44 protein-coding genes, 5 tRNA genes and 1 pseudogene (1 of these 50 running past the window's edge) are annotated in these 57,671 nt (G+C 57.4%); 28 read left to right on the forward strand and 22 right to left on the reverse strand.

What is annotated here, in order from left to right; translation table 11 throughout:
* Positions 1–19: 19 nt before the first annotated feature.
* The 4 genes from IPM39_02015 to IPM39_02030 all read right to left on the reverse strand — a co-directional run bounded on the left by IPM39_02015 (position 20) and on the right by IPM39_02030 (position 3,222).
* Complete coding sequence (locus tag IPM39_02015; protein ID MBK8984852.1) at positions 20–673, reverse strand: 4-vinyl reductase; 654 nt, start codon at positions 671–673, stop codon at positions 20–22.
* On the reverse strand, positions 666–1,505 hold the full coding sequence (locus tag IPM39_02020) for an alpha/beta hydrolase (GenBank protein ID MBK8984853.1): 840 nt from the start codon (positions 1,503–1,505) through the stop codon (positions 666–668). The genes IPM39_02015 and IPM39_02020 overlap by 8 nt, the downstream gene beginning before the upstream one ends.
* A 214-nt stretch (positions 1,506–1,719) precedes the next feature.
* Complete coding sequence (locus IPM39_02025; protein ID MBK8984854.1) at positions 1,720–2,262, reverse strand: ATP/GTP-binding protein; 543 nt, start codon at positions 2,260–2,262, stop codon at positions 1,720–1,722.
* Between the two features lie 102 nt (positions 2,263–2,364).
* Positions 2,365–3,222: a DUF4388 domain-containing protein gene (locus IPM39_02030; protein MBK8984855.1), complete on the reverse strand. Its 858-nt coding sequence runs from the start codon at positions 3,220–3,222 to the stop codon at positions 2,365–2,367.
* A gap of 287 nt (positions 3,223–3,509) precedes the next feature.
* On the opposite strand from IPM39_02030, the gene IPM39_02035 reads away from it, so the two are divergent.
* From IPM39_02035 to IPM39_02065, 7 genes are all read left to right on the forward strand, one after another.
* A tRNA-Leu gene (locus tag IPM39_02035) sits at positions 3,510–3,592 on the forward strand.
* A 59-nt stretch (positions 3,593–3,651) separates the two neighbouring features.
* Positions 3,652–5,073 carry a tRNA lysidine(34) synthetase TilS gene (gene tilS, locus IPM39_02040; protein ID MBK8984856.1) on the forward strand — a complete coding sequence of 474 codons (1,422 nt, stop codon included), beginning with the start codon at positions 3,652–3,654 and terminating at the stop codon, positions 5,071–5,073.
* Positions 5,074–5,115: 42 nt separating this feature from the next.
* Positions 5,116–5,189: transfer RNA gene (locus IPM39_02045), tRNA-Pro, on the forward strand.
* Between the two features lie 45 nt (positions 5,190–5,234).
* Positions 5,235–5,305, forward strand: a tRNA-Gly gene (locus IPM39_02050).
* Positions 5,306–5,369: 64 nt separating this feature from the next.
* Positions 5,370–5,441, forward strand: a tRNA-Ile gene (locus IPM39_02055).
* 162 nt (positions 5,442–5,603) lie between these two features.
* Positions 5,604–8,738 (forward strand): choice-of-anchor B family protein, encoded by a 3,135-nt coding sequence (locus tag IPM39_02060; GenBank protein MBK8984857.1) that lies wholly within the window; start codon positions 5,604–5,606, stop codon positions 8,736–8,738.
* Positions 8,739–8,762: 24 nt separating this feature from the next.
* Entirely contained in the window at positions 8,763–10,268 is a 1,506-nt protein-coding gene (locus tag IPM39_02065) for an SBBP repeat-containing protein (GenBank protein ID MBK8984858.1), read from the forward strand.
* A gap of 89 nt (positions 10,269–10,357) precedes the next feature.
* Here IPM39_02065 and IPM39_02070 read toward each other — a convergent pair whose 3' ends face one another.
* Positions 10,358–10,726: a YccF domain-containing protein gene (locus IPM39_02070; GenBank protein ID MBK8984859.1), complete on the reverse strand. Its 369-nt coding sequence runs from the start codon at positions 10,724–10,726 to the stop codon at positions 10,358–10,360.
* A gap of 306 nt (positions 10,727–11,032) precedes the next feature.
* Between IPM39_02070 and IPM39_02075 the strand changes: the two genes are divergently transcribed.
* The 6 genes from IPM39_02075 (at position 11,033) to IPM39_02100 (ending at position 17,921) form a co-directional block, all read left to right on the forward strand.
* Positions 11,033–11,857: a tryptophan synthase subunit alpha gene (locus IPM39_02075; protein ID MBK8984860.1), complete on the forward strand. Its 825-nt coding sequence runs from the start codon at positions 11,033–11,035 to the stop codon at positions 11,855–11,857.
* 300 nt (positions 11,858–12,157) lie between these two features.
* Positions 12,158–13,018, forward strand: a complete 861-nt coding sequence (locus tag IPM39_02080) for a hypothetical protein (GenBank protein ID MBK8984861.1) — start codon at positions 12,158–12,160, stop codon at positions 13,016–13,018.
* Between the two features lie 191 nt (positions 13,019–13,209).
* Positions 13,210–13,824 carry a hypothetical protein gene (locus IPM39_02085; protein MBK8984862.1) on the forward strand — a complete coding sequence of 205 codons (615 nt, stop codon included), beginning with the start codon at positions 13,210–13,212 and terminating at the stop codon, positions 13,822–13,824.
* A gap of 1,191 nt (positions 13,825–15,015) precedes the next feature.
* Entirely contained in the window at positions 15,016–16,068 is a 1,053-nt protein-coding gene (locus tag IPM39_02090) for an SH3 domain-containing protein (GenBank protein ID MBK8984863.1), read from the forward strand.
* 112 nt (positions 16,069–16,180) lie between these two features.
* Complete coding sequence (locus tag IPM39_02095; GenBank protein ID MBK8984864.1) at positions 16,181–16,687, forward strand: GTP-binding protein; 507 nt, start codon at positions 16,181–16,183, stop codon at positions 16,685–16,687.
* Between the two features lie 40 nt (positions 16,688–16,727).
* On the forward strand, positions 16,728–17,921 hold the full coding sequence (locus tag IPM39_02100; GenBank protein ID MBK8984865.1) for a HAMP domain-containing histidine kinase: 1,194 nt from the start codon (positions 16,728–16,730) through the stop codon (positions 17,919–17,921).
* Positions 17,922–17,947: 26 nt separating this feature from the next.
* Here IPM39_02100 and IPM39_02105 read toward each other — a convergent pair whose 3' ends face one another.
* A complete protein-coding gene (locus tag IPM39_02105) occupies positions 17,948–19,897 on the reverse strand; it encodes a hypothetical protein (GenBank protein MBK8984866.1) in 1,950 nt (649 codons plus the stop codon).
* 139 nt (positions 19,898–20,036) lie between these two features.
* On the opposite strand from IPM39_02105, the gene IPM39_02110 reads away from it, so the two are divergent.
* The 5 genes from IPM39_02110 to IPM39_02130 all read left to right on the forward strand — a co-directional run bounded on the left by IPM39_02110 (position 20,037) and on the right by IPM39_02130 (position 24,917).
* Positions 20,037–22,070: a thioredoxin domain-containing protein gene (locus tag IPM39_02110; protein ID MBK8984867.1), complete on the forward strand. Its 2,034-nt coding sequence runs from the start codon at positions 20,037–20,039 to the stop codon at positions 22,068–22,070.
* A 162-nt stretch (positions 22,071–22,232) separates the two neighbouring features.
* On the forward strand, positions 22,233–22,580 hold the full coding sequence (locus IPM39_02115) for a hypothetical protein (protein ID MBK8984868.1): 348 nt from the start codon (positions 22,233–22,235) through the stop codon (positions 22,578–22,580).
* Positions 22,581–22,646: 66 nt separating this feature from the next.
* Positions 22,647–23,111: an acyl-CoA thioesterase gene (locus tag IPM39_02120; GenBank protein ID MBK8984869.1), complete on the forward strand. Its 465-nt coding sequence runs from the start codon at positions 22,647–22,649 to the stop codon at positions 23,109–23,111.
* A 127-nt stretch (positions 23,112–23,238) separates the two neighbouring features.
* Entirely contained in the window at positions 23,239–24,291 is a 1,053-nt protein-coding gene (locus IPM39_02125; GenBank protein MBK8984870.1) for an AAA family ATPase, read from the forward strand.
* Positions 24,288–24,917, forward strand: coding sequence for a hypothetical protein (locus tag IPM39_02130; protein MBK8984871.1), 630 nt, complete (start codon positions 24,288–24,290; stop codon positions 24,915–24,917). The genes IPM39_02125 and IPM39_02130 overlap by 4 nt, the downstream gene beginning before the upstream one ends.
* Before the next feature lie 107 nt (positions 24,918–25,024).
* Here the strand turns inward: IPM39_02130 and IPM39_02135 are convergent, their stop codons facing one another.
* Entirely contained in the window at positions 25,025–25,264 is a 240-nt protein-coding gene (locus IPM39_02135; GenBank protein ID MBK8984872.1) for an acyl carrier protein, read from the reverse strand.
* Positions 25,265–25,497: 233 nt separating this feature from the next.
* Between IPM39_02135 and IPM39_02140 the strand changes: the two genes are divergently transcribed.
* Entirely contained in the window at positions 25,498–25,791 is a 294-nt protein-coding gene (locus IPM39_02140) for a hypothetical protein (GenBank protein MBK8984873.1), read from the forward strand.
* A gap of 67 nt (positions 25,792–25,858) precedes the next feature.
* A complete protein-coding gene (locus IPM39_02145) occupies positions 25,859–29,740 on the forward strand; it encodes an AAA family ATPase (GenBank protein ID MBK8984874.1) in 3,882 nt (1,293 codons plus the stop codon).
* 40 nt (positions 29,741–29,780) lie between these two features.
* On the opposite strand, the gene IPM39_02150 is transcribed toward IPM39_02145, so the two are convergent.
* The 3 genes from IPM39_02150 to IPM39_02160 all read right to left on the reverse strand — a co-directional run bounded on the left by IPM39_02150 (position 29,781) and on the right by IPM39_02160 (position 36,902).
* Entirely contained in the window at positions 29,781–30,524 is a 744-nt protein-coding gene (locus IPM39_02150; protein MBK8984875.1) for a hypothetical protein, read from the reverse strand.
* 217 nt (positions 30,525–30,741) lie between these two features.
* Positions 30,742–35,181 (reverse strand): carboxypeptidase regulatory-like domain-containing protein, encoded by a 4,440-nt coding sequence (locus tag IPM39_02155; protein MBK8984876.1) that lies wholly within the window; start codon positions 35,179–35,181, stop codon positions 30,742–30,744.
* Positions 35,178–36,902, reverse strand: a complete 1,725-nt coding sequence (locus IPM39_02160) for a YncE family protein (protein MBK8984877.1) — start codon at positions 36,900–36,902, stop codon at positions 35,178–35,180. Before IPM39_02160 ends, IPM39_02155 begins: the two co-directional genes overlap by 4 nt.
* A gap of 621 nt (positions 36,903–37,523) precedes the next feature.
* On the opposite strand from IPM39_02160, the gene IPM39_02165 reads away from it, so the two are divergent.
* The 4 genes from IPM39_02165 to IPM39_02180 all read left to right on the forward strand — a co-directional run bounded on the left by IPM39_02165 (position 37,524) and on the right by IPM39_02180 (position 42,782).
* Positions 37,524–38,630 (forward strand): PHP domain-containing protein, encoded by a 1,107-nt coding sequence (locus tag IPM39_02165; protein ID MBK8984878.1) that lies wholly within the window; start codon positions 37,524–37,526, stop codon positions 38,628–38,630.
* Between the two features lie 319 nt (positions 38,631–38,949).
* Positions 38,950–39,735 carry an SDR family NAD(P)-dependent oxidoreductase gene (locus IPM39_02170; protein ID MBK8984879.1) on the forward strand — a complete coding sequence of 262 codons (786 nt, stop codon included), beginning with the start codon at positions 38,950–38,952 and terminating at the stop codon, positions 39,733–39,735.
* A gap of 47 nt (positions 39,736–39,782) precedes the next feature.
* Positions 39,783–41,255 (forward strand): FAD-binding oxidoreductase, encoded by a 1,473-nt coding sequence (locus IPM39_02175; GenBank protein MBK8984880.1) that lies wholly within the window; start codon positions 39,783–39,785, stop codon positions 41,253–41,255.
* A 60-nt stretch (positions 41,256–41,315) separates the two neighbouring features.
* Complete coding sequence (locus IPM39_02180; GenBank protein ID MBK8984881.1) at positions 41,316–42,782, forward strand: hypothetical protein; 1,467 nt, start codon at positions 41,316–41,318, stop codon at positions 42,780–42,782.
* Between the two features lie 26 nt (positions 42,783–42,808).
* Here IPM39_02180 and IPM39_02185 read toward each other — a convergent pair whose 3' ends face one another.
* The 4 genes and pseudogenes from IPM39_02185 to IPM39_02200 all read right to left on the reverse strand — a co-directional run bounded on the left by IPM39_02185 (position 42,809) and on the right by IPM39_02200 (position 45,907).
* Positions 42,809–43,159 (reverse strand): hypothetical protein, encoded by a 351-nt coding sequence (locus IPM39_02185; protein MBK8984882.1) that lies wholly within the window; start codon positions 43,157–43,159, stop codon positions 42,809–42,811.
* Between the two features lie 93 nt (positions 43,160–43,252).
* Positions 43,253–44,353: a sn-glycerol-3-phosphate ABC transporter ATP-binding protein UgpC gene (gene ugpC / locus IPM39_02190; GenBank protein ID MBK8984883.1), complete on the reverse strand. Its 1,101-nt coding sequence runs from the start codon at positions 44,351–44,353 to the stop codon at positions 43,253–43,255.
* A 198-nt stretch (positions 44,354–44,551) separates the two neighbouring features.
* A complete protein-coding gene (locus IPM39_02195; protein ID MBK8984884.1) occupies positions 44,552–44,935 on the reverse strand; it encodes an IS1 family transposase in 384 nt (127 codons plus the stop codon).
* Positions 44,936–44,939: 4 nt separating this feature from the next.
* Positions 44,940–45,907 (reverse strand): annotated as a pseudogene (locus IPM39_02200) (serine/threonine protein kinase).
* Between the two features lie 116 nt (positions 45,908–46,023).
* Here IPM39_02200 and IPM39_02205 point away from each other — a divergent pair.
* The gene (locus tag IPM39_02205; GenBank protein MBK8984885.1) at positions 46,024–46,668 is read left to right on the forward strand and encodes an FHA domain-containing protein; all 645 of its coding nucleotides are present in this window, start codon (positions 46,024–46,026) and stop codon (positions 46,666–46,668) included.
* A 54-nt stretch (positions 46,669–46,722) separates the two neighbouring features.
* Here IPM39_02205 and IPM39_02210 read toward each other — a convergent pair whose 3' ends face one another.
* The 4 genes from IPM39_02210 to IPM39_02225 all read right to left on the reverse strand — a co-directional run bounded on the left by IPM39_02210 (position 46,723) and on the right by IPM39_02225 (position 51,107).
* On the reverse strand, positions 46,723–48,060 hold the full coding sequence (locus tag IPM39_02210; protein ID MBK8984886.1) for a CpXC domain-containing protein: 1,338 nt from the start codon (positions 48,058–48,060) through the stop codon (positions 46,723–46,725).
* A 64-nt stretch (positions 48,061–48,124) separates the two neighbouring features.
* On the reverse strand, positions 48,125–49,678 hold the full coding sequence (locus tag IPM39_02215; GenBank protein ID MBK8984887.1) for a GAF domain-containing protein: 1,554 nt from the start codon (positions 49,676–49,678) through the stop codon (positions 48,125–48,127).
* A gap of 114 nt (positions 49,679–49,792) precedes the next feature.
* The gene (locus tag IPM39_02220; GenBank protein ID MBK8984888.1) at positions 49,793–50,824 is read right to left on the reverse strand and encodes a hypothetical protein; all 1,032 of its coding nucleotides are present in this window, start codon (positions 50,822–50,824) and stop codon (positions 49,793–49,795) included.
* Positions 50,825–51,023: 199 nt separating this feature from the next.
* Positions 51,024–51,107: transfer RNA gene (locus tag IPM39_02225), tRNA-Leu, on the reverse strand.
* 212 nt (positions 51,108–51,319) lie between these two features.
* On the opposite strand from IPM39_02225, the gene IPM39_02230 reads away from it, so the two are divergent.
* Both IPM39_02230 and IPM39_02235 read left to right on the forward strand, forming a co-directional pair.
* Positions 51,320–51,760, forward strand: coding sequence for a cyclic nucleotide-binding domain-containing protein (locus tag IPM39_02230; protein ID MBK8984889.1), 441 nt, complete (start codon positions 51,320–51,322; stop codon positions 51,758–51,760).
* Between the two features lie 12 nt (positions 51,761–51,772).
* Positions 51,773–51,994, forward strand: coding sequence for a hypothetical protein (locus IPM39_02235; GenBank protein MBK8984890.1), 222 nt, complete (start codon positions 51,773–51,775; stop codon positions 51,992–51,994).
* 28 nt (positions 51,995–52,022) lie between these two features.
* Here the strand turns inward: IPM39_02235 and rnhA are convergent, their stop codons facing one another.
* From rnhA to IPM39_02255, 4 genes are all read right to left on the reverse strand, one after another.
* Complete coding sequence (rnhA, locus tag IPM39_02240) at positions 52,023–52,901, reverse strand: ribonuclease HI (protein ID MBK8984891.1); 879 nt, start codon at positions 52,899–52,901, stop codon at positions 52,023–52,025.
* A gap of 66 nt (positions 52,902–52,967) precedes the next feature.
* On the reverse strand, positions 52,968–54,371 hold the full coding sequence (locus tag IPM39_02245; GenBank protein ID MBK8984892.1) for an FAD-dependent oxidoreductase: 1,404 nt from the start codon (positions 54,369–54,371) through the stop codon (positions 52,968–52,970).
* A 119-nt stretch (positions 54,372–54,490) separates the two neighbouring features.
* The gene (locus tag IPM39_02250; GenBank protein ID MBK8984893.1) at positions 54,491–54,925 is read right to left on the reverse strand and encodes a CBS domain-containing protein; all 435 of its coding nucleotides are present in this window, start codon (positions 54,923–54,925) and stop codon (positions 54,491–54,493) included.
* Positions 54,926–55,074: 149 nt separating this feature from the next.
* Entirely contained in the window at positions 55,075–56,490 is a 1,416-nt protein-coding gene (locus IPM39_02255) for a LysM peptidoglycan-binding domain-containing protein (GenBank protein ID MBK8984894.1), read from the reverse strand.
* A 399-nt stretch (positions 56,491–56,889) separates the two neighbouring features.
* On the opposite strand from IPM39_02255, the gene IPM39_02260 reads away from it, so the two are divergent.
* On the forward strand, positions 56,890–57,671 hold the 5' portion of the coding sequence (locus tag IPM39_02260; GenBank protein ID MBK8984895.1) for a MoxR family ATPase. 169 nt of this gene lie beyond the right edge of the window; 782 of the gene's 951 nt are visible here — the first part of the coding sequence; its start codon is at positions 56,890–56,892; its stop codon lies beyond the right edge, outside the window.

Raw genomic sequence — 57,671 nt, forward strand, 5'->3', positions numbered from 1 at the left:
CCAATGCCATAACCCACCCTCAAACAATCGGTTTCTTGGAAATGAGAATCGTACACGTCTCATCCCCGCTGGCTATGCAAGAAATCTCTTCCACCCGAAACCGTCGCCCTTTGCTCACCCAATCCAGCGATTGCTCCAAAAGGCCCACCGCCAGATGGCAGCACGGCTGCGGTGATGAACGCTGCCAGCAAATAGGGCAGCGCTCAATAATCCACAAATACCCACGATGGTCTTCACCCAGCCGGACCCGCTGATCGCTAAATTTGTTAAACGTTTGCGCAAAAATGTCCAGCCCGATCTTAATTTTAATGCCTAACGGCAAAGTGCGAATCGCCAGGTCGCTGATTCCCAATACAGGCACAAATTCCTTAAGCGCCAACCGCCACGTTTCACGGCCGGCGCGCATCGCCAGACCGCGGCCGCCACGCTCGCCATACATATCGTCCAACGTCTGCTGAATGGCGCTAAACTCGGCAAAGGTGAACCCTAATTCCAGATTGTTGGGCGGATAGTTGTTAACCAGATGATGGAGATGGGCCAGGTTCAAGACAGCATTAACGCCATGCCGTCCCATAATCTCTTCCATCGCCGTCAACACAATTCGCCCCATTTTGTTAGAGTAATAAAATGTATCTATTTCCTGGAGCGGTTCGCGGATTATTAATTCATTCACTGGATGTGTCTAATGCCTGTGGAGATTTTTCAATGTGTCCGTTTTTTAGGAAATCGTGGATTGTGTGGAAAAACAAATCCGGTTCATCAATCATCGGGAAATGCCGAGAATACTGCATCATCATTACTTGCGCATGCGGTGTATTCTGAAAGAGCAAGTCGGCGTTGGACGGCGAGACAATATTGTCTTTGACTCCATAGATCCCCAACGCAGGCAGGCTTAATGTCGGCAAAGCACTGCGCAGGTCTGTATCTCTTAAATCGCCAATGCTGCGAAAAAAGGATTCAATCGTCGTGCGCTGCACGTCCCGCGAGATCATTTGGCGCACCTCTTTGGAATCATTTGCCAGCAAGATGCGCATAAAAGAATGCAGCACAATCGGATAACGCCAAATGAGTTTGGCGATTACCCCATAACCAGCCAGCCGCAAAAAGGGGTTCAACGAATTGCCAATCACTGGTGAACCAACGACGGCGACTTTATCCACGCGATCTGGGTGTTCCAAAGCCATTTGCAAAGCGACTGTGCCGCCCATAGAATGCCCAAATACCGGGGCTTGCTGAATCCCCAGGGTATCCATGAATTGATTAACCATGTCCACGTAGCTGGAAACGCGAAAAGTAGAGGATGCCGTGCGCTCCCCTTTGGCTGAATCGCCAAACCCCCAGAAATCTAGTGCGTATACCCGATATTTTTTGGTTTGCGCCAGGGCGATCATCGAATCGCGCCAGACATCCCAGGAATTGATCCAGCCATGCAAGAGGATAATCGGCTGCCCACGGCCGATGGATTCGTAGTGAAGAAGCCCCTGCTCTGTGACGATGGAACTCACGTTAGCCTCAATGCCGCCCGGGTTTAGACTGTATCGGCGATTAGACGGCTATTGACGACTTTGTCTTAAAGGCGTTAGCCGCCTTTTCGCGCGAATTTATATGGTAGCTGCAAGCGAATACAGGCGGATCATACTTGTAGTGATGGTAGCACCTGCCTTGAATAAAGCGTGTGAAAAGCAAGTTAAGGAGGTGTAAATGAGCCGTTAAACAAAGTCAGGCGGTTTCGGCTTTATCCAGCTCCTCTAATATGGAATAAAGCAGTTCCAGCAGCACATTTTTGACGCTTTCTTTGTCGTTGGCGACGCAAGGTAGTATTTTTACCTCAGGCCGCAGGCGCAAAATGATGCGCAAATCTTCTGGCTCCCAGGCATCTTCCATGTCTTGTTTGTTGGCGGCGACGACGTAAGGGGTGGCGGCGTAGCTCTCGAAGGTTTCTAAAACCCGTTTGGCTTCACGGAAGGTTTCCGGTTTGGTGCTGTCTACCATGACAACAAAGCCGAGCATACCTTGGGATAGAATGTCCCACATAAAGTCAAAGCGCCGTTGTCCCGGTGTGCCAAAAAGGTATAAAACCAGGTCATCGCCAACGGTGATCCGGCCAAAGTCCATGGCGACGGTGGTGGATTCTTTGATTTGCTCGGCGCTGCTGCTGATTTTGCGTTCTGTAGATACGACGTCAATTTCGCTGATAGAACCGATGAATTGTGTTTTGCCCGCCGAGAACGGACCCGTGATGACCATTTTTACTGCTTGCATAAGGACGATGACCTCTTACAGGTGAGTGGGGGAAATGAGTGATGAACTTGATACCTATACAATGACACGGCCGTATGAACCTTCAGATTGTCAACGGCCGTTTTACAAACCACGAATTCGGTCTATCAGACGGACAACAACGGAACGCTTGGCCGCCGGTGACTGCTGCTCGATCTCTTTGCGGGCTTCCTGTCTGGTAGTTGGTTGTCTTTCAGATGCCGGCGGCGGCGTCACTTCCGGCCGCGCCGGACGCACAATTTCGACCAGACCAGCCTGAAGCATCCCATAAACGATACGCCGGATTTCAAAGTCGCTCAGATTGTTCGCCCGCGCAATCTGACGAATGGTATTGCGCGGGTTGACAAACGATACAACCCGCCATTCTTCGACAGTCAGGTTGATATTACGCAAACGCGCATCGGGGCGGTCGGTAAAGCGCAGCGAGATGTCCAGGTCTGGCAGCTCTTCCTGCAAGATCTCCCATTCTTTCAAGCGTCGGCTGCCTTCCATGATCACGCTTTCCAGGTCTATCGGAATGGTGATATGTCCGGGGGAAGGCAGTCTGTTGGCGTCGAAGCGGAACAAACCCTCACCCCAGGTGAAGAGCCGGTACACAGTATCCAAAACACTCTGCCGCACGCTTTGGATGATATCGCTTTGGGTGATGTGGCCGCGCTGGATCAACATGTGTCCAAGCTGCTTATCGCTGGTTCCCTTCGCTTTTAATTGGATCAGGCGAGCTTGTTCCTCAGAAAGTTTTCCGGCGTTGTGCAGAATTTGCGCCAGATGATTTTCAGATTCTTCCCCCATGAAGGCATAAATCAACTTCCCTTCGCGAAAAGACATTTGCGCCGACTCACCGTTGTGGTGAATGGTGAGAGTCCCTGTTTTGCGGGCCAGGTTGATTAGATTAAGTAACTGGGTTGTGGAAAAGTCGCGCAGGTTGCCTTTTAGGGCCATAACAATTGTCCTGCTAATAAGGTATATTTTCAACAATGGCGGCTTTACCGCTAACCATTGTTGGCGTATTCGTGCATTTGGTGAGTTGGTAAAAGACGCAATTACTGCGATTATGACAATTTCACCTGTCGTTGAGCATTATACTAGGGGAAAAATTTCAAGTCAAACTTACTATTGTCATGGTTTGGTATATGCCAGGCGCCGGTTATCCTGGCTTTTGAATTGCTCTTGTTGGGGTATATTTTCGTGTGTACAATACGTTTTGTTTTGGTGTGGCAACGTCTTTCGGGGCGGTGGCGAAATGGCAGACGCAGCGGACTTAAAATCCGCCGGAGTAACCTCCGTGTGGGTTCGACTCCCACCCGCCCTACACTTTAACAGGCCCTTTGGGGCCTTTTTTTATTGATCGGTGTGAAGATGGATGGCGCGATGGGTCTAGCAAGAAGGGTACAGCTATGTTTGGCGCAGGCGCTGACTTCAGGTCTGCCGGGGCGTTTGGTCGTCGGCGTGTCCGGTGGCGCGGATTCGCTGGCTCTGCTGCACAGTCTGGCGTACCATGCGCCTGCCTATGACCTGGTGGTTGCTCATCTAAATCATGGCTGGCGGGACACGGCCGTTTCCGATGCCCAATTCGTCGCCCAAACGGCCGCTGCCTGGGGGCTGCCTTGCGTGGTAGAAACGGCCGACGTCATCGCCCAGGCCAGCGCCGGCGGCCAATCATTGGAAGAGGCCGGCCGTCTGGCCCGCTACCGCTTCTTCGCCAGCGTCGCCCGCGAAACGGGGGCTGCGGCCGTTTTGGTAGCCCACAACGCCGACGACCAGGCGGAGACCGTGCTGCTGAACCTGCTGCGCGGAACCGGCCTCACCGGCTTGGGCGGCATGAAATCGGTCGCCCCCCTGCCGGAAGCGCCGGAATTTTGGCTGCTGCGGCCGCTGCTCACCACCAGCCGCGCCGACATCGAAGCCTACTGCCAGGAACATGGCCTGACGCCCGTGCAAGACAGCACCAACAGCGATATTACCTTCTTGCGCAACCGCATTCGCCACCACCTGCTGCCTGAATTAACCACCTACAACCCACAAATCCAGACCCACTTGCAGCAGTTGGCCCATATCGTGGCTGCCGACGAAGATTACCTGGAGCAGGTTGTGGCCGAACATTGGCCGGCGCTGGCGCCGGCGCAGTCTGGGGCGTGGCTGGCGCTGGACCGGGCGCGCTGGCTGGCGCTGCCGCTGGCTATGCGACGACGCAGTTTACGGCGGGCGGTGGCGACAGTACGGCCGTCTATTACCGACCTCAGCTTTGCCACCATCGAACAGGCCCGGTTGGTCGCCGAAGCAGGAGCGGTGGGAGCGCAAAGTGATTTGCCCGATGGGGTGCGGCTGCGGGTAGATTACGGCCGTCTCCTCATCACCACCCCGGTACAGCGGCAGCCCGGCGACTGGCCGCAGCTCCCCGCCGGGGCCGTTTTGCCTTTGCCGGTTCCCGGCATACTCCCGCTGGCCAACGGCTGGCGGCTGGAAACAACCCTGCTGGACTCGGTTGACGCCGCCTATGTGCAAAACAACGCCGATCCCTGGCTGGCTTTTTTGGCCGCAGACACACCGCCCCTATGGGTGCGTGGACGGCGGCCGGGAGAACGATTTGCGCCATTGGGCATGAACGGCCGTACCACCAGCCTGAAAAAAGTGATGATCAACCGCCACATCGGCGCCGCCTGGCGCAATGATTGGCCGCTGGTTTGCACTGCCCAGCACATCGTCTGGCTGGTCGGCCACCAAATAGACGAACGGGCCAAAATAACACCAGCCAGCCGTGGGGTCTTTCAGATACGCTGCGCCAAAGGTTGACGTTGTTCCTCCGCCTCAGTATACTACCAATCGTTAACAACGCGGGGCGTAGCTCAGCTTGGTAGAGCGCTCGGTTTGGGTCCGAGAGGTCGTCGGTTCGAATCCGGCCGCCCCGACTGGAAAGAGATAGTCAGTGTTCAGTAAATAGTGACTGCTAAAGCGCGGCGGTGGTGTAGTGGTAACACGGCAGCCTTCCAAGCTGCTCTCACGGGTTCGAATCCCGTCCGCCGCTCTTTTTCTACGATTAACGGTTCACCATTCACAATTCATCATTCATCATTCACAATTTAACCTCCGGGCCTATAGCTCAATGGCAGAGCAAGCGGCTCATAACCGCTGGGTTCTAGGTTCGAATCCTAGTAGGCCCATAAACAAAAAGACTTGTATGCCAACACACCATGCAAGTCTTTCTTCATTCCCACTCCAACCTACGACACATGCGCCCACACAAAACAGAACTGCTCCAGGCGCAATTTCTCTACTTCGCAGCATGTCTTAACCATATTTCTTTATCTTGAAGGAGAAGAATCATGCCGATTTCCCTGCCTGCCCGTTTGTCTTGGTTATTGGGTTTGGTCGTTGTCCTGTTGATTGGTCTCGCCTGGCGTCAGGCCGACGTCGCGGCGCAGGCCGGGCCACCACCTACCCCCACCGCCGCCATGGCCGCCATGCTGCGCGATGTCCAGCCAGCACAAACATTAGCCCCCCAGTCCCTAACCCCCTGCGTCAGTGGTTTCGCCGGGATTTATCCCTGCCAGAACGTGGATTTACTGGCCTTCATGCCCCTGGCCAGCATCGGCGGCGGCAGCGGCAACGACATCTGGGGCTGGACCGATCCGGTCGGTGGTAAAGAATATGCCCTGATGGGACGCACCAACGGTACCGCTTTTGTAGACATCAGCGATCCGGAGAACCCGCTTTACTTGGGCAATTTGCCTACCCACACCGCCACTTCCATCTGGCGCGACATCAAGGTATACGCCAACCATGCGTTCATTGTCAGCGAAGCCAGCGGCCACGGAATGCAGGTGTTTGACCTGACGCAGCTGCGTAACGTGCCCATAACACCGGCAACTTTTAGCAGCACGGCTCATTACGGCAGCTTTGGCAACGCCCACAACATTGTCATCAACGAGGATACCGGCTTTGCCTACGCCGTTGGTACAAGCACCTGCAGCGGCGGGCTGCACATGGTCAACATCCAAAACCCCATCAGCCCCACCTTCGCCGGCTGTTTTAGCAGCGATGGTTACACTCACGACGCCCACTGCCTGGTTTACAGCGGGCCAGACGCGCAGCATCAGGGCAAAGAGATTTGCTTCAACTCTAATGAAGACACGCTGACTATTGTGGACGTGACCAACAAAGTCGCGCCAGCGCAGTTGTCGCGCACCGGTTACGCCGGTTCGGCCTACACCCACCAGGGCTGGGTAGACCCCACGCACACCTACTATCTGCAAGATGATGAACTGGACGAATCTAATTGGGGGCACAATACGCGCACCTATGTCTGGGACATCAGCAATTTAGACGCGCCGGTGCTGTTAGGCAATTACACCTCTTCGACCCCGGCCATAGACCATAATCTGTATATCACAGGAAATCTCGTCTACCAATCGAATTACCGCGCCGGTCTCCGTATTTTGCAGGTGAATAATTATGCCACCAGCAATCTGGAAGAAGTGGGGTATTTTGACATCTATCCGGCCAATAATAACGCCAACTTTAACGGCAGTTGGAGCAATTATCCTTACTTCGCCAGCGGCGTGGTGGTGGTTAGCGGCATTGAGCAAGGATTGTTTATCTTGCAGCCGCAGTTGGGCGACCCGACTTATGGCGTGGCGCTGTCGCCAGACGACACGGCCGTTGCCCAACCTGGCGCAACCGTCACCTACACGGTCCAAATCACCAACACCGGCTCAGTCGCCGACACCTTTAACCTGGCCGTGACCAGCAGTTGGCCGACAGAGTTGTCCACCCTCGCCATCGCTCTGGATAGTGGTCAGAGCAGTTCGTTTACTGCTACAGTGCAGGTTCCGCTCGACGCCGCCGCCGGGGACAGCGATGCAGCCGTGGTCACGGCCGTTTCCCAGGCCGACGGCAGTGTCAGCGAGGCCACCCAACTCACCACCTCAGCGGCGGCCCTGTACGGCGCAGCCATCGCCGGTCCCGCCAGTGGCAGCGCCCTACCCGGCACGGCCATCACCTACACGCTGCGCCTGACCAATACGGGTAACATCACCGACACCTTTAGCCTGACGGCCGACGCAGACTGGTTAACGGCCGTCGCCCCCACCACCGCCACCTTAGCGGCCAATACCGCGACAGACGTTTTACTGACAGTCCACGTACCGCTTACGGCCACCCTGGGACTGACGGATACGGCCGTTTTCCAGGCCACCTCCACCCAGGAACCCGCTGCCACTGCCGACTGGAGCATCACGACAACGGCCGTGCCCTACACACTCTTCCTGCCCATCATCGGCAACAACTTTGAGACTGCGCACGAAATCGCCTGCGTAGACGGTATGGCCGGCGACTATCCATGCAAAAACGCCAACTACCTTTCTTTCCTTTCCCTGGCTGACCTGGGGGCCACCAGCGGCCAAAAGGCGGCCAATCTGTGGGGTTGGACCGACCCGCAGGACAACAATGAATACGTCCTCCTGGGTCTGACAGACAAACTGGCCTTCATCAATACCACCAACCCGCTCAGCCCGGTCATCGTCGGCTTTTTGCCCAACCAGACCAACACCAATCCAGTTGCCTACCGCGACGTAAAAGTCTACCAGCATTACGCCTTTGTCATCGCCGACGAAAACAGCCAGCACGGCCTGCAAGTCTTCGACCTGCATCATTTGCGCGGCGTCGCCGGTGCGCCGGTGACATTCAGCGCCGACGCCACTTACAACGCCTTTGGCAACGCCCACAACTTCTTCATCCACGAGGCCACCGGCTATGCCTACATTGTGCGCAACACCGCGCCGGTGCTGTGCAGCAGCGCCGTCTATATTCTGAACGTGCAAGACCCGCTCAACCCCACGTTTGTCAACTGCTACGATGAGGGCGGGGCCGCTTCAGACGTGATGTGCGTTTTGTACAATGGGCCGGATGTAGATTATCACGGCCGTGAACTCTGCCTGGTCGCCAGCGACGACGAAATTCTGGTGGCCGACATGACCGACAAAAACACCCCAACCACCCTGGCGACCCTCACTTACCCCGCCGTCCACCGCGCCCACCTGGCCTGGTTCACCGAGGACCATCGCTATTTCCTCTCCTCCGACATGGAAGACGAGATGATGATGGGCTTCAATACGCGCATCTTCGTCTGGGACTTTACCCAGGTAGACGCGCCGGTGTTGCAGAGCATCTACGTCGGCCCCACGCCCGCCAGCGACCACAATGTCTGGGTGAAGGGAGAGTATGCCTACGTCGGCAATTTCCGCGCCGGGGTACGCATTCTTGGCTTGCAAGACATCGCCAACACCACCATGAACAATGTCACCATCACCGAAGCAGCTTACTTCGACACCTACCCGGCCAACGACAATACCGGCCACATGGGCGGCGTTTGGGCTGTCTACCCGTTTTTTGCCAGCGGCGTTACGGCCGTTAGCGACCGGGAGACAGGACTGTATCTGGTACGGCCGGTATTGCCCTGATGATTGCGGATCGCCGATTGCGCAATGGATAGGCTAAGGGCGTGGGCTGGCGTAGGGTTTCTGGCGGGACTGCTGCTGACAATGGTTGTCGGGGCGACGGCCGTCCCACCCGCCGACCCTATCCTCTATGGTACCTACCTGGGCGCGGAAGCTGCCGAATATGGCCGGGCCATCGCCACCGACCCGGCCGGCAACCTCTATGTGGCCGGGGAGACGCAATCTGTTACCTTTCCGACCACCCGCGCATCCTGGCTGCACGGCATAGACGTTTATGTGGCAAAATTCAACGCCACCAGCGGCGCCGCCGATTACATCCTTTGGTTTAACGCCCTCACCCTGTTTGCCGAAGATTACGCCTATGGCCTGGCCGTCGGCCCGGATGGCAGCGCCTACGTGGTCGGCGATACCCGCTCCGACGACTTTTGCGCCTTGTTTGGCGACACCCCCGGTTTTGATACCACCTACAACGGCGGCGGCGACGCCTTTGTCCTCAAAGTCAAGCCAGATGGCAGCGGGTTGGATTACTGCACCTTCATCGGCGGCAGCGAAGCGGACGTGGCCCGCGCCATCGCCTTACACGCCGACGGCCGTGTCACGATCACCGGCGGTACCTGGTCAGACACCGATTTCCCGTTAACGCCCGATGCCTACGACGCCAGCCACAATGGGCTGCGCGACGCCTTTGTCCTCCAATTAGATGCCACCGGCACGGAATTGCTGTACGCCACCTACCTGGGCGGCAGTGGGCAGGAAGAGGGGGTGTCTGTGGCGGTGACCGGCGACGGGGAAACGGCCGTGACCGGCTGGACCTTTTCGTCCGATTTCCCCACCACCCCCCAGGCTTACGACGCCAGCCACAACGGCAGCGCCGATATGTTCGTCGTCCGGCTGGACGCCGCCGGCGCAGAACTGCTGGCGGCCACCTATTTGGGCGCGGAACTGGATGATCGGCCCATCGGCATCGCCGTAGACGCCGTCGGGCAGATGGTCGTGGCTGGCTACACCTATTCGCCCAATTTCCCCACCACGCCGGGCGCATGGGACCGGCAGCATGATGGCGCAGTAGACGCCACCCTGACCAGCCTAAGCCCCGCTGGCGCCCGTCTGGTCGCCAGCACCTTTTTGGGCGGGGCGGCGGAAGATTGGGCCGGCGGGTTGGTTCTGGACGATAACGGCCGTATTTCCCTGACAGGCCGCACATGGTCGGAAGATTTTCCCACCACGCCAGATGCGCTCAGCAAAGCGCTCAACGGCGGGCGTGATGGTTTTGTCGCCCAACTCAGCCAGGACGGCGGGCGGCTGCTCTACGCTTCTTACATTGGCGGCAGCGATTGGGACGACAGTCTGGCTGTCACCGGCGGCGATGGGTGGCTGGCCCTTAGCGGCGCTACGCGCTCCGCCGATTTTCCCGTCACCGCCAACGCCCACGACACGGCCGTTAACGGCGATTACGACATCTTCGTGCTGCAACTGGCAACACCCCCACCCGCAGACCACACCCTGTTTTTACCGGCGGTCCTCAGACAGTAATCGTTTGAATGACCAGTTTTCCGTCGGCATTACCTCTGGAAAACACGCCGCGAACACTGAACACTGGACACTGACTTATGAATACTGCTCTACTCCAAACGGTACTGGAAAGGGAACAGGGCCACCGGCAGCAGCTTCACGTGCTGTTTGGCGAAGGGAATGCCAATAATGGTGATGGTCAGAATCAACGCGCTCACCAGGTGGGCGATGGCGATCTCCCAGCCAAATAAGATGATCCAGATGATGTCGAACGCCAGACTGAGACAGCCGCCGGAGCGTTCAGTCTGCATCACTTCTTTGCCAAATGGGGCAAAAGTCGCCACGCCTAACCGGATGGATTGAATGCCGAATGGAATGCCCACAATGGTGAGGCACAGCAGCAAACCGGCCAGAATGTAACCGGCGCCGGCCAAAAAGCCGCCAAAAATTAGCCAGATAATATTGCCTATAAGACTCATGTTGTATCTTCCTTGTTTAGATGGTTTGTTTGTTGGTTGGTTGGTTAGCGGAGGTGTGGGCGAACCAACCAACCCATCCGACGAACCAACCGTCTGACTTTCTGCACCTATTACGCGCTCGGAGGGCGGGAGTTGCAGGCCAGACGGCCGTTTCACCCTCTCCTCTTAACCGACGCTCATCAACCCCCATTATAACCTAACCTGAACAAAACAAGCCGCCCTCAAATTGGCTGTTATAATTTGCCGACAATCAACTACTGCGTCGCTGCGCCGCTGCGTTGACATAACCCAACACGAGGAGATGCCATGACTGACTTGAACCAGGCTGCCAACGGCCGTAGCCGCATCACCGCCGCTTTTGCCCAGGCCCAACACACCCAATCCGCCGCCCTGATGCCTTACTACACCCTGGGCTACCCCGACCGTCAGACCGCGCTGAATGTGGTGGCGGCCATCGCACCATACAGCGATTTGCTGGAATTAGGCGTGCCTTTCAGCGACCCCCTGGCCGATGGCCCGACCATCCAACACAGCACCCAGGTTGCTCTGGAAAACGGAACCACCGTCGCCGACTGCCTGGCAGTGCTGCGCGAACTACGGCAGCGCGGCGTGCAGACACCGGTGATGTTGATGGGCTACTACAACCCCATCCTGGCCTACGGCATCACCAACTACGCCCGTGACGCCGCCGCCGCCGGGGCCGATGCCTTCATCGTGCCCGATTTACCGCCTGAAGAAGCCGGCGAGTTGGAACAGGCGGCGGCGCAAGTCGGCATGGCGCTCATCCACTTTTTGGCGCCTACCAGCAGCCAGGCGCGCATCGCTAATGTGACCGCACGGGCGCAAGGCTTTATTTATCTGTTGAGTTTGACGGGGGTGACAGGGGCGCGCACGGCCGTACAGACTGATTTAGCCGCTTTTGTAACCCGTGTACGCCAACAAGCCAATGTGCCGCTGGCAGTGGGTTTTGGCATCAGCACACCGCAGCAGGCGGCGCAAATTGGCGCCCTGGCCGATGGCGTCATCGTCGGCAGCGCCCTCATCAACGCCGTAGACCGGGCCGACGACAACAAACCAGACGCGGCGGCCGCTTTTGTGCAGGCGCTGCGAGCAGGCTTAACAAAAAGTTGAGAAACTCGTGAAAAATAGATTATAATTGCCGGAATACAATTCCCAATCAGTTGGCAATGTTCAAGGAGATTTCGTGCGTGTGGCCTGACCCATCACCACGAATAAATAGCAAGAGCGCGAGCGCCAGAAAGAAGTCGTGACACTTTTACTCTAGTATCCGTAGGCCGAAGTCCGTATCCCGTTATCCGATGACATTTTCCAGAGCTAGCGCCCTACGGATTACCGATGACGGATAACGGATTACCACTTACGGGTACTCGCTTTAGCCAATATCCACAGGACAAACAGGAGATCAAACCCATGTTCGGCAAAAAACAACCAGAAACCCCTGAAAACGAAACCGTTAACACCAGTGTGGATACCATGCCTCAACCCGATCCCGTCCCAAGCAGCGCCGCCGAAGAACCGGAGTACCTTTTCTCGCCCCCGATATTGCCGACACATGCACCAGTCGCGCCTGAACCAATTGATTCTGCCAGCGCCCCGTTGTCTGATAGCGGTGCTATCGGCTCAGAGCTAACCCGTCTGCGCGACATCCTATTCGGCGAACAATCACGATCCACCGAAAAACGCCTATCAGATCTGGAACTGCGTCTTGAAGCCGTGCGCCAGGAACTTGGCGACCTTATCAGCCACAGGGTGGACAACCTGGACAAGATGGCCGGCAATCAATTGACCTCTACGCGCGCCGATTTTATTGAACGGCTGAACATGGGCATGGAAACGCAAAACCAGAATTTGCGCGCCGCGCGCCAACAGCTAACCGATCAGCTCGAACAACAAAACACAGACCTGACAACCCAAATTCGCGCCACGCAGCGCGAGCTGGCGACGCGCCTGGAAACACAGCAATCGGAACAATCGCTGCAACTGCGCGAAGTGCAAAAGGAACTGACTCGACGGCTGGATGACCTGACGGCCGATTTCATGTCCCAACTGCGCCAGATACACAAAGAACTCAGTGATCGCCTGGACAAACTAGGAGAATTCCAATCAGAACAAACGCGCACCCTTCAGGTAGAAAGTAAAAAACGGGACGATGATCTGCGCGTCGAGTTGATGACATTGGCAAACCTGCTAGACACCAAAAAAGTCTCGCGGACCGACTTGGGACACATTTTAACCGAACTGGGGCAGCGTATGCGCAGCGGCGCAGACTAAGCAAATGCTTCTGGTGGCAGCCTAAGGCTGCCACCAGTCAACCATCGCCAGACAATTCACTCATCACACCTCATGAACACGGCGAGACCTCAATTGGAGCCATCAGAACCAGAGCAGCCGCTCACAAAAAACAACGATCCATTATTGTCGTCTGTGCAGGCCATTCTGTTGGCGGAAGAACGCCAGCGCATATGGCGTTGCAGCAGCAGCTAGAAGGCTATCACAACCAGACGCGCAGCCGTATCCACGACCTGCAAGCCCAAACAGAGTCACTGGAAACACAGCTTCTCGCAGCGCAAAAGGAACTGCGCGAAGCCGAACAACGCGCCAGAGATTTGGAGGTAGCGGTAGACCTGCTGCGGCGCAAAGCCCAGGCCGATTCTGAAGGGCTAATGGAGCGGTTGACGCCTGTGTTTGGCGATCTGGTCGGTCGCCAGGTTCGTGAAAGCCGGAGTGAAATGGCCGAAGCGCTGGGGCCGGTGATGGGCGAGGGCGATTCGGGTGCAGATTCGGGATTCACGCGAAGAGATGGTCGAAGCGCTGTCGCCGGTGATTATGCGGACGGTGCAAACGGACTTCCGATTTCTTCCAGCATTCCGCGGCAAATTGACGCCGCCAAGGGGTTGGGTTCCGGGGCGGTCCCGGGGCTTCTGCGAGGGCGGCTGCGGGGCGGGGGGGGCCCGGCCGCCCCCCGGGGGGGGTTTCCCAACCCACCCGACCGGGGGGGGCGCCTCCTTTCCCCTCCGGAATGTTTTTCAATAACCACGCCCTCTTGCTTTTTGCCCATATTTCTGGCGCAGAAATAACCGATTCGGATCTGATCATGGATTGCAGGCCGTGCGCGATTTTGTCCACGACGGGCGCATAAAGAACTTAGGGAGGAAACCAACGACATTATTTTTTAGGTTAAACTTTCGAAGAATCATCACAAACCCGAAAGGATCGCCTAGAACAATGTCAAACTATACGTGAAGCGGAACCAGAATGCCAAAAAATAGTTGATGAGATGGGCGTTGCAGCCACGCCTCTCCTTAATGATCCTGCTCGCCTGGCAATTAGGCATTCTGGCAGTAAGTCTGGTGGAAGAAACCTTGAATAGCAGACCCCAACCCCCAACCAAAGGGGGGTGTCAAATATGTGGCCGGAAGTTGCAGAGCAAAGGCTTGCCCCCCGGGGAAGTCAAGAGCATCATTGGTCTCAGCCCGCTGGCAGCGCCGGACAGGACGCAGCCTTGGTCCATTGATCAGGTAGCGCCATTGGATGAGGCGCTGGGATTAAAGCCCCCAATCAAAAAAGCGATGATGGTTTGCGGCGGATAGCTTGCTTGACAGCCATCCTTGCTTGCCCGAAACCGCAGCCATGTTGTTAAAAGAATTGAGCCAGGTCATCGTACGCCGCAAAGTATCGGTGGTTGATGACGGAGAAGAGATGATATGAGGAACCATTTGGTGGCCGAGTTGGCGGCGTTGAAACTGGGGAATGAGCCAGAGGCGGAAGCGTTGACGCGACCCTTGCCGCAGAAACTCTCCTGATGGGCGCTGACGGGGTGATGGTTCCCTTTCGCCCCAAGGCCAAGCAGCGGCGGGCAAAACGGTATGAAAGCGAAATCAGGTCGCCATCTTTGCCCGTTTAAACCAACATATCACCCGCGGGCCCAGACGCGATGAACCGCTTGCATCCCACCACCGCGTGACGGCTGGTGCCAGGTGATGGACGACTTATCCGAGCGGATGTGCTGGCTGGAAGCGCGCAAACAAGACATCAAGGAGCGCCCCGCGTTGTCTGGTTAAGCGATGGCGGGCGGGAGCTTTTTGCCGGTGATTTGCCGAACGTGCAAGCGCCTCACAGGCCACGTTTACGCGATTTCTTCCGCCCAGAATTTCAGCGATGCAAATTGACGCGCCAAAGATAAAGTTCCGGTCTCGTGGCGACATGGTCCCAGCTTCCTGCGGGGCATCTGGGGGCGGCTGCGGGGTGTTTCTCCGGCCGACCTGACGGTGCGCGACGCGCTTCCCTTTACCATTCGGGAAATGTTCATCATCCAACAAGGCTCTGGCTTGCTGTTGGCCCAGGCCCATATTTCTGGCGCAGAAATAACCGATTCGGATCTGATCAGCGGCATGTTAACGGCCGTGCGCGATTTTGTCCACGACTCTTTCAGCCCGGTCAACAGCGGTGGCGAAGAACTAAGCGAAATCCAATACGGTCAGATGCGCATCCTCATCCAAAGTGGACGTCTCGCTTATGTCGCTGTTGTCATAGATGGCGTCGAGCCACCTGGATTCCGCGCCCAACTGCGCCAGTTGGTAAACGACTTAAACGTACAGTACGCCAGACAGTTAAACGCCTACGCTGGCGACCCTGACGAATTACCTCAGTTAGCACCACATTTACAGCAGTTTTCAACGATTAGCCAGGCAGAAAAGGCGCCAACTGCTTTCACTTCCGCGCAAAAATGGTTCCTCCTGCTCAGCGGCATCGTTGGCCTACTCTTTCTTGGATTCTCGTGCTTCTATTTGCAGTTTACCATCGCGCTCTATCCCATTGCCTTTCCGTCGCCCACCGCCACCCAAACGCAGACACCAACTAACACGCCCACAGCCTCCCACACGCCCACCACCACCCCCACGTACACCCCAACAACAACCGCCACGCCGACGGATACGTCCACGCCGACGGCTACGCCCACCGCCACCAACACGGCCACACCCACCAACACACCCACCACAACGATGACCCCGACCAACACCCCGACGGCTACCACAACCGGCACGGCGACCCACACGCCAACGCCACCGGCCGCCGAATCTATCAGCCCTATTTGGGTGCGGGCAGGCCCCAGCCTGGATGCAGAGCGTATTGTGGCATTAGAATTTGAAACGCCGATGATCTTGATTTCTGTTTCAGGCCCCTGGGCTGAGGTACAATGGGTATCAAACTTACCCTGGCTGCCTGGCACACAACGCGGCTGGGTTCCATATAGCTGGATTGCGTTAAGGGGAGATGTGGTTCCGGTAACGGCTACTTATACCCCCACACCACAAAGATAATATGGAATGAAAATTACATAACATACGGAAGATTGGACAAATCTCAGAAGATTTGTCCAATCTAATTCAATCGTCTCTGCGATTTTCTCTGGGGAACCATGGCGAATAGATCATGAAAGTTTTGCAAAAAAAGGTATGTTTATTGGGGGATTTTGCCGTGGGCAAAACAAGTCTGGTGCGCCAATTTGTGGAAGGTCGTTTTGATGACCGCTATTTGAGTACCATCGGCGTTAAGGTCTCGCGCAAAACGCTGCTGCGCCCAGATTTCCAACTGAATTTGCTTATCTGGGACCTGGTCGGTGGCAATGAGCTTTCCTATTCGGAGGCAAGTTACATGGTGGCTGCGGCCGGCGCCCTGATCGTCTGCGATTTAACCAGAGCCAACACGCTGGACGCCCTGACACGTTATGCCAATCAGGTGCGGACTATCAATCCGAATGTTAGCCTGGTTTTTTTAGGCAACAAAGTGGACCTGATCGAACAACGGGCCATTACAGAGGAACAGTTAACGGCCGTAACCAGCGACCTCAGAGCCAGTTATTTTCTCACCAGCGCTAAAACCGGCGAAAACGTTGAAGCCGCCTTTACCCAACTTGCGCGCCTTGTCGAAGCAGGCTAACCGCCTGGTAAAGCCTTGTTGATTGCCAAAGGAGAAGTTCATGACTGTGCCGCCCATCAATCTCAGCTCTATTATGCTGGCCGCGCAGGTGACCAAAGTGCTCAACGTGATTCACCGCGTGGCTTATGCACTCCTTTCGCCGGAACGTCGGCTGGTTTATGCCTCCCCAAATTTCGAGACAGTAGTAAGCGCGCCAGACCAGCAGCTTACAAACCAGCTCATTGAAGACGTGATGTGGGAGTTTGTCGGGGCTGAAGACAGTCTCGCAGCCATTTTCGCGGGACGCTTGCCTTTCCTGGCTTTTGAACGTGTCAATCGGGTGATGCCAGACGGCCGTATCCTTTACCTGGACATCAATGTCACCCGCGTCAACAGCCTGGAACTCGCTCCCGGACTCCTGGTTATCGTCGAAGACGTAACCGATCAGGCGCAAATGGAACAACGCCTGGTTCAAAACCGAAACGAACTGTATCTAATCAAAGAGCAGCTTTCCCAGGCTAACCTGGAACTGCACCAGCTAAACCAATTGAAGTCCTTGTTTTTGTCTATGGCGGCGCATGACTTGCGCACACCACTCACCGCCATCCACGCCTGCAGCGATTTAATTTTACGCCTGCTGCCGGAAAACGCCCCCGCTAATTTATTCAGGTACACCAACATTATCGAAAAGCAAGCTGTGCGCATGGATTTGCTGATTAACGACTTTTTAGACCTGCACTTGTTGGAACAGGGTAAATTACACCTGAGGTTGCGGCCGGTGAACCTGAACGTTGTGGTCGCCCAGGTGGTCAATATGTTGGCCTATCAGGCCGAAAAGCGCCAGCACACCCTGGTTTTAAACACCGCTCCCGACGACATTGTGCTGGCGTTGGACGAAAATCGGCTGCAACAAATCCTGTACAACCTCGTCAGCAATGCCATCAAATACACCCCAACCGAAGGGACCATCACCATCAGCACGTGGACAGAAGAAGAAACGGCCGTCATTCAAATAGCCGATAACGGACAGGGCATGACAGAAGAACAGCAGGCCTCGGCCTTTAAGCTCTACTACCGCGCCGACAATGCCGATAATATGGCGCCTACCGGCTGGGGACTTGGCCTTTACATTGTCAAGATGCTTACCGAAGCGCATGGCGGCCAGGTTTCCCTGACCAGTCAGCCGGATGAGGGCAGCACGTTCTGCGTTTCCTTGCCAATGCGCGTCGGCAACGCATCAAACGACGAAGCCTGATCACAAAGACCGACCGTTTCCAATCGTTAATCGTCAATCGCCAATCGCGGATTGGCCCAATAGGCGGTGTGGGGGGAGGACACGGCCGTTTCCAACCTTACCACCACCGATTCCCCCCCATACCCGGCCAGCGAGGCCATCACCTCGGCCCACCCCTGCTCCGGCGAGAACAGACCCTCGGCCAGCGTCACCACCTCCGCATTGGCGCGGATGAGGCGGACGCGGAACGGGGTTGCGCCGGGAGCGTCGCTGCGAAACGCCAGGCGCAAATCGCTGCCGGCCGGGACCTGCGGCACAACATACATCACCGACAGCCAGCCCGCTGTTTCCGCCACGGGCGCAACTTTTACCGTAAAGCGGCGCTCGCCGCCCGCTTCGACAATGGCAAAACTCGTCTCCGCCGCTGCCGTCGCCAGGTCTACTACCTGCCCGGCCTCATCCACCACATCCAGACGCGGCGTATTACTCCAGAGGAAAATGGTTTCATCGCTTAACTGCAATTCAGGCATCAGGTTAAACACCCGGCCGGCCTCATAATCGAACACGTAAAAATCGCGGGTAGCCCGACCATGAAGCTGCAACTGCGCAAAACTACCGACCGGCTGGGGCAGACGCGCCGACAGATCGTACCAGACCTCGGTGACGGCGCGGAAAAATTGGGGGGTGATGGGGAAGCGGTTGGCAAAGACGTGGGTCTGGGGGCCAACGGCCGGTAAGATAGCTTTTAGCTGCTGTTCGGCGGCCGCGTCGCGTTCAGCCCGCCCCAGCCAGGCCTGCTGCGTCTTGCGGATGGCGCTGATGTGCGCCAGCAAAATCACGCCCATCACCACGGCAATTGCCAACCCCAGGCGCGACACGCGCCACTTGCCCAGGCGCAGTTTGGCCGGGCTGGCCGCCAACAGCAGGTCAAACGTCGCGCCGACGGCCCAGGCGAAGCCAATGACCCCATTGTAAAAATGGCGTCCGGCAAAAAGATTGGGCTTTTGCGCCCACAAGGCGGCGTAAATGAGCGCCAGATGGAGCAGCAGCCACAGCAGCCCTAAGCGCACAACCCGGTTGCCCGCCCAGGCCCAGGCGCCCAACAGCAGCAAGATGCCCAGGCTAAAAAGCAGGCTGTTGGCCATGATGTTGCTTTCCCAGGGGAACTGCATGGTGTAGGTAACGGCCGTATCGCTGATAAACCGGCTGATTTGCGCCGGCGACAACAAAGCCAGCCACTGCGTATCCGCCGTCTGGCTGATGTCTATGGTCAGGTTGGGGCGGGTGAACTGGATGATGACCACGACGGCCGTTAAGCCGACCATCAGCGCCAGGGTGGCCAGGTGAAGGGGTGGCTGGGTGATGGAATGACGGGATGGGCGAGGTTGATTGGGGGCAAAATAGGCGACAAACAGGAAGAAGATGGGCAGCAGGATAGCTTCCTCATGGCTGAACAGCGCCAGCAAGAAAAAAAGAAAAGTCAGCGCCAGGTGACGTGATCGAGAGCGGTGCAGGTACTCCAGGTAAAAGCTGAGACTGAGCAGGGAAAACACGGCCGTCATCACAATCGCCACGCTGCTAACCCAGGCCACCACGTCCACATAATGGCCGTGAATGGCAAACAGAGCGGTGGCGCAGGCGGCGGCAAACGGCCGTATGCCCCACTGCCGCGCCGTCCGGTACACCAGCGCCGTCGCCAGGGCGTGCCACAACACCATCTGCCAGTAAAACGCCGCCGGATTCAGGCCAAACAGCAACCGATTGGCTAGAAACCACACATTTTGCAGCGGACGGTAATACCAGCCCAGAGTAGTGGGGTTAAAGAGTTGGTAAGCGGTGAACGGCCGCTGCACAAAATCCAAAATATAGCCCAACTGCACATAATCATCGCCCACCCAGGCGCGGGCATACGGTGGAAAATAAACGCCGACCACCGCCAAAATCAGCCCCAGTATAAAAATTTGCGCAAACTGAGAGTTGTTCCGTATCCGCATCATCTGCGGTATTATCCCCAAATGAGTAGTCAATAGCCAATTGACGATTGACGATTGGTCCTGAGCATGCCGAAGGATTGACGATTGGTCCTGAGCTTGCCGAAGGATTGACCATTAGCCTTTGACGATTGACGGAGGTTCCATGCCCAACCGTTTAGCCCAAGAAACAAGCCCTTACCTGCGCCAGCACGCCGACAACCCGGTAGACTGGTATCCCTGGGGCGCGGAAGCCCTGGCCGCCGCCCAGGAACAAGACAAACCCATTTTGCTCTCCATCGGCTATGCCGCCTGCCATTGGTGCCACGTGATGGCCCACGAATCATTTGAGGATGAAGAGACGGCCGTCTTCATGAACGCCCACTTCATCAATATCAAAGTAGACCGCGAAGAACGCCCCGACCTGGACAGCATTTACATGAACGCCGTCGTCGCCCTCACCGGGCAGGGCGGTTGGCCGATGACGGTGGCCCTGATGCCAGACGGCCGTCCCTTCTTTGGCGGAACCTACTTTCCCCCTACCCCGCGCTACGGTATGCCCAGTTTCCGCCAGGTATTGGCCAGTCTGCACGACGCCTGGCAAACCCGCCGCGCCGACATCGCCCAAAACGCCACCCAGATCAGCCAACACCTCAGCCGCGACATCGCCCTGGACCAAACCGGCGCGCTGCCCGACGAAACCCTCTTTACCGACGCGCTGGGCGGGCTGCTGCGCGCCTTCGATTCTGACCTGGGCGGTTTTGGCCGCGCTCCCAAATTCCCACCCTCCATGAGCCTGGAATTTCTGCTGCGCATGGCCGTGCGGCGTGGCGACGCAATGGCCCGGCACATGGCTGAACACACCCTGCAAAAAATGGCCGGCGGCGGCATGTACGATCAGCTTGGCGGTGGCTTCGCCCGCTACGCCACCGACGCCAAATGGCTGGTCCCCCACTTCGAGAAAATGCTCTACGACAACGCCCTGTTGGCCCGCGTTTACCTGCACGCCTATCAGGTGACGGGCAAGCCGCTCTACCGGCGCATCGCCGAGGAGACGCTGGACTTTGCCCAGCGCGAACTGCGCCACGAATCCGGCGGCTTTTACAGCAGCTACGACGCCGACAGCGAAGGTGAAGAAGGCAAATTTTACGTCTGGTCGGCGGCCGAAATCCGCCAGGTGTTGGGCGGCGAGTCGCCGTTGTTCATGCTGGCCTACGACGTGACCGACCAGGGGAATTGGGAAGGCGCCAACATCCTCAACCTGCCCCGCGAACTGGCAGAAGTAGCCGATATGGTCAATCTACCGCTAGAAGTGGTGGCGGCGCGCCTGGCAGCCGCCCGCCAGACGCTTTACGCCGTCCGGGCGCAGCGGGTCTGGCCAGGGCTGGACGACAAGGTATTGACCGCCTGGAACGGCCTGATGCTGGCCGCTTTCGCCGAGGCCGGCCGCATCCTGGACCGTTCAGACTACACGCAAACGGCCGTGCAAAACGCCGAATTTATCTACGACAACCTGCGCGCCGGAAACGGCCGTCTGCTGCGCACCTGGAAAGCCGGGTCAGCCGCCAAATACAACGGCTACCTGGAAGATTACGCCTACCTGGCCGACGGCCTGCTGGCGCTTTACCAGACCACCTTCGACGGCCGTTGGTTCCAATGGGCCAGGCAGTTGGGCGACCTGATATTGGCCCACTTTCAGGACGAGGCCAACAGCGGCTTCTTTGATACGTCCGACGACCATGAGGCGCTGATCCAACGTCCCAAAGATGTGCAAGACAACGCCACACCCAGCGGGGGCGCCATGGCCGCCCAGGTGCTGCTGCGGCTGAGTTTATACACGGGAGACGGCCGTTACTGGGACACAGCCGCCGCCGCCATCGCCCCACTCTACGACGCCCTGGCCCGCTACCCCACCGGCTTCGCCCACTGGCTCTGCGCTGCCGACATGCTCGATGGTGATCCGCAAGAGGTCGCCATCGTCGGCGACCTGACGGCTGGCGATACCCGCGCTTTGCTGCGCGTGGCGCAAGCCGCCTACCGGCCCAACATCATCGTGGCGGCCGGCGCCAGCAGCCCCACCGTGCCGCTGCTGGCGGCGCGGCCGCAGCTAGACGGCCGGGCCACCGCCTATGTCTGCCGCCACTTCATCTGCCAACATCCCGTCACCGACCCGGCAGCCCTCGCGGCCCAATTGGGGTAGGCGGGGTTCAGTATTCAGTTTTCAGTTTTCAGTTTTCAGTATTCAGTGGTCAGTGGTCCGGCCTGAACACTGGTTACTGAACACTGAACACTGGCTGTTGAACACTTTCACTTGTTGCTTCTCCCTGGCTGCCTTACAATTGAGCGGGTAAGAGGAGGCAGTATGGAACCGATTTATCGCAGTGATGGGGCCTGGGTGGCCGTCTATTACCAGGGCAATCTGTTTAACGCCGATGGCGAGTGGTTGGGGTTTGTACAAGGACGCGATGTCTACGACAGTAACGGCGTCTACCTCGGCTTTTTCAGCAACGACCGGCGGCTGCTGCGGCAGCGTCGGCCGCCAGAAAAACCCCGCCTGCAACCACCACCGCGCCCGGAACGGCCGTCTCTCCCCTCCAACGTCCCCTTATCACCCATGCTGCGCGCCCTGCCTTATAGTTATATTGATATGTTTGAAGAATATACCGACCAACTCATGTTCGTGTCGGACACACGCCCAGATATGGATTAGGAAGATTGGACAAATCTTCTGAGATTTGTCCAATCTCAACGTGTAAATTATTCACATCTCGTCCTTATGGAAGCTCGAACCGTTCAACAATCCCGCGTCACCTTAACCCAGTTGATGGGACCAACCGACGCCAATACCCTGGGCAACGTACATGGCGGCCATATCATGAAGCTGTGCGATGAAGCTGGGGGCATGGCGGCCATCCGCCATGCCCGCCGTCCCGTTGTCACCGTCACAGTAGATTCCATGACCTTTTTGTCGCCGGTCCACATCGGCAATTTACTCACCGTGCAGGCCGAAGTAACCTGGGTGGGGCACACATCTATGGAAACCCGCGTGGTGGTAACGGCCGAAAACGTGTTAACCGGCCAGACAACCCATACCAACACCGCCTTTTTTGTCTACGTGGCGCTGGATGAAGACGGCCGTCCCGCCCCCGTGCCACCCATCATCTGCGAAACCGATGAAGAAACCGACCGGCTGCGCCACGCCGAGGAACGGCGGCAGGCCCGCCTGAAACAGCGGCGCTAAATTCGCCCATCCTTCGCCAATCGTCAATCGTCAATCGCCCATGACTAAATCTCGCTCACGACTGCTCGATCTGCTCCTACAATCGCCAGCCCACCGCATTGTCAGCCTGCCCGACGAAGATTACGGTCTGGCGGATGTTGAACCATTCCCTTTCCTGGCCATTGTCGGCCAGGAAGAGATGAAGCTGGCGCTCGTCCTGGCGGTGATTAACCCGCGGGTGGGCGGCGTGCTGCTGATTGGGCCGCGCGGCACGGCCAAAACAACGGCCGCTCGTTCGCTGACCGATTTGCTGCCCCAGGTGCAGCGCAGCCTGTGCGTCTACGGCTGCACCGAAGCGCTGCTGGACGAAGGCGGCATGGATGCCATCTGCGACGATTGCCGCCAGAAGGTGGGCTACGGCGAGCCGCTGACTATAGAAGACAGGGTGCGCATTCTGGAACTGCCCCTCAACGCCCGATTAGAAGACGTGGTCGGCGGCATCAACGAGCGCGTCGCTCTGGAGCAGCAGCGCGTGCGCCTGGAACGAGGCATTTTGGGCCACGCCGACGGCCATATCCTTTACATTGACGAAGTGAACCTGCTGCCAGACGAAATCACCGACGCCATTTTGGATGCGGCGGCACAGGGGCACTACACCGTGCGCCGCGGCCCGCTGAAGCTAAAATACCGCTCGCGCTTTTTGTTGATTGGCTCAATGAACCCGGAGGAGGGACGGCTGCGGCCGCAGTTGATGGACCGGTTTGGCCTGCGGGCGGTGGTGGGCGGCCTGACCGATGTGGCATTACGCTACCGGGCATATGAACAGGCCATCGCCTACCAGCACAACCCGGAAACATTTGCCGCGCTGTACGCCGATGGCACGTTGGCGCTGGCCGCCGAAATACAGCAGGCGCGCCAGCTTTTGCCCCAGGTGACCATTGGCGACGCGGCGCGGATATTGGGTGTACACATGGTGCAAAGCCTGCACATTGCCTCTAACCGGGCAGAAATCACGCTGTTTGAGGCAGCGCGGGCTTACGCGGCGGCCGACGCGCGGACGGAGGTGCTGCCGACCGACATTCAGGCGGTGGCAATGCTGGCGCTGCGCCAGCGGCAAAGTCCGGCCTTGGAGCAGTTTTTCGCCGAACAGAACCAGGAAGATGCGCTGTTGACGGCCGTTTTTGCCCAACACCAACCATGAACGATTCGCCAGCCCGACCCAGCCCGTCATTCCTGGTCATGTTGGGACTCACGGCCGTCTTCGTCGGCTATTTATCGGTCTGGCTGCCAGGTCCGGCGGTGGGGCTGCAATTTCTGGGCGTGGAACTGGGCGAATGGGTGAAGTTTTTGGGCGTGGGCCAAAAGCGCAACCTGTTTTACCTGCCGCCCATCACCCTGGGGCTGATGTTGGCGCTGTGGACGATGAGCTGGCCCAACGGCCGTTGGCAGACGTGGGCGGCGCGCGGGCTGGCGGTGCTGGTCAGCCTGTTGGCTTTCCCGGCCATCGAAGACGTGTTCGTGTTGGGCGCGGCACGGGAGCAGTACACCGGGCGCATTTATCTGATTGGTCTGGTGCTGGCGGTGGCTTTGTTCAGCGGATTGGCGGGACCTCTGGCAGCACGACGGCCGTGGCTGCCCTGGCTGTTGTTGGCCTTCGTCGGCCTGGTAGGCGCCATCGCGCCAACGTGGATGGTTGGACAGGTAGCGCCTTACGTCAGCCAGGTGATTGGGCTGCCGGTGGGTGTGGGCTGGGGAGTGTGGCTAAATGGGGTGGGGCATGGCTTGGTAACGGCCGTTGCCCTATGGCAGTTGTGGCTCAATCGGTAAAAACAGCCAAAGTGACAAAAACACGGATAGGGAGGAACACGGATGCTCATGCAGTGATCCGTATTCCTCCCTATCCGTGACCAGAACGAGGCTGCTGCGAATGAAGGTTATGACCGCATTCTTTCATCAATATAGGTAATCGCTTCGCCGACGGTAGTAATTTTCTGCGCTTCTTCGTCAGAAATCTCCCCGTTAAATTCTTCTTCAAAGGCCATGATTAGCTCAACCAGGTCCAAAGAATCAGCTTCCAAATCTTCGCGGAAACGGGCCGGGGGAACGACCTGGTCTTCTTCAACGCCCAGCAAATCAACGATGATGGCCGTTACGCGCTCTTGTGTGTCACTCATTTACCTTCTCTCCTTCATGTTCAGTTTCAAGATGAATGTTGAATTTTAGAGGCAACCGGATGGTTGTCAAGCGATAATTGTACCAGCGTTTGTGTGATCGCCGTAATAGAGAACACAGTTGGGTGGGGAAAGTTGCGACATACGGCCGTTTCCCCGTTGTATCACTACCCCGATTTCGGGTAAGATTTGAGGGAGTGGTACCCAAACGCTCATTCACGGCATACGAGGATAGCATGAATCTCCCACAAACCATCCACCACCTGCGCCACAACAGTCAGGCCATCCGCCTGCTGATCCAAGACCTGGACGACGACACTGCCCGCCGCAGACCAGACCCCGATTCCTGGTCGGTTCTGGACTGGGAAGCAGCCCGCGACGCGCCCTGGGGCAAATTTACCGCCGGCGATATGCTGGCCGCCTGGGTAGCCCACGACATCTTACACCTGCGCCAACTGGTAGAACTAAAATGGGCCAACACCGTCGTCGAATTACGGCCGTACATCGTCCAATACGCCGGAGAATGGTAACACTTATTCTCCATCACCTTACCCGCCGCCGTGCAATAAACATCAGTGCCCACAACCAACCCAATCCATGAACCCACTCGCCACCTTCCTCCCCCTCGACCGGCGCATTGCCCTGGCGGCCGACCGGCTAATGCCCGACCGTGTTCAAGGCGCGGCCCTGTTTGCCGACATCTCTGGCTTTACACCGCTAACGGCCGTTCTTGCCCAAGAACTGGGTCCCCACCGCGGCGCCGAAGAACTCATCCGCCAGCTCAATCGCGTCTACACCGACCTCATCACCCAGGTACACCACTTTCGTGGCAACGTCATCGGTTTTAGCGGCGACGCCATCACCTGCTGGTTCGACGACACAGACAGCGGCGACAGCGGCGCGGTAACTCTGGCCCTGGCCTGCGCCCTGGAATTGCAGCAGGTGATGGCCCGACTGGAAGCCATCCAAACCCCCGGCGGTGCGCGTATTCCCCTGAAGCTAAAAGTATCCCTGGCGGCCGGACCCGCCCGCCGCTTCCTGGTAGGCGACCCACAGCATTACGTGATGGAAGCGCTGGCCGGGTCCACCCTGGACCAGATGTCTGCCGCTGAAAAACTGGCCGCCCAGGGCGAAGTTGTGCTGACAGCCGCTGCCCTGGAACACCTGTCTGCCGCCCCAACCATCACCGCCTGGCGCAAGGATGAAGCCGGCCAGCGTTACGCCGTCGTCAACGGCATGGCGCAGATTGTCACCCCACCACCCCAACCGCCCATCCCGACCATCGCCGCCACCACCAGCCAGCCGTGGCTGCTGCCCCCCGTATTTGACCGCTTGCAGCAAAATTCCGACGATTTTCTGGCCGACTTGCGCCCGGCAGTGGTCCTGTTTCTGCGCTTCAGCGGCATAGATTACGATGGCGACGACGACGCCGGCGACAAGCTGGACGCCTTTATCCGCCATACCCAGGCCATCCTTAACTATTACGAAGGCTTTCTGATTCAGCTAACTATGGGCGACAAAGGCAGCTATCTATACATCACCTTTGGCGCACCCATCGCCCATGAGAACGACGCGGCGCGCGCGGCCGACGCGGTGCTGAAACTACGCGATCTGCCATCCCACTTCCCATTCTTGCGGCCGGTACAAATTGGCGTCAGCCTGGGTCTCATCCACAGCGGCGCCTGCGGCAGCCCCATTCGGCGCACCTTTGGCGTCATGGGCAAAGAGGTGAACATTGCGGCGCGGCTGATGACCACCGCCCAGCCAGGGCAAATCCTGGTATCGCCGCAGATGGCCGAGGCCATTCGGACTGCCTATGTGTTGGCCGAGCTGCCCCCGGTGCAGTTGAAGGGAGTGGCGGAGCCAATGGTTCTCTGGGACCTGCGTCAGCGCCGGGCTGACTCACCGACAATGCTGGCCAAACAAAGCGGCGCGCCCATGGTCGGGCGCGCCGCCGAACAGCAGCAGATGGCGCTGGCGCTGGCGCATTTGCGCGACGGCCGTTCCACCACCCTCTTGATTGAAGGACAGGCCGGCATTGGCAAGTCGCGCCTGGCGCAGGAACTCCTGAGCATGATAGACCACACAACCATACAAGCCCTGGTAGGCAGCGGCGACGCTGTTGAGCAATCCACGCCCTACCATGCCTGGCGGTTTATCTTTCAGCAGCTTTTCGCGCCAGAACCAAATGGCCTCAGGGCGCAGCGCAGCGCCAATTTACAGCAGCGGGTAACGGCCGTCTTAGACCCAGCCCTCCATGACCTGCTGCCCCTGCTAGAAGCAGTTCTACCGGTGGACCTACCAGATACCACCCTGACGGCGCAGTTGACCGGCGAAGCCCGCCAGGAAAACACACTGCGGCTGCTGGTGAACCTATTGGCAGCGGCCGTAGGCCAAAACCACCCGCTGCTCCTGATTGTGGAAGACGCCCACTGGCTGGATTCCGCTTCATGGCGGCTGCTGTGGCGGGTACAACGGCAGGTGCAGCCGCTGCTGTTGGTTGTCATCACCCGACCCTTTACCGAAGACCAGGATACGTCCATCTTTTACAACGACCTGAGCGAACTGCCGACCACCCAACGCATCACCCTGGATATGCTGCCCCTGGCGGCCATCAACGACCTGATTTGCCAACGGTTGGGGGTGAAAGAGCTGCCAACGGCCGTTACCGACCTGATCCACGCCAAAGCCGAAGGCCATCCTTTCTTCAGCGAAGAGCTGGCCTTTGCCCTGCGCGACGCCAGCCTCATCCAGATTGAAAATGGCACATGCTATCTGGCCGCCAACAGACAAAATTTCGACGCCCTCAACTTCCCCAACACCATCCAGGGGGTCATCACCAGCCGCATAGACCGCCTCTCGCCGCCGCAGCAACTTACCGTCAAGGTCGCCAGCGTCATCGGGCGTATTTTCACCTTCACGCTGCTGCATAACATCTACCCAATTGCCGCCCAAGAAGAGCAGCTGCACCAACACCTGGACCAACTGGAACGTCTGGGCATCACACCACTGGAGACGCCACCACCCAATCTGGCCTACATCTTTAAGCATCTGGTGACCCAGGAAGTGGTCTACAATTTGATGACCTACGCCCAGCGCCAACAACTGCACCAGCGCACCGCCGCCTGGTACGAGCAAACCCAAAGCGGCGACCTGGCCCGCTTTTATCCGCTGCTGGCTTACCACTGGCGGCTGGCCGGCGCGGACGAAAAGGCAGTGGCTTATTACGAAAAAGCGGGCGAGAACGCCTTCCGCGATTATGCCAATCAGGAAGCCATTCGCTTTTTTACGCAGGCGCTGGAGCTGAGTGGGGCGGCTCATTCGCCGGTGCAGCACGCCCGCTGGCAGCGCCATCTGGGCGAAGCGGCCTATCGGCTGACGCTGATGGAAAAGAGCCAGAGCCATTATCTGGCAGCGCTGGAATTATTGGAACGGCCGTTACCGGCCACCCTCTTTCGCCGGCTGCCAGGCTTGCTGCATGAACTCGTCCGGCAAGTGCGCAGCTACCGTCAATACGGCCGTGCCCCCTTGCCCGTCGCCGACGAGACAGCGCAAAGCGCTTTGCTCGAAGCCGCTCGCGCCTACGATGGCGTTTCTGAGATTTATTACAACACCGGCGATTTTCTGACTACGTTTTACTGTGTCATGGCCGCCTTCAATCTGGCCGGGCAAGCGGGAATCTCGCCGGAGTTGGTGCGCGGTTACGCCAACATGTGCCCCACACTGGGCACAGTCTCGCTGCACAAGCTGGCGAACAGCTACCGGCAGCGCGCCCTGGCGCTGGCCGCCAGCCTGGACCACCTACCGACCACAGCCTACATTCAGATTCCCTTTTCTTCCTACAGCCTATGGGTGGGGGATTGGGCACGCGCCGAAGAGGAGATTGAGACAGCGTTGGCAATTTATGCCCGGTTGGGGGATTGGCGGCATTGGTGTGTGGCCGCCTGGCTCTGGCCGCAAGTAGCTCGGGGCCAGTCGGACCTGGAGCGGGAACAACAATTGTGGGCGGAACTGTACCAGGTGGCCCTGAGCAGCCAGGATGCCCGGCACCAGGTGCGCAGCCGCGGCGGGCAAATGTTTAGCTTCCTGGCATTGGGGCGTCAGGAAGAGGCTTTTGCCCGCGCCGACGCTGTTGGCGTTTTGCTGGCCGAAAATCCAGAGATGCAGCCGGTGGAAGAGCGGTTGTGGTACGCCATTCGCGCTGCCCGCGCCTTGCGGCAGGAGCAGTGGGCCGAAGCCCGCGCCCTGGCCCATGAACTGATAGCCGCCATCGGCCGCGCCCGCTTTAAGTTTGATCTGCTAGACGTGTTTGCCACCAGCGCCGAAGTTTTCCTGACGCTGTGGGAACGGAGCGAGGCCGACGCCCGCGAGGCCAGACAGGGCTGCCGGGTGCTGAACCAGTACGCCCGCACCTACCCCTTTGCCCGGCCTCTTGCCCAACAGTTCCAGGCGCGTTACAAGCGGCTGGCCGGGAGATGACAGCGTTTCCGTTTTCCGTCTACGGCTCACGGTTTACGGTTTACGCTCTGCGCCACGGATCAATGCCATCCTGCCGCGATTGGCGGTAAACGAGGAGCATGTAGCCCACATCAAATAGAAAGACAATGGCATAGAGGACGTTGACGACAGGGGTCTGGATGCCATCGGCCAGCATAAAGCCATAGGCGGCGACAGTTCCCAGCCACTTATTAGCGGCGATGTAGAAGGATTGTCCGTCCAGGCTGCCGCGCCGGAGGAGCATCACCACAAACAGCACGGACATGATCAGATTGAGGCCGAAGCCGGTGTAATAGCTGCCGCCCTGTATCTTCAGGGGAAGGAAGTCGGGCACATGCCCATCCACGACGACACCCCAGGCATTGCCAATCCAAAACTCCTGGATGAAGGTGTAGATGATTAAAAAGGCGGCAACCACGCCCCCCAGGACAATCCAGGTAAAATACTTTTTGACGAGGGGGTGGTGGAAGTAGCGACGGCCGTATTTCAGCACCGTGTATAAAATCACAAAGTCGAACAGCATCCAGATGAAGTTGCGCCCCTGGATGATGGCCGCCGGGCAAGAACTCCAACTGGCGGCGCAGCCACTTTCAATTCCCAGACCAAAAATAATCTCCCAGGCCAGGTTGCCACACAAGGCCACAATCGGCATTCCATAAGATTGATCTTTGAAACCGCGATAAATAATGAGGATGTAGGCGATTAGCCAGAAGACGCCGGATAACAGCGCCGTCGCCAAAAGCCAGAAATGGTTGCTGTCTAACATGAATCCTCCGTAGGCTGTGTTACTCTGGCTTCCCTAATTTGATCCACGATATCAGAGCCGCTAAATTGTGCCTTTGTTTTGCTAAAAACACAACGAGGATTTTGCCTGTATACCCGGCAAAAAACATGGGAGACCGGCTTTTATACCGGTCTCCCATTTGCAGCGAGGGGTGTGCGGCGTGGTGAGGGCAACTACCCTCAACCCGCAGCAGAAGCGTTTACGGCCGTACAGTCACCGGCAGGTACAGTTTGTAGACAGGTATTACCGCCGTCGTCGTCAGTGACAGGGTCTGGCTGATGGCTGGGTTATGGGCCGAGGTGACGGTAACGGCCGTTACCTTGCTGCTGCCATTCACGGCCGTGCCCGGAACGGCCACCGTCACTGTGGCGGTAAAGGATTGGCCCACCGCCAGCAGGCCGGTGTTGGCCGCCGACAGGGTGGCGTTCCAATCACCAGCCGCAGCGATGGCGAAGCTGTCCGGGGCATTGCCCTGGTTGGTGATGACGATCTGGTATGTGGCGCTCTGACCAGGGACGGCCGTCTGGCTTATCGTATCGGCCACCACGGCAACGGCCGCCGTTTGCGCCACCACTTCAAACGTCACCGGCACAAAAAGCACCGGGTTGTGCGCCTGATCGTTGTGTTGCAGGGCCAGCATCATGTGGTGCGCGCCAGGAGCCAGGTCGGCGGCGTCGAAAGTAAGGCTAAAGGATTGATCGGTATAGCCCAGAATTGTGCCCGTAACCGGCTCCGTGTTTACCCAGGGCACGTCTGTGTACACTGGTGAAGCCAACCAGTCCATGATATTCAGAGCAAAATCCCGGTTGTCGGCATAGTTGACAGACCAATCCTCGAATGTGTACGCGGCCACAACCACGATACGCCCTCCGTTTTCTTCCTGGGCTACCGCTACCGGTAAGGAACCAGATGGATCATAGAAGAGTACATCGGCATCAGGCGTAAAAGTAAAGGCATACTCTCCATAGCTAATAAAGACGGTGTTGATGCCTTCTGTGGTAGGATGTGGCAGGATATTTGTGGTGTCGCCATAGTAATAATAACAACAGGTATAGTCAATCTCGAACAACTGAGCCAGTTGAGAGGTGTTGGTCGTCCCACCGCCATAAAGGAAAATGGCGCCGCCTTGTTGCAGCCAGTCGGAAATGGCCGTCAGTTCGGCCGGCGACCAGTTTGTATAACCGCAGCAGGCCACCCACAGCACGTCATGGGGGGCCAACAAGGCCGGAGTGATGGGATTGCTGTAGTTCTCAACAACCACGCCGCCAGCAGCGGTAATGTCCTGGACCAACAGCGAGAAGTTAGACAGGCCGCTGCCACCACGAGAAACGTCAAACAGGATGCTTTTACCTTCCAAATCGTCGGCGGCCTCGCCCAACCGGGTGGGGGGGAGCATCTCGTTCCAGGCAAAGTTGAGTGGCACGGGGCCGGTGTTGGACAGGGTGAAGGAATGGGTGATGGACTGACCGGCAACGGCCGTTACCGTCACACTCTCTGGCAGCCCATCCAGGCGCGGCTGCGCCGGGACCAACGCCAGATTTTGCGTCAGCAGCCCACCGGCGGGAATGACAACTGTCACCGTTTCTGTCACATAGCCAGGGGCAAAAGCGGTCAACGTGTACGTACCGGCGTCGGCCCAGATGTCGAAGGTGGGATCGGCCGTCATCGTGTACACGCCCTGGAGCTGCACGGTCGCCGTCAGCGGGCTGCCCGTCCAGGCATCGCTGATGGCCCCAGCGACGTGCCCCATAACGGCCGTCGGCAGCACTTCCATGCTCACCGGCAAAACCTGGGTAGGCGTGTAAAGATCATTGGTGCGCACGATGAGATCGGCCGTGTACAGCCCTGGTTGCCGCCCTGTGGCATCCAGCGTCACCGCTGCGTCCAACGCATCATAACCGGGGACCGTCCCTGTTACCGGGGTTGTGGTCAGCCAGGGCACATCGCCACCGGACCACTGCACCGCGTTAGCCAGGATGCGGGCCATGTCGTCGTTGTAGCTGTAATAATCAAACCCAATGACGGCGATGTGCCCGGCGGCTATATCTTTGCCCATGACGGCCGTGCTGTTGGAATTTGGCGCCTTAACCACAGGTTCCCCATCATTCACCAGATAAAGAGCCAGCCCATCCAGGCCGATGAAAGTTGGGGGCACGTTTTCAACCAACGGATGCGCGCCGTTGACCACTTCTAGCGTGTTGCCACCGGTGCAGTAATCCAGCTGCATATCCACCAAACCGGCGCCCTGCAAAAGCTGGAAAGTCTCATTGCAGTGATCCAGCAGGACAATCGTACCCCCTTGGTTAACAAAGGTTTGCAGCGCATTAGCCCATGTTTGCCCCAGGCTAAACAGATAACCGCCACTGGCGCCTTCCTGTTCGGGGATCAGGAAAACATCGGCCGTTGCCAGCAGCGCCGCCAATATCACCGGGTTTTCGGTATCTGTTTCCGTCAGGTTAAAGGTAGTGAATTGGGCGATGGCGTTGAGCGAATTGGTATATTCCCAATAATAATCGGTGTAGAGTGTCCAGGCCAGCAGGTTGGTACTCCCTTGCAGCGCGGCAAAAGCCTCGGCGGGGATGGCGGCGATGGTGGGCGCGCCGGTATTGTGTTCATCCCCGGCAGGTTTTGCGCTTTGCAGCGCGGCCATCTCGCCTGCGCTGCGGGTGAAGGGGGCCAGCAGCGCCAGCCCGGAAGTTGTGTCTCGCTCGCCGATGGCGAAGGTCATCACCGCCGGGCCGCCGTTGCTCAAGGTCATCGTCTCGTCGGTGACGCTGCCGACGTATTGGCTGATGCTGATGCTGGCGGGCGAGAGGCCAAACACCGGCGCGTCTTCCACCAGAGCGACGTTCAGCTCTGTGCTTTGTTGGGCAGTGATGACGACGGGATGCTGCTGCGACACATAGCCGTCGTTGGCGACGTGCAGGTCATAGCTGCCGGCTTCCAGCCAGAGCTTGTAATAGCCATTGGCGGCGGCCGTGATGGTGTAGGGCTGCCCCTGGGCGATGATGGTAGCTGGCAGCGGCGTGCCAAAACGATAGTCAGTGACGTACCCTTCTACCCAGCCCATGCTGGCGGTAGGTTCGACTGTCAACGCCACCGGCACAGATTTATAGGCGTTGGTCGGGTCGTTGTTGCGGACGCGGATGGACGCCGGGTAGAGGCCGGGTTGCAGGTTGCTGCTGTCGTAGGTGACGCTAATCTCGGCGCTGCTGTTGCTAACCAGTTCGCCGTCAACAGGTGATACGACCAACCAATTGTACTGCCCCGATGAACCAATGACACCGTGCCCCACTTCAGGAACCCACTCCGTTGGTCCAAAGAAGTCGCCGAGGACCATGGCAACGTTCATGTTGCCATCATCGTTGTTGAGCATGGCGAGCGGGATAGTGAACAGGAGGGTGTTGGCTGTGTACACCGGTGCGAGGCTGCCAACGTACCCACTGCTGATGGAGTAAACCTCCAGATTGTTGGGTGCGTTGAAAAGAGAGACATAATATTCCAACCCTACATCCTGGCTAGAGAGTCCAGAAAAATTAGTGGGGCTTGCGCCGGTATCTGCGTTTTGGTCGGTATCCAGGAAGATGTTGCCATACACATTTTGCGGGATGACGCCAGCGTTAAATAGGAGTTGCATGGTAACGGCCGTACCCGTATTTTCGGCCAGCACTTCCAGCACATCGGCCGGGCCACCGTCGCCGGGTGGATCGGTGAGGATGGGAACCAGGCTGGTGGGGGCAACGGCCGTTCCCGGCGCGGTGGTTGGTTCGGCCAAAGGCTGTGGCGCAGGGTTAGCCAGCAGCCATTCCGTCGGCCGGTCGGCCACCGACAACAGTTGGGTCGCGGCCGGTGTTGGCGGACTGTAAAAAACGCCAAAGTCATACGTCAGCGTGACGCCGTTGCCGTTGCTAATGGTGAGCGTTTGCGTCACCTGGCTGTTGACCAACTGCGTGCTGCTGAGGGAATCCGGGGCGACGCCCAACTGCGGCGCGGCATAAGCCTGGGTGTGAAGAACGGCCGTATCGCTGTACACCGTCGGGCTGACAACAGAGACGGCCGTCACTGTCAGCGCATCGGTATCATACCAGGCCGCCCCGGCTGGAACCGTCACGGTGACGGCAAAATTGGCCGTTGCGCCTTGAGCAAGCGGGCCAAGCGTGGGGGTAGAAAGTTCGGCAGGCCAGGCTGCCCCGGCCAGCGACAGATCGAAGCTGTCGGTTTGCCCGGTTTCGTTGCGCAGGGTGGTGGTGTAGGTAACGGCCGTGCCCAGCGCCGCATCCTTCCGCTGCACCGATGGGTAAAGTATCGCTCCCGTACTGACTGTTTGCGGGCACAGGGCAATGCCCATAGCAAAACTGGGTACGTGCAGATTATCCACCGTGTAAGTGGCGGCGTCTATGATGGGCACAAAGTTTAGCCCACTGGCAGCGTAGACGTAACGGCCGTCGCAGGTGACGGCCATTTCCCTGAGCGACCCTGGCATATAGATGGGCGCAGCCACCAGGGTGGCTGTATCAATGGCGTAAATGAGGTTCGTATATTGCCCTCCCGCGTACAGCGTTGCACCATCCGGCGCAACGGAAAATCCGGTCAACCGCCCCAGGTCGGCATTGGTTGCCACGGTTGTGTTTGTGTTCAAATCCACCACAAACAGACCCGTCCCCAATCATCGCCCACATACAGCCATTGGCCGTCTGGCGCTATGGCCATGTCTCTGGGATGAGCTTCCAAATCGATGCTATTTACGACAGTAAACGTGGCCGCATCCAGAACCAAAATCTCATTGTTGTCGGTAGAGATGTATATCAGGTCCAGGAAAGGATGGGAAACCAGGTTGTAGGCAACGCTGTTGATAGGAATAACCAGTTGGAAGAAGTTGGTTGTATTCACCACCACAACCTCATAGCTGTACCCCTTGCTGATAAAGGCGTACTGTCCATCCCGGCTAAATGTGATGTCGTTTGGGCTATAAATGGAACCAATGACATGAGACACGGTTTGCGTTGCGGTGTCTATGATGGCCACATTGTTGGAATAGACGCAAGCCACGTAGACGCTGCTGCCGCTGGGATTCATGGCGGCACGTTGGGGATAGGTGCAGCTGCTGCCGCCCACATCAATGGTGTGTAGGAAGGCGGCGTTGGCGGTATCCACCACAGCTACCTGGTTGGCGCCTGAAAGTGTGATATAGGCCAGTTCGCCGGTGACGTGGGTGGTGAGTGTGGCGCTGTTGTTGATGGTAGGGCTGGTTACGGCCGTTGCCTGAATGGTAACAACGTCGTCCGCGCCAGGGCTGGCTCCTGGTGGGGTGGTGGCGTGGACCTCGAACGCAAAAGTTTCCAGGTCCGCCAACAGGGTGGTGCGCGTAATCTGGCTGCCATTGTGCCAGAAGGAGACAGGCCAGGCATTGCCAGCCGCGCTCAGATCGAAAGTGGCGCTGTCCATGGTCCAGTTGGTGAGGGTCTGGCTGTAGACGGCCGTTTCCCCCGCGCCAACATACCCATCCTGAACAGCCGGCTCCAGATATACTGCCGGTTCGCGGCAAACCGCTATCTGGTATTCGTAAGAGACATACCCATTATAAGAAGATCTCTCGTCCATCTGCACGCGAATTTTGCTGTAGGTGGGCGGCATGAGGGTTTGGTGAACCAACAGCCCGCCTGGGCCGCTGGTTTGCTCGGCAATCACCTGCCAGGTATCGCTGTCCGGGTCGTAGCCAGAGATGATGGCGTTGAGCGGAAAATACGTTGGCTGAACATCAGCGTCTATGAGTAAATAAGCTGCCCGCTGCCCAGCGTAGGCATACGTGTCATCCAAAACATTTAAGTCTAGCCTTGACTCGCCGCGAAAGGCCAGATATGGGTCACAAATAACGGCCGTATCTATAACGGCCGTGCCGGTATACTGGGTGGTGGCGTCCGGCTGGGCAAGCACGGTCAGGCTGTCCATCTGCCCTTCGCCAATGCCCGGCGGAATGAGCACCGTGACGGTGATAGGCAGATAAGCGCCAGGCGTTAAGACGGCCGTCTGCATGGGCGAAACGGATGCGTCCCAGGTGTAACCGGGGGCGAGACTCAACGTAAAACTATGATCCACGCCGGTATTATTTTGCAACACGGCCGTGTGGGTCACCATTTCTTCCGGCCGTCCAAAACCGGCCTGGGCGTCCGGCGCAATGTCCACCGGCGCCGGATAGGCATTATCCGCTTCGGCCGCTGCCGGCGACTGCCATTCTGGGCCGGGTTGAGCGGCCGTAGGCAGCACCTGCCAAACCAGGACACACATCACCCCCAAGGCCAACAACAAGACAAAACCCGTCCAAATGATACGCTGTACCTGGCTTACCAATTTACTGTCCATGACTCACCTCCCCAAGTTCCTTTTGACATTTAAACCGATTGATCTGACATATAGGCGTCATTTGCATTAGCAAACAAAGATGTCGTCCGCTACCCACAAAGATACACAGGGAGCAGCGTCGCTCTGGTTAACCTTGTGTTCTCCTTGTCCGCTGCGTTCGCTTTTTGCGGCAAGGTCAATTGTGATAGACACAGGATCGGAGGCAGAGAAATATAACCGGCAAGCCCTCCACCTGGACAAATGACACTCTTTGATTTGTAGCACAGGTGACGGCCGTGAGGATAGTAACGTTTGTCAAATGCTTTCAGGATGTTTGTCACATCTGCCTGGTCCACACCAGCATTTACAGGCCGCAGCAGTGGCAAGACGGACGCTGGCGCATTGCTTGGGGATGGTCTTCGTTTGAACCAACGGCGACCTGTCAGTCCCGCGAAAGCGGGAATCCACTGCGGCTGTTCCCTGTCCACGCCGTCCCGCCCCTACCATACATCATGACAAATTGAGAACTGCTGCCCTGGTAAAATACCCTTTTGAAAATCAGCTTAAAACTGATAGCATTTCTCTGCCTTCAGGCACGATTCATTGTCAGGGTGCTTTCAAGAGAACATAGGACAGGCAGTCATGAGCGAATGGGTTGAAGCAGTCGGTAACATGCACATGCACACGCCCTACTCCGATGGCGAGAAGTGGCACGCGGACATCGCCGAGGCCGCTATCAGCGCCGGGCTGGATTTTGTCATCGTCACCGACCACAATGTGTGGGTGGATGGCGTGGAAGGGTACTACGAGAATGGCAACGGCCGTGTCCTGCTCCTCACCAGCGAAGAAATTCACAACCCACGCCGCCAACCCCAGGCCAGTCACTTCCTGGCCTATGGCGCGCAGCGCGAACTGGCCCATTATGCCGCCGAACCACAGCGCCTCATTGACGAGTTAAAAGCGGCCGGCGGTTACGGCTTCCTGGCCCATCCCCACGAAAAAGATTTGCCCCTGCTCAACTTCGACAATTTGGGCTGGCACGATTGGGAGATTGACGGTTATACCGGCCTGGAAATCTGGAATTATATGTCCAGCATTAAAAACCAGATGGCTGCAGCAGTGGAAAAGCTGCCGCTCAAATTCAAGCTCCTCAGCTTTTTAGCCCTGCTGCGCGTCGCCCTCAACCCGGAAAAGCACATCACCGGCCCCGAGCCAGAGACGCTGGCCTTCTGGGACCAACTGCTCAGCGAAGGCAAACAAATCCACGCCATTGGCAACAGCGACGCCCACGGCACACCCATCCGTCTGGGACCCTGGGAACGCATTATCTACCCCTACGAGGACCTGTTCCGCGCTGTCAACACCCACATCCTGCTGCCCAAACCCTTCAGCGGCAACATAGAACAGGACAAAAAGATGATCTACAACGCCATTGGCAATGGGCGCGCCTGGGTGGCCTACGATCTGCCCCACCCCACCAAAGGCTTTCGCTTCACCGGGCAGGGGCTAAACAAGGGCAGCATGGGCGACAAAGTACGCCTGGATGCCGGGGCGACGCTTCAGGTAAAAACGCCGGCCCCGGCCAATATCCGCCTCATCCGGCACGGCCGTATCGTGGCCGCCATCGAAAACAAAACCAACCTCACCTATATCCCTGTGGACGAAGGGGCCTACCGCGTGGAATGCACACGGCCGTTCCAGGGCAAAGAGCGCGGCTGGATTTACAGCAACCCGATTTATTTGTGGTAGTCGGAATGCGTCCCCGCTGGCATCTTGTGCCCCTGGCGTATGACAAACATCACATTTTGTCGCTGCCGCCTTGTGTTACAATCAGAAGCGACATGAAAGTCCCGCCACTTTCTCAGAGCGGAAAAAGCTGAACTTCTTCGGAGAAGTTCAGCTTTTAGACAGGCATCATCACAAACTATTACCCGTAAGCGGTAATCCGTTATCGGTAATCCGTAGACGCTACCTCTGGTAAATGTCATCGGATAACGGCATACGGACTTCGGCCTACGGCTACTATCAACCTATCAAACCAACAAATTATCGAACCAACAAACATCCTATGTCTGAAAAAACACCTATCATCTCTAAACCCCTACAACCTATCAAACGCGCCATTGTTGTTGGCGCGTCGTCTGGCATTGGCGCGGCGCTGGCCCGCGAACTGGTCGGCCAGGGCTATGTTGTGGCCGCCCTGGCGCGGCGCGAGGCAGAGCTAACGGCCGTCTGCGCCGCCCTCAACGCCCCCACGCCCAACGTCCCCCGCGCCCTGCCCTATGTGCATGACGTGACCGATACGGCCGTTGTCCCCGCCCTCTTTCAACGCATTGTTCAGGATTTAGGCGGGCTGGACCTCATCGTCTATGCGGCTGGCGTGCAGCCGGCCGTCGCCCTGGATGAATACGACCTGGACAAAGACAAGGCAATGATTGACACCAACCTGATTGGAGCCATCGCCTGGCTGAATCAGGCGGCCGTGCGCTTTGCCCGCGCCCGCCAGGGCCACATCGTCGCCATCAGTTCCATTGCCGGCGACCGGGGGCGCGTGGGATCGCCGGTCTACAACAGCAGCAAGGCTGGGCTGAACACCTACCTGGAAGCGCTACGCAACCGCCTATCTAAAAAGCGGGTCATCGTTACCACCATCAAGCCCGGTTTTGTAGACACCATTCTGCTGAAAAACGCGCCCAAAACCTTCTGGGTTATTTCGCCCGAAGACGCGGCGCGGCAAATTGTCGCCGCCATTCAGCAAAAGCGGCACGTTGTCTATGTACCCGCCCGCTGGGGCCTGGTTGGCCTGATCATTCGCCACATCCCCTCCTTCATCTTCCGGCGGCTCAGCTTCTAACAACGACAAAAGTCTTGGAGACTTTTGTCGTTTGTCTGGATACCATCATGATTGACAAATCAGTACCAACATCAACAAATCAAACGAAACATTACGTTCATCCGGCCGTGCTGCCGGATGAACATCTGGAAATCGTCGGCGGCTGGGGCGAATCCACCCAAGGCATGAGTTATGTTTACCGGCCCAGCACCCTGGAGGCGCTGGCAAAGGTGTTGGCGCTGGCTGCCCAACACGGCCGTTCCATCGCCATGCGCGGCGGCGGCAACAGCTACGGCGACGCCTTCATGAACGACGAAAACATCGTCCTGGATATGCGCCGGATGAACCGCGTGCTGGCATGGGACCCGGAGAACGGCATTGTGCGTGTCGAGTCGGGCATCACCATCGAAGAGCTGTGGCAGTACATCATCGAAGATGGCTGGTGGCCGCCTGTTGTCACCGGCACGTCCAAAACAACCATTGGCGGCTGCGCCGCGATGAACGTCCACGGCAAAAACGCCTGGCGCAAAGGGACGATCGGCGATCACATTTTGCAGTTCGACTTGATGCTGCCATCGGGCGAGATCATCATGTGCAGCCGGGCGGAAAACAGCGACATTTTCCATGCAGCCATCGGCGGCATGGGGTTGTTGGGCTGCTTCACCAGCCTGACCCTGCAAATGACCCGCATTTATTCCGGCTATCTGCAAGTCTACACCCAGGCGCAGCCCGACCTGGCCGGGATGTTTGACTATTTCCATGCTTACGTAGATGAAAGCAGCTACATTGTGGGCTGGATAGATGCTTTTGCCAACGGCCGTGCCCTGGGCCGCGGCGACGTACACCGCGCCTATTACCTGCCAGAAGGGGCCGACCCATCGCCCAGCCAAAGCCTGCGCCTGGACAACCAACACGTGCCGGAGAACCTGATGGGCATCGTGCCCAAATCCATTATGTGGTTGGGGATGCGGCCGTTGATGAACAACGTCGGCACGCGGCTGATCAACAAGGCCAAATATGTCGCCGGTCACGTGGGCGGTGGCAAGGTCTACCGGCAAACCCACGCCGCCTTCCACTTTTTGCTAGACTATGTGCCTCATTGGAAGAAGGCGTATGGGCCGGGTGGGTTGATTCAGTACCAACCCTTCATCCCCAAAGAGAACGCCCTGAACGCCTTCGCCGACATCCTGCGCGTCTCGCACTATTACGACCTGCCCAACTACCTGACCGTCTTCAAACGCCATCGCCCGGATGACTTTTTGCTCAGCTATGGGGTGGATGGCTTTTCGATGGCGATGGATTTCCGCATCACGCCGGACAATCAACAGAAAATGCTAAAGCTCACCCGTGAGCTGGACGAGATTGTGTTGGCGGCGAACGGCCGTTTCTATTTCGCCAAAGACAGCACTGTGCGCCCGGCAGTGGCCCAGGCATTCCTGGGCGAAGAGACCATCAGCCAATTCCGCGCACTCAAGGCGCGCTGCGACCCCGACAACATCCTGCAAACCAACCTCTGGCGGCGCGTCTTTGGCGCTGCATAATCTGGTCTATAGCGCGATTTGCTTTTGAGCAAATCGCGCTGTGTTTTTAGGGAGGACGAGATGTCGCCTAGATTCGTTTCGTTTGTTGTGCTGGTTGTTTTATTGGCGCTGACGGCCGTATTTGCGCCGCTGGTTCGGGCAGATAGCGGCGCAAATACGGCCGTTTCCCCCATCGCCGCCTCCGCCCAGAACCAACCCGACACCCAAGACGCTCCGCAAATCGGGCTGCCCGGCGAGTTGGGCCGCATTTTTGCCGTCCTCGGCATTTTCATCGTCACCATGTTCACCATGGCCATTGGCACCGAAATTGTGGTGGACGTGTTTAAGCTTATTTTAGGGTTGGAAAGCAAACCCACTGCCCGCAAAACGCTGGAAGAATATGAAAAAGTGCTGCCCGGAACTCTCAGCAGCCTGGGAGTGGGCATGGATGCGCAGCAGCGCCTGCAATACCAATTGGCTGATCTGAAAAGATTGCTGGAACCGGTTTTCCGCATCGAAGACGCCGTGGTGGACCTCCACACGGACAGTCTGAAACAGACAGTGGATCAATTGTTTGGCAGCGAGGCGACGGCCGTGCAAATCCACCAGGCCACTACAACGCTCAAAGGGCGTTTGCAGCACACCATGACCCGGTTAGCCGCCAATTTGCGACTGAGCAATACGGCCGTACAGCCCCTTATGCTCTTGCTAGACAAACAGATAGACACGGCCGTCGTCAACCTCGGTCAGCTTACCCCCGACGACCTGACCCGCCAACTCAACCGCCTGATCAACGACAACCTGGCCGACCCCCTCACCAACTGGACCCGCGCCCAAATCGTCTCTATGCAGCAAAAAACGTATGCTCAGGCCCGTTTGGAGTATGAAATGCTGCTGCCAACGCTGGAAAGCTCGGGCCTCAGCCCACGCGCCATCCAGCAAGTCAAAATTCAGTTGGAGAGCTTTCTGGAACAGATGCAAAGAGCCGAACTAGGCTACGCTTATCTGTACGCGATCAACGACCTGCTGGGCAATCTGGAAAAACAGCGCAACGCCATCCGTTCCCACATCCGCCGTTTCTGGGAATGGCTGCAAAAACGGCTGATGCCCGGACGTTATCAGGCGCTGATGAGCGAACGCGCCCAGCGCGAAACCGCGCCGGCCATTCAAAATTTGGAACACGCCGCCGGGCAGTTGTTGGCGCTGGACCAACGCGACGTCAGTGACCGGGCCAGTTACGTGCAGCTCATTCGGTTGATTTCGGTGATTGTGGGGGTGACGCTGGCCTACATGCTGCAAATTGACGCCGCCGACTTGCTGACCGACTTTTTGCCGGAATCGGCCGACTTTCTGAGTACGCGGTTTACGCTGCTGCCAAATTGGCCGGCTATTTCGGCTGGCATTATCCTGACGGGGTTGGGGGCAAGCGCCGGGTCTGGCTTCTGGCACGACCAACTCAGCCGCTTGCAGACGGTGAAGAAGGGGGCCGAAGCGGCGTATACGGCCGTGCAGCCAGTCATCGTCAACCAGAAGCTGACAGAGAACTAATCCTTCGGCAAGCTCAGGACCAATCGTCAATCCGGGAAGCGGTAAAAATAGTTGTGTTCTCCGGTCAGGGTTTCCAGGCGAAAATGCACAGCACGGCCGTCGTCGGCTTCAAAGGCGATGGTGATGCGGCGGCCGATGAGCTGCCCCACCAACGCCCAATAGTCGCGTGAAAATTCTTCCGTCGGCCTGAGAACACCGTTTTCATTTTCCTGTCGTCCGGCGACCAACGCCACCAGGCGCACGACATATTTGTCGGCCGACGCCACAATTGCCAACACCTCCGCCGTAAAGACGGCGCGTAGATAATCGCCGCCGGGCAAATGCCAGGCGAACTGCGCCGGAAAGGTATCACCGATGTTGTAGTGTGCTTCAGGCATGGGGGAAGTGTAGCCGGGATAGATGAAGTGTCAACAAAAAACGGCCGTTCCGGGGGGAACGGCCGTTTTAATTCACATCATTCAACCAACAGGTTAACGGATAGCCTGCTCCGTCGTCTTATCGAAGAGATAGACATTGTTCATGTCCATAACCAGGTCCACCGTATTACCCACCGTCACGTTCATCCGGGTATCCACCGTGGCGACCATGCTGTTTTTACCGGTATTGACATACAGGTGCAGCTCATGGCCTAACAACTCAACCAATTCGGCCGTCGCCTTAAACGGCGAAGCCACAATGCTGGGCGGGGCAAATTCGGGCGAATGTACATGTTCCGGCCGCATCCCCATCGTCACTTCCTTGCCGGCATAGGATTGATAAATCGTTTTGCGGCTGTCGGGAATCTGCACCCGGAAATCGCCTGTGTCCAGAAATAGATGGCCTTCTTCCTGAATCACGGTAGCGTTAAAGAAGTTCATGCTGGGGCTGCCGATGAAACCGGCGACAAAAACGTTGTTGGGTTTGTTGTACAAATTACGCGGCGAATCAATTTGCTGCAAGATACCATCGGCCAACACGGCAATGCGGTCGCCCATGGTCATGGCCTCCACCTGATCGTGCGTCACGTAGATGAAGGTGGTTCCCAAACGCTTGTGCAGTTTGGTAATTTCAGCGCGGGCCGAAACGCGCAGTTTCGCATCCAGGTTAGACAACGGCTCGTCCATCAAGAACACCGATGGTTCACGGACGATGGCGCGGCCCACGGCCACACGTTGGCGCTGACCACCGGAAAGCGCCTTCGGTTTGCGGTCTAACAGCACACCCAGACCTAGAATGTCGGCCGCTTCTTTTACGCGACGGTCAATTTCCGCTTTGGGGGTTTTGCGCAGTTTCAAACCAAAAGCCATGTTGTCGTAAACACTCATATGGGGGTACAAGGCGTAGGATTGGAAGACCATGGCAATGTCGCGGTCTTTGGGCGGCACGTCGTTGACTACCCGGTCGCCAATCATGATCTCGCCTTCACTGATCTCTTCCAAACCGGCAAGCATCCGTAAGCTGGTGGATTTGCCACAACCCGAAGGACCGACAAAAACCACAAATTCTTTATCGGCAATGTCCATGTTCAAGTCATTAATGACAACAACATCTCCGAAACGCTTGTATACACTTCTGTACGTTACACTCGCCATTTATCTCTCCTTACTATAACGTTTAGGCGTTGCGGGTCAACTGCGGCAAACTGCCTGACCTGAACACCCAGACCAAGAAATGGTGACAATGAGGTTGTGAAAGGAACCTTCCGATGACTCTTACAAAACTTATGGCAACTATAGCCAGGGGTAGGGGGGATGTCAACAAACCACAAGAAACTGTCTAAATTCGTGGTGTTATGCGGTGGATGGTGGGATTCGGACACGCCGTTTGGCCGGTGGCGTGTAGAAACCATCAAGGATGGCAATCTCTAAGATGCTGGGCGGCAGTGTGGCTGGCATGTGGGTGGCGTAGTCGTTAATCCAGTTGGCGACGCTTTGGTGGTTCACGCTGAGCAAGCGGCTGGTTTCGCGCAGGCTGAGACCTTCCAGATACAGGCGGAGCGCTTGCAGGCGCACTTCTTCATCGTAGCCTTGTTCTTTGGGCACAGGCGTATAGCGAACGCCGCAGCTGGCGCAGCGATAACGCTGGCTGCCGGCCGGTGTACGGCCGTCTCTCATCTGGCGCAGCTGGCTGTGGCAGTGCGGGCAGCAAATTTCCGGGGGCGCGGTTTCATTCATGGGCTCAGAGGATGGTGATTAACACGGCCACAAAAAAGAGGGCCAGCACCAGAACGGGCGTTACCCAATGGCTCTCCAACGCGGCAAATAGAGAAGAGACGGCCGTCGGCGGCGTCTGGCCAGGGCGCGGCTGTTGGCCGGTAAGCACCCTGTAAAAAGCGTCTATGCTTTCCGGGCGCTGGTCGGGGTGCATCTCCAATGCCCACATCAACGCCTCAGACACGGGCAGGCTGATGGTCTCCTGGAGCAGATGGGGCGGCTGGAGCAGGCGCGGGTTGAGGAAGCGCGCTTTGGCGTCTGGCGGCGGCGTGTTGGTGATCAGGTGGTAGAAGGTTGCGCCCAGGGCGTAAACGTCGGTACGGGCGTCGGTGTGGCCGCCATCGCCGCCGTATTGTTCCAGCGGCGTGTACAGCGCTGTGCCGCGCCCCTGCACCACGGTGATGGTGCGGGCGTCGTCGGGGACCATGAGTTTTACCAGGCCAAAGTCTACCAGCTTGATACGGCCGTCAGGCGTCAGCTTGATGTTGGCCGGCTTAACATCGCGGTGCAAAATGGGCGGGTCCTGGCGGTGCAAGTAAGCCAGCGCGTCTACAATTTGCTCGGCCCATTTCAGCACCAACTTCTCGGCCAATGGCGCGCCAGCCTCGTCCAACAGCTCCTTCAGGTCTTTGCCGGGCACAAAATCCATCACCAGATAATCACGGCCGTCTTCCGAAAAAAATCAGATACCTTAGGCAGGTTGGGATGGTCTAGCTGCGCCAGAATACTGGCCTCTTGCAAAAACTGGCTCTGGGCCTGCTGCTGCAATTCCAATGAAAAGTTGGGGTCTGGCTCCACAACTTTCAGGGCGCACAATCGGCCAGGCAGGCGCAAATCCTCAGCGCGATAGACGCTGCCCATGCCCCCCTGCCCAACAATATTGGTTATCTTATAGCGTTCGCGTAGAATAGTGTTGCTTGTGTGTCGTATCATCGAATTATGGTATTTCGTTATCTTGTTGTATTATAACATCTTGTGAATGAGCATGTAGAATCGTGACTTTTTCCAAGCAAACAGGCCTATCAGTAAGTGATCAAGGGGCGGAAATCATGCAAGAACAACCTGTATTAATTGTGCGCGAAGGCGAACTGTTGGGGCAGCGTTGGACCATTGATACCGACGAGTTTGTCGTTGGGCGCGGCAGCGACAGCAACCTGGTACTCCCAGAGCGGCAGGTTAGCCGCTACCACATCAAAATTTTGCGGCAAAACGGCCGTTTCTTCCTGCAAGACTTGGGCAGCAAAAATGGCACCCACCTCAATGGCGAACAGGTCAGCGGCACGGTCCCCATCCAGGACGGAGACGAAATTCAAATTGCTTTGTGCGTCAAAATGGTGTTTGTAGGCACAGACGCCACCCTTCCCCTGACGTTTGATCCTCCTACCCGGCAAGGCGCGCTAACCATTGACGAATCGCAGCGTTCGGTCTACATTCGCGGCGAAATTTTATCGCCGCCGTTGTCGCTGGCCCAATTCCGCCTGCTCCAGCTTTTGTATGATGGGCATGGCGCTGTCAGCAGCCGCGAAGACATTATCGAGGTGGTCTGGCCGGGCACAGACGGCATTGGCGTATCTGAACAGGCCATAGACGCCCTGGTGCGCCGCCTGCGCGACCGTCTGACCGAAGTGGACGATTATAACTACATTGTGACGGTGCGCGGGCACGGCTTCCGGCTGGAAAACGCGCCGCATTAACAAAAAAGCGCCGCAAGCAGCTTGCGGCGCTTTTTTGTTGCAAACGCTGTAGGCTTACAAGCGGGCGGCAATCATGGCTTTGATGGCTTCTACACGGCCGTTCAACTCATCTTGCCCCGTTTGCAGCACCTGTGTCTGTACCACGCCCAGCACTTCCAAAATTTCCGGGGAAACCAGTTCCGGGTGCGCCTCTAAAATTTGCGCCCGCTCCAGGTCGCTGTCGGCTTCCAGCATCGTATTGAGCAGTTGAATCTCCGGCGGAACCTGCCCTTCGGCTTCCTGAACAATGAGGCTGTGGACATCTTGCAGCGCCTGCACCAATTCCACCTGCCCCTGTTGGTCGGCCTGGGCGATGCGCGAGGCCAGGTAATACATGAAGGCGTCGTCGAAGCGGTCGAAATTGGCGCGCACGGCCGTTTCCAGGTCTGGCGCTTGCAGAATAGCCTCCAGCGTTTCGGCCGCCTGGGTCATCACCTGGCGCGTCTGCTGCTGAATCTGGTCATAAATTTGCAGCAGCCGCGCCCGCAGATCAGACAACTGCTTCGCGCCGGCCAGGTTGCCACTCTTTTCTTCCTTCTCAATCTCCTCGGTGAACAGGCTAAAGAAATTGTAGCGCAGCGCCCCCTGCCCGGCGGCGACAATGGCGTCTACCAGGTCGTCTTCGTCCCGATTTGCCAGAACATGTTCCAGCAGCAGTTCCGCCGACAGGCCGCCTTGTTTCTTGGCTGCCTGGTTAAACTTGTGTACGGCGATCTGCTGTTTTTCCAACTTACGGCCGGCGGCCGTTTCGGTCATCAATTTGGCGCGCAAGTTACTCAGCTTCACCAGTTGACTGCTTTCATTCATCTGCGAGGCCGCTTCCATGATGGATTGCAGCATCATCAGGAAAGTCTCGTCAATCAGCCCCATGTTCTCATGCAGCAAATAGTCGCGCACATCGCTGTCGGCAGTCGCCAGCTTGCGCAGCAGGTCCGACTGTTTACGCTGCCGGGCGATCATCTCTTTGGTAATGCCTTCGGTCTCCAGGATGTTCTCCATGAAGGTCTGCATACTCAGGACAGACTGCGGCTGGAACATATAGGCGCGCCGCTGTTCCGGCGGGGTGCTTTCCACCACCTGGCGCACCAGCCGGCCGACCAACTGTTCGCGCTGCATGGCGTCCAGATTCATTTCCGGTGGCACAAAGGTCATAAACAGTTCATGGGCCGGATCGTGATACACCAGGGGCGTGCCAATCTGGCCGCTCGCGCCGCACTGCGGGCATACGGCCAGGTTAAACTGGTTACTCAGAATATACTGCTTCAGTTCTGGTTGTTGTCCGACGTCAAGAAGCTGGTAGACCTCGGCCACATAGCGGGTCTGGCAGTTCGGACAGGTGATTTGAGTTTGCATAAAGTCTCCGTTAAAGAATGAATTACAAAGGGACAAAGGCACAAAGAGGCAAAAGAAAACGGGGTTATTGCTCTCTGGGCAGGGAAAAGGTAAAGGTCGTGCCGGGGCCGTCGTCGTTGGGGGCAAACCAGATACGGCCGTGATGCGCCTCAATAATCGCCCTGGTCAGGTACAATCCCAGGCCCGTGCCCTCGGTTTTACGGCTCAAGGCATTATCCAGACGGGAAAACTGCTGGAAAATACGGTGCTGCTGGTGTTCGGGGATGCCAATGCCCTGGTCGCGCACGGCTACCGCCACATGGCTGTTATGCACAGTACCCTGAATGGTAATTTGCCCCCCATCGGGCGCATATTTGATGGCGTTGCTGATGAGATTGTTAAACACCTGGGTCAGGCGACGTTCATCCCCCCAAATTGTGGGGAAATCCGGCGGAAAGTCAAGGAAAAAGAAATGTTTGGCCGTCTGGTTGCCGAATTTACGCACCACCGTCTCGGCGATTTTGGGCAGCAGCACTTCGTCGCTGACGGCCAGGCTAAACGTGCCCGCCTGCAAGCGCGATACTTCCAGCAAATTGTCTATCAGGTCGGTCAGGTTGTCTGCTTCTTCCTCAATCACATTCAGCGAATCATCCACAATTTCCCGCGACCAGTTGGCGTCCTGGCGGCGCAGGGTTCCGGCGTACCCTTTGATAATAGACACCGGCGTCTTGAGTTCGTGGCTGATAACCGAGATGAAAGTTTTTTGTAACTGCTCTTCCTCGCGGTAGCGGGTCAGGTCGCGCACGTTGGCGATGATGTCGGTCATACGGCCGTTACCATCCAAAAACGGCGCGTAGGTAATGCCCAGGCTGATCAAGCTGCCATCGGCCGCCTGATGCCGCTCGTGGTACGGCCGTCTAAAATCCCCTTCCACATACAATTGGACCGCACCCGGCGGCGGCCAACCATTGGCAATAGCCCGGTTCAGGTCGGTGTCGGTGCGCAGCCGCTCCCACTGCACCACAGCCTGGTGCGCCTGCCCAATGGCTTCTTCGGCCGACCAGCCCATCATATTGCTGAGGGCCTTGTTAAACACGGTGATGTGCAGCGATAAGCGCTGTTTCTCCTGGTTTACCTGTTGGTAGAGGCGGGCGTTGCGCACAGCAATGGCCGCCTGCTCGGCAAAGCTGCGCAGCAAATCGGCCACGTCTTCGGCAAAAAGGTAGTTGCTGGATTGGAAGACGTAAATGAGGCCAATGACCTCGCTGCGCGAGATCATGGGGATGCGGGTAACGGCCGTTAGTCCCAAATTTGCCTGCCGCGCAATCAGATTCAGCCGGGCTGTTAACTCTGGGATAGCCTTGTGTTCTTCGCCCTCCTGATAGGGCACGCCGCGAATTAGCGGGGCAAAATGGTCCACCAGATTGGCCGGAATGCCATACACGGCCGCCACCCGCAGCGTCTCGCTGTTGGGGTCAGACAGCACAATCATGCCCGCCCGCCCCGATACAATTTCCACCGCCGCCTGCAAAATAATCCGCAGGACATCGGGCAGGTCCAATTCGGCCGTCAGCGCCCGGCTGATCGCCAGCAAATATTCCCGCTGCAAAATCCGTATGTCTACCAATGCTCTTGCCATATTTTCCCCTCAACAAACGAGAAAACATTGTAACATAGTTCCCTATTCCAACAGTAACCCATAAAAAAAGCCCAGGAAGTTTGGCCTGGGCTTTCTGGTTATCGTGCTGCCAGCTTAATTGACGGTTGAGGGATCAATTCCGGCCGCTTTTAGCGCCTTGTTATAGGCGGACATCGCTTTGGAGTTGGCAATACGCGCCTTACGCACGTCATCGGGCGACATGCCTTCGGTGATTTCGATGAGATCAGGTTTGGGAATGCCGCTTAGAGCCGCCGGAGCGGGCGCTGCCGCCGCTGCCACCACCGGCGCGGCTTCCGGTTCCACCTCAGCCGCCGCGCCGACGTCTACGCCAGCCGCCTTTAACGCTTTGTTGTACGCCGCTTTGGCTTTGGAATTGGCGATACGCGCCTTGCGCACATCATCAGGCGACATGCTGTCGGTGATTTCGATCATAACCGGTTCAGCGATGCCGGCCGCGGCCGCCGCGGAAGGCGCAGCGACTTTAGCCGCCACAGGCGCAGCCACGTCCGCTGCCACAGGCGCAGCCGTCCCGGTTTGTCCGGAGGCTTTAGCCGCTTTGGTCGCCGCCGATTTGGCCTTAGAATTAGCGATGCGCGCTTTGCGCTTGTCTTCGTCAGACATGCTGTCGGTGATTTCGATGTAGGGATAATCTTTGCCGGGAACCAGTTCTACCGGACCGGCGACCGCCGCGGGGGCAGCCGCAGTGGGGGCCGCCGCGGCGGGGGCAGCCGCGCCGGCGGCCATGCCGGTGCGAACGCTGTCCCAGCCATGGACGTTGGCTATTTTAACGGCCGTTACCGGGTCTTCCTTCAATCCATCAAAAGCGGTTGGCTGCTTGCCACCCATCTCCTGGCGCAAATTGCCAATGCGCATATTCGCGCCGCGGGGGGTTGTCGCCGCCTGCCGGGCCGCCAACTGACGCGCTTCCTTCATTTGGGCGTCGTAATCGCCTGTGACCGGAATTTTGTGCCCCATCGTTACAGCGGGGTTATAAGTCTTGGCCTGGTTTTGCGCCCCGGCTGTACTGGCAACCACTGCCTTATCCAGGCGAGATACGGCCACCCCCAACAATGCGCCAACAACTAGCGTCAGCAAAATCACAACAACAGCGATAAGTACGATCATCTCTTTTCCCTCTTGTTCATAGCAGGCTTATGGCGACCATTATACAATTTGCGCCAAATTTCTCAAACCAAATTACCCACATCCACCATCCACATCTTGACGCCCACATGAAGTTCTGTCACAATCAAATGAATGAACACGAACCGATTTGACTGGCAGCTGGCAACAAAAAAGCCCGGTTATAGTAACCGGGCTTTCATGCCGAAGGTGGGATTCGAACCCACATGAGCGTAAGCTCACTACGCCCTGAACGTAGCGCGTCTGCCGGTTTCGCCACTTCGGCTGAGAGGTAGGCATTTTACCAACTCGTCGCTAAAAGTCAATATCAATCTCCTAAATTTCCAGACGCCGCAGCCCATCGCACCACAGACTATTTTCAACGGAGACTTCATGAGTGGTCTAACCCACCACCACGAATGAAAATCCACAGATTTCACAGATGGACACAGATTTCCTATCTGTGATATCTATGGACTATTTTCAACGGAGAAACCCATGTCAATTTCCATTGATTTGCTAAAACGTGTTCAGCTCTTCACCAATCTGGGCCACGAAGAGTTAGGCTTGTTGGGCGATATTTGCACGGAAATGCAGATTGCCCCCCGCGAAGTGATTATCGAGCAAAACACCATCGGCAGCAGCATGTACGTCGTGGCGCTTGGTTCGGTGGAGGTGTTTATTCACGGTTTGGAAAATGCGCGCAGCCTGGTAGTCTTGGGGCGCGGACAGGTTATTGGCGAGATGGCGCTGATTGACCAGGGGTATCGTTCCGCTTCAGTCAAGGCGACGGACGAGGGGGCCACGCTGTATCTGATGGAACGAGACCAGTTTTACCGGTTATGCGAGCAAAATTACCATATCGGTTTTGTCGTTATGCGTAATCTGGCGATTGATATTGCCTTCAAGTTACGGCATCGTAATCTGGCGGAACTATAGGAGGAAACGGCCGTGACTGATGAAATTTTCTACAAAGTAAGTTTTGTGGTGGTTGGGGGCAAACATCCCGGAGCAATTATCACGGTAGAGAAAAAGCCAGAAATTGGCGATGAGATCGCCTTTAACGGGTCTGTTTTTGCGGTGATAGAGGTGATGGAACTGATGCCGCCGGTGGGCAGCTTCGGCTTCTTGCATGTCACCTGCGAACACCGGCGCAGCGCCGGGGCAAATTAGGGTGGGTGGTCGCCCCGCGCCACAAGTTCTAAACAACCATGATCGCCGCCGCAGCGAGTTTGGCGGCTTCGGCTAGAGCCGGAATGGTCTGCCCTTTGGCGTTGATCCAGCGAATGGCGTAGACCTGAGTTAATTGGTCTAGCGCCTGCCACAAATCGGCATTAGCGACCGGCTGCTCGTCTTTTTTTTGCCAGTTTCGTTTGCGCCAGCCATGGATCCACTGGGTTGCGCCCTGAAAAAGATAATCGGACGTGGTGAAAATCTGCACCGTGCTGCCGGGGGACAGCAGCAGCAGCCCCTCGATAACGGCCGTAATCTCCATGCGGTTGTTCGTGCTGGCAGGCACAGAGCCGCTGGCCTGCCGCGTATCACCCTGATGCTCCAGCACCACCCCCCACCCGCCAGGTCCAGGATTGCCCTTGCACGATGCCCGCAGATACAGCCGGGGAACATCGTCGGATATTTGGGCGTTGGGGGTGATGCGCAGGCGTGCTTCGCGGGCCAACTGGTCTGCACGCTCATTCATTGGATGGCCGGCGTGGCCTTTGACCCAGTGCCATTCGATGTCGTGGCGCTTCACCAGCGGCCATAATACCTGCCACAAATCGGCGTTGAGGACAGGCTTGCCCCCTTTGAGAACCCAGTTGTTTTTAGACCATTTGTCTATCCATTGGGTAATACCCTGGCGTAAGTATTCAGAATCGGTGTGGAATTCGACGGTAGACGGCCGTGTCAAAGCCCCTAACGCCGCGATGGCCGCCTGAAGCTCCATGCGGTTGTTGGTGGTGTGCGGGTCGTTGCCGGTCAGCACTTTCTCCCGTTCGCCATACTGCAAAACGGCCGCCCACCCCCCAATACCAGGATTCGGATCCGCCCCACCATCGGTATAAACAACAACGTTCATCATGCAGAATAACGAGTAGAAAGAAGAAATGAGAGACTCCTCCCATTTCTTCTTCGCTATCGCTTCTTTCTAGCGCTTGCCAACGGCCGTTAACATATCGGCCACGTTGGTAAACTTGATGCGCGGCCGTCCTTGCGCCTGCCCGTTGGCAATTTCCAGGGCGTCCAACTTCAGCCAGTCGGCGTAAGAGAAGAAATCGGGCTGCTTTGCGGCGATGAAGGCCGCCGCCGCTGTCGCATCAGGATAATCAGGCGAGAGGGTGCGGCCGGCGGCCGCGTCGGCCAACATGTGCTGCACTGTTTCCAGGGCGTCCGGCTTGTTGGTCCCAATTACCCCCGAAGGACCACGCTTGATCCAACCACCGGTATATTGGCCGAGGATGGGCGCCTGCGTTTCCGGGTCCAGCACCTGGCCTTCCTTGTTGAGAATAACGCCCCAACTGTCATAAAAGGGCACATCGGGGATGGGCACGCCGCGATAGCCAATAGAGCGAAAGACCAGTCCGACGGGGATTTCTTCGTACTCGTCGGTGGCTTTGGGACGCAGCGTGCCAGAATCGGTTTTGTACAATTTGTTTTTGACCAGGCGCATCTTCACCACCTGGCCGGTTTCATCGCCGATGAGTTCCACCGGCGAGACCAGAAAACGGAGGGTAAGCCGGCGCGATTTACCGCTAGACGGCCGTCCCGCATACGATTGAATGATCTCCACCTTCTTCACCGTCGCCCGGTCCGAGCTGTCGGCCAAGGCGGCTTCGCTGAGTGGGTCCAGCGCCGCCTCTTCGGGCACAACATACACGTCGGCGTCTTGCATTTCACCCAATTCTTTGACTTCGGGCGTGGTGAAAGCGGCCTGGGCCGGCCCGCGCCGACCGAGGATGTAAACATTTTTCACCTGGCTGTGGCGCAGTTTTTCCAGAGCATATTCGGCAATATCTGTGGCCGCCAGCTCTTCCGGCGTGCGGCACAGGATGCGGGCCACGTCCATGGCCACGTTGCCCACGCCGACGACGGCCACATTTTCTTGGGAAAGGTCCACCTGGTAATCTTGAAAATCGGGATGGCCGTTGTACCAGGCGACAAAATCGGTGGCCGGCAGGCTGCCGGTCAGTTGTTCGCCGGGGATGTTCATCTGCCGGTCGGTTTGCGCGCCGGTGGTGTAGATGATCTGGTGGTAATACCGGCTCAGTTCGGCGGCGGTGATGTGTTTGCCCACCTGGACGTTGCCAAAAAAGCGAAAGTTGGGGTTTTGGGCGATGCGGTCGTAAACGGCCGTTACCGACTTAATCTTCTGATGGTCCGGGGCCACGCCATACCGCACCAGGCCAAAAGGTACGGGCAGGCGGTCAAACATGTCCACTTCCACCACCAACTCTTTTTGCTTAAACAAATGCTCGGCGCTGTAAAAGCCGGTTGGCCCGGCTCCCACAACGGCCACCCTCAGAGGATTCGACTGTGTGCCAATTTCAAACATTGAAGGCTCCTTTTGGTTCAGTAATGGGAAATAGGTTTAGAGTGTAGAGATAGAGATGGTTTGTTGGTTTGTTGATTGATTTATCGGCTACGCACAAGCCAACCAGCCAGCCCTGCCTCTCAATCATCGTCGGCCATGATTTGGGTTTCCAGGGTATCAATCTCGCCCCGGTATTGGTCGCGCTGGGCTTTCAAGATGTCGCCAATGGAGATGATGCCCAGAAGCTTGCCTTCTTCGACGATGGGAATGTGGCGGAAGCGGTGTTCGGTCATGGTGTGGGCCAGCGAGTGGATGTCGTCTTGTGGCGTGCCGGTGATCACGTCGTGGGTCATCAGGTCGGCCACGCTGTGGTCGAAAACCTGTTCATTCACGGCCGCTGTCCGAATAATATCCCGCTCCGACAAAATACCAATCGGACGGCCGTTGTCATCCACCACTACCAACGCGCCAATGTTGTGGCCTACCAACAGCCCGATGGCTTCACGAATCGGCCTGTCTGGGGCGATGGTCATCACCCCCATCCCTTTTGTTGCCAGAATCCTTCGAACTTTCATGGTCTCTACTCCATTTGTAACGATAAACAAAATAGGGGCGCATAGTTTGCGCCCCTATTTGATAACCTGCCCATCCGGTCAACACATTAACCGGATACCAACTCTAACCAAGTGTAGATCAAAATCGGGTCAGAGGCAAAATACGGCCGTTAATTCCCGCCCATGACCCCGTGCAAACTGTCACAGGCCGGGCACGACGTATCTGGCCGAATGATAGCATAACCGGCTTGTGGATCGCCAGTTATGTCAAACTCCGTGAAATCCACATTATACACCGTCAGCAAACGCACTTTGCCCCCGGTGCGCGACAGTGTGACAGCCTCGGCCAGCCACTGCGCCTGATTGGCTACCGTCGTATTGGCCGCCCAAGAAAAATTCGGCGGCAAACCGGGGAAGCCCTCCGGCGATAGATAGCCTAGTTCCGTAAAACAGACCTGCCGCGTCCCGGCAAAGGTGTTGTGGTACAGATTCAGCGTCGGCAAAAAATACCAACTGTAGTGCGAGCCGCCCGGATGCCCCACCGTCACCGTCGGCGAAGTCGCCCCGGCGTTGTGGTGAACGCCGATACAGTCCAGGTAATTCACCGCCCCCGCCTGCCACATGCCCGTCAGATACCGATTATCGGCCCAGGCGTTGTAGCCATTGTCGAAACCGGTCGGCGCCAGTGCGCCAGAGATCACGATAACGTTGGGGTTGGCCTGTTTAATCGCCTGGTACGCCGGCGCCAGCATATTATTCACATAAGACACCGGGCTGATTTCACCGGCCGGCCATTCAAAATCTATATTTTGCTCATTCCAGACTTCAATGGCGTCTGGTCCCAGGGCCGCCACGCCGCTCAAAAACTGCGTCAGGCTGGCAAAATTGATGCTGCCCGGCGCAGGATAAGTGTTGGCCCCCGTCACCGACACCAACACCTTAAATCCCTGGTTGCGCGCCGCATTAATCACCCCAGTCACCGCCTCTGGCGAATCGCCGGCCGTCCATTTGTACTGAAACTTGGCCCAGGTCATCCCAGCGTACTGCATCCGCTCTGGGTAAGCCAGACTCAACGTCTGCCCACCCAATTCAAAGTTAGAAGTGGGCGGCGGTGGTGGCGTGGGCGACGGCCCAGGCGTGGGCGACGGCCCAGGCGTAGTCGTCGGCAGCGGCCCGACGGGGATGATAAGCACCTGACCGGGGAAGATCAGGTTGGGGTTGGGGATATTGTTCAATTGGACGATGGCATACACCGTCGTGCCAAACCGACTGGCAATAGAAGAGAGTGTATCGCCCCGCTGCACCACGTAGGTCGTTGTGCCGGGCGGGACGGTGGGGGGTGGCACGGTAGGCGGGGGAACGGCCGTACCGTCGGGAATCTCCAAATAGTGTCCGGCAAATATCAAGTTGGGGTTAGAGATATTGTTCACCCGCGCCAACGTGTCCACTGTTGTGCCAAAGTGGCGCGACAAGCCCCACAACGTATCCCCCCACTGGATTTGGTAGGTAAACGCCGACACCACTGTCACCGTGATCAGCACGCCGACCAACGCCAAAACAACGGCTACTACACGCGACTTCTTCATAACATCCTCCTCAATGAGGTCCGCAGCAGACTAGTACCCGTAATCCGTAATCCGTAGGGCGCTAACTCTGGCAAATGCCACCGGAAAGCGGCATAGGGACTTCGGTTTACGGCTGCTAGCAAACTGACGAACCCGAACAATGACAAACAACTTCAAGCGCCACAATCACTATTTCAAGAGACGCTCGCGTTTTTACATTATAAGCAATCTTAACATAAACACAAGCATAGAATCTACTGCGCACCTCATGGATGAGGTATACTTGCCTGAAATGACAAGAGAGAGCGAAAGCAAGAGCGAGAGGAAGAAGTCTTGCCAAACTCTAGCTCGAGCTATTTCAAGGGGGATAGAGTTGTCAAATCTTAAAGATTTGACAACTCCAGCAATAAAGGACGTTTTATGATCGCCGAAACCGCCGCCAGACTGCGCCAAAACATCCAAAAAGTTATCGTTGGCAAAGACGAGATCATCAACCTGGCCCTCATTGCCATGTTATGCGAAGGGCATATTCTGTTGGAAGACGTGCCCGGCACGGGCAAAACGACACTGGCAAAAACCATCGCCGCCTCGTTGGGCTGCACTTTCGGCCGCGTTCAGTTCACCCCAGACCTGCTGCCCTCAGACGTGACCGGCATTTACTATTACAATCAGAAAGCGCAGGAGTTTGAATTTCGCCCTGGTCCTGTCTTTGCCCAAATTGTCCTGGCCGACGAGATCAACCGGGCCACGCCGCGCACCCAATCGGCGCTGTTGGAAGCGATGCAGGAACGACAGGTGACGGTGGACATTGCCACTCACAGCCTGCCACGGCCGTTTCTCGTCTTAGCCACACAAAACCCTGTCGAGTTGGAGGGAACCTTCCCCCTACCCGAAGCGCAGTTGGACCGGTTCTTGCTCAAAGTGGCGCTGGGCTACCCCAGCGCGGACGAGGAGAGCGACATTTTGCTGCGCTTTGAGCGCCGCGACCCGCTGGACAGCCTGGAGAAAATGGTCGAACCGGAAGAGATTTTGGCAATGCAAACGGCCGTGCGCCAGATCCGCGTCGAAACCTCGGTGCGCCATTACATCGTCAACGTCTGCCGCGCCACCCGCGACCACGATGACATCGAGTTGGGGGCCAGCCCACGGGCCACGATGGCCCTCTACCGGGCGTGTCAGGCGTTGGCGGCGGTAAACGGCCG

This window comes from Candidatus Leptovillus gracilis (genome assembly GCA_016716065.1).
Taxonomy (GTDB): domain Bacteria; phylum Chloroflexota; class Anaerolineae; order Promineifilales; family Promineifilaceae; genus Leptovillus; species Leptovillus gracilis.

What these genes read in the sequence shown, in the direction of transcription:
- IPM39_02025 (MBK8984854.1), bottom strand. Translation starts at nt 2,262, where the DNA reads ATGCAAGCAGTAAAAATGGTCATCACGGGTCCGTTCTCGGCGGGCAAA.
- IPM39_02030 (MBK8984855.1), bottom strand. Translation starts at nt 3,222, where the DNA reads ATGGCCCTAAAAGGCAACCTGCGCGACTTTTCCACAACCCAGTTACTT.
- tilS (MBK8984856.1), top strand. Translation starts at nt 3,652, where the DNA reads ATGGGTCTAGCAAGAAGGGTACAGCTATGTTTGGCGCAGGCGCTGACT.
- IPM39_02060 (MBK8984857.1), top strand. Translation starts at nt 5,604, where the DNA reads ATGCCGATTTCCCTGCCTGCCCGTTTGTCTTGGTTATTGGGTTTGGTC.
- IPM39_02065 (MBK8984858.1), top strand. Translation starts at nt 8,763, where the DNA reads ATGGATAGGCTAAGGGCGTGGGCTGGCGTAGGGTTTCTGGCGGGACTG.
- IPM39_02070 (MBK8984859.1), bottom strand. Translation starts at nt 10,726, where the DNA reads ATGAGTCTTATAGGCAATATTATCTGGCTAATTTTTGGCGGCTTTTTG.
- IPM39_02075 (MBK8984860.1), top strand. Translation starts at nt 11,033, where the DNA reads ATGACTGACTTGAACCAGGCTGCCAACGGCCGTAGCCGCATCACCGCC.
- IPM39_02080 (MBK8984861.1), top strand. Translation starts at nt 12,158, where the DNA reads ATGTTCGGCAAAAAACAACCAGAAACCCCTGAAAACGAAACCGTTAAC.
- IPM39_02085 (MBK8984862.1), top strand. Translation starts at nt 13,210, where the DNA reads ATGGCGTTGCAGCAGCAGCTAGAAGGCTATCACAACCAGACGCGCAGC.
- IPM39_02095 (MBK8984864.1), top strand. Translation starts at nt 16,181, where the DNA reads ATGAAAGTTTTGCAAAAAAAGGTATGTTTATTGGGGGATTTTGCCGTG.
- IPM39_02100 (MBK8984865.1), top strand. Translation starts at nt 16,728, where the DNA reads ATGACTGTGCCGCCCATCAATCTCAGCTCTATTATGCTGGCCGCGCAG.
- IPM39_02105 (MBK8984866.1), bottom strand. Translation starts at nt 19,897, where the DNA reads ATGATGCGGATACGGAACAACTCTCAGTTTGCGCAAATTTTTATACTG.
- IPM39_02110 (MBK8984867.1), top strand. Translation starts at nt 20,037, where the DNA reads ATGCCCAACCGTTTAGCCCAAGAAACAAGCCCTTACCTGCGCCAGCAC.
- IPM39_02115 (MBK8984868.1), top strand. Translation starts at nt 22,233, where the DNA reads ATGGAACCGATTTATCGCAGTGATGGGGCCTGGGTGGCCGTCTATTAC.
- IPM39_02120 (MBK8984869.1), top strand. Translation starts at nt 22,647, where the DNA reads ATGGAAGCTCGAACCGTTCAACAATCCCGCGTCACCTTAACCCAGTTG.
- IPM39_02130 (MBK8984871.1), top strand. Translation starts at nt 24,288, where the DNA reads ATGAACGATTCGCCAGCCCGACCCAGCCCGTCATTCCTGGTCATGTTG.
- IPM39_02135 (MBK8984872.1), bottom strand. Translation starts at nt 25,264, where the DNA reads ATGAGTGACACACAAGAGCGCGTAACGGCCATCATCGTTGATTTGCTG.
- IPM39_02140 (MBK8984873.1), top strand. Translation starts at nt 25,498, where the DNA reads ATGAATCTCCCACAAACCATCCACCACCTGCGCCACAACAGTCAGGCC.
- IPM39_02145 (MBK8984874.1), top strand. Translation starts at nt 25,859, where the DNA reads ATGAACCCACTCGCCACCTTCCTCCCCCTCGACCGGCGCATTGCCCTG.
- IPM39_02150 (MBK8984875.1), bottom strand. Translation starts at nt 30,524, where the DNA reads ATGTTAGACAGCAACCATTTCTGGCTTTTGGCGACGGCGCTGTTATCC.
- IPM39_02160 (MBK8984877.1), bottom strand. Translation starts at nt 36,902, where the DNA reads ATGGACAGTAAATTGGTAAGCCAGGTACAGCGTATCATTTGGACGGGT.
- IPM39_02165 (MBK8984878.1), top strand. Translation starts at nt 37,524, where the DNA reads ATGAGCGAATGGGTTGAAGCAGTCGGTAACATGCACATGCACACGCCC.
- IPM39_02170 (MBK8984879.1), top strand. Translation starts at nt 38,950, where the DNA reads ATGTCTGAAAAAACACCTATCATCTCTAAACCCCTACAACCTATCAAA.
- IPM39_02175 (MBK8984880.1), top strand. Translation starts at nt 39,783, where the DNA reads ATGATTGACAAATCAGTACCAACATCAACAAATCAAACGAAACATTAC.
- IPM39_02180 (MBK8984881.1), top strand. Translation starts at nt 41,316, where the DNA reads ATGTCGCCTAGATTCGTTTCGTTTGTTGTGCTGGTTGTTTTATTGGCG.
- IPM39_02185 (MBK8984882.1), bottom strand. Translation starts at nt 43,159, where the DNA reads ATGCCTGAAGCACACTACAACATCGGTGATACCTTTCCGGCGCAGTTC.
- ugpC (MBK8984883.1), bottom strand. Translation starts at nt 44,353, where the DNA reads ATGGCGAGTGTAACGTACAGAAGTGTATACAAGCGTTTCGGAGATGTT.
- IPM39_02195 (MBK8984884.1), bottom strand. Translation starts at nt 44,935, where the DNA reads ATGAATGAAACCGCGCCCCCGGAAATTTGCTGCCCGCACTGCCACAGC.
- IPM39_02205 (MBK8984885.1), top strand. Translation starts at nt 46,024, where the DNA reads ATGCAAGAACAACCTGTATTAATTGTGCGCGAAGGCGAACTGTTGGGG.
- IPM39_02210 (MBK8984886.1), bottom strand. Translation starts at nt 48,060, where the DNA reads ATGCAAACTCAAATCACCTGTCCGAACTGCCAGACCCGCTATGTGGCC.
- IPM39_02215 (MBK8984887.1), bottom strand. Translation starts at nt 49,678, where the DNA reads ATGGCAAGAGCATTGGTAGACATACGGATTTTGCAGCGGGAATATTTG.
- IPM39_02220 (MBK8984888.1), bottom strand. Translation starts at nt 50,824, where the DNA reads ATGATCGTACTTATCGCTGTTGTTGTGATTTTGCTGACGCTAGTTGTT.
- IPM39_02230 (MBK8984889.1), top strand. Translation starts at nt 51,320, where the DNA reads ATGTCAATTTCCATTGATTTGCTAAAACGTGTTCAGCTCTTCACCAAT.
- rnhA (MBK8984891.1), bottom strand. Translation starts at nt 52,901, where the DNA reads ATGATGAACGTTGTTGTTTATACCGATGGTGGGGCGGATCCGAATCCT.
- IPM39_02245 (MBK8984892.1), bottom strand. Translation starts at nt 54,371, where the DNA reads ATGTTTGAAATTGGCACACAGTCGAATCCTCTGAGGGTGGCCGTTGTG.
- IPM39_02250 (MBK8984893.1), bottom strand. Translation starts at nt 54,925, where the DNA reads ATGAAAGTTCGAAGGATTCTGGCAACAAAAGGGATGGGGGTGATGACC.
- IPM39_02255 (MBK8984894.1), bottom strand. Translation starts at nt 56,490, where the DNA reads ATGAAGAAGTCGCGTGTAGTAGCCGTTGTTTTGGCGTTGGTCGGCGTG.